The organism is Citrobacter braakii (assembly GCF_009648935.1).
Classification (GTDB): Bacteria; Pseudomonadota; Gammaproteobacteria; order Enterobacterales; family Enterobacteriaceae; genus Citrobacter; species Citrobacter braakii.
On the sequence record NZ_CP045771.1, the window covers coordinates 1,730,148 to 1,787,818 of the forward strand.

Here is a 57,671-nt window from a genome sequence, read left to right on the forward strand (position 1 = left end):
TCGGCTTTATTCCGCTTTCTTATTATAAGAATCGTGATTACGCCTGCTTCTTTTCTGCTAACTCGGCTCAAAAACCTGCGCTGTTTGATACAGCGGAAGCGACGGCTAACAGCCGGATTAACTCACGTCTACCGTATATCTTCCTTCTTTCTCGTATCGCTCACTACCTGAAAATCCTGCAGCGAGAAAATATAGGTACGACCAAAGATCGCCGTCTGCTTGAACTTGAACTGAACAACTGGCTGCGCAGTCTGGTAACCGAAATGACCGATCCTGGCGATGACTTGCAGGCTTCACACCCGCTTCGTGACGGGCGTGTTGTGGTGGAGGATATTGAGGATAACCCAGGCTTCTTCCGCGTGCGCCTGTATGCCATTCCGCATTTTCAGGTTGAAGGTATGGACGTCAGTTTGTCGTTAGTTTCACAAATGCCTAAGTCGAAATCTTAACGACACAATGCACAGGAGGTGCGATGAAGATCTATCGCCCGTTATGGAGCGAGGGGGCCTTTCTGGCTCCCCAGCAGTTTCAGCAACAGACACGTTGGGATGCCTATGTAGCCAACGTTGTGGCTCATATGTCACTTTCATCACCGTGGGGCGTCATCAGCGCGGAGTTTGATGAAAGTGCGCTAACGGTTTCCCGTTTGAATCCCGTTAATCTGGTTGTGCGTTTTCCTGACGGTACGTTAGTGGATACAGGTATTTCAGATAACCTGCCTCCGGCGTGTGATTTATCGCATCTTACTGGTTACAGCAGCGTTGATATCGTCCTGGCGTTGCCGCTGCTTTCGGCTAATGGCGGCAATCTTTCGTCAGGCAACGGCGTTAGCCGTCCGTGTCGCTGGCAGCAGGAATGGCTGCCAGTGCAGGATCTCTCTGGTCAGGAACGGACTGATATGGCAGTGCTGCGGCATGCTATCACCCTCCGGTATGCCCACGATGATAACAGCGCTTATCTGACCTGTCCGGTAGCTTGCTTGACTCGTAATGCTCAGGGGCAATGGGAGCTGGGACGCGATTTTTTACCGCCATCGCTTTCACTCTCAGCCAGCCCCTTATTAATCAATTCTCTCAGTGATTTGGTGCATCGCATCCAGGCCCGTTGTCGCCGTCTGATGGCCTTGCGTCGTGAAAGTAACGAACGAATGGCGGATTTTGCGGTAGCAGATGTTTCGTTGTTTTGGCTGCTGAATGCGCTTAATAGCTCGGAACCTGTACTGAGAGAAATGCTGCAAAACCCAGGCCGTCACCCCGAACTTTTGTGGCGTGAACTGGCGCGGTTAGCGGGCAGCCTGCTGACCTTTTCATTAGAAAATGATGTCAGCGTTGTGCCCCCATACCAGCACGCAAATCCGCAGCAAGTATTCCCTCCATTGTTTGCATTGCTGGTGGAACTGCTGGAAGCCAGCCTGCCATCTCGTGTTGTCGCTATTGAGCTGACGCAGGAGAGACAGTTCTGGAATGGCGCACTGTCGGATGCTCGACTGCGTGAAGGCGCTGATTTTTACCTGTCCGTTCGTTCAGATCTCCCTGCGCATGTCCTACTGACGCAATTTCCACAGCTCTGTAAAGCGGGGAGCCGGGCAGACGTGTCTGATGTAGTCAATGTAGCACTTAGCGGAATTCCGTTAAAACCGCTGACGCATGTCCCCGCAGCCATCCCGTTACGACTGGAAAATCAATACTTTGCTCTTGAGATTAATCATCCAGCAGCTCAGGCCATGCTGGACGCTGGTAATTGCGCCTTCTATGTGCCGGGAACGCTGGGAGAGATTCAACTCGAGTTATTCGCCGTATTAAGGGATTGAAATAAATGAATAAGGATATTGATCAGGTGTTCTGGCCAACCTGGCTTGCTGTAAGCCAACTACGTGGCGGGTTGGAAGTCGACGATGGGGCTGCTTTTTATCGCCGGGCCTGCCAATGGGTGGATTCTGCGCGTAATGTATTGCGTGACCTGGGGTACAGCGAGCACAGCGTTGAACATATGCTCTACACCCAATGTGCGTTACTGGATGAAAGCGTGTTGAACCGTAACCGGCAGGATAGCGGTTATATCACTTGGCTTGCGACACCCTTACAGGCCCACTATTTCAATACCACCAATGCCGGGGAAGAGCTCTGGGAGCGCATCCGTACCGTACTGCGCGAGCCCGTTCCTGATACCGCCGTATTAACCTGCTTTTATCGCGCAATCACGCTTGGTTTTGTGGGTCGCTATCGTGAGCAGGGTGATGAACGTCGTGAAGATGTTCTTGAAGCGCTGTCAACTCAGGCGATGCCTTTTTAAGTTAAAACACGATTCACCAGTAATCATGCGGGCGTCCGGCTTCTCTGGCGGTAAGCGCCGCTGGTGGCTGGCATGGATTGTTGGCGCGCTGGCGTTGGGGGCTTTGTGGCTAACATTTTCTCATGTCTTACAAGGGCAGATTGCTCAGCTGATTGGGCAGGGTTAAGACATGGCCCAGTTGCGAGGGATCGTTAACTATGTGCTGGCGGCCGTACTGGCTTTGCTGTTGGTCTGGGGATTCAGCCCAGTAAGTGCGGGTATCCGGGGCGGCCTTACCGTCATTGTTTTATTGCTTTCCATTCCAGGGATCGTTTATGGCTGGCGTCAGTATGGTCGGTTGAAGCCTGAGCATTCTGCTCGTGAAGTTGCGCTCCCTCCGGAGAGTTTCAGTGGGCCTGTCGTGCTGGTGTGTGGCGACAATGAGCCATTGTTTGCCGGACGTAGCGATTCTTGCGAGAGTTCGCAGGGCTGGTATTTATCTGTCCAGTCCCCGGAACATTTTATTGCTCTGGTTCGTCAGATAGCTGTGCAGCGCCCGGGGCTTCTAATGCGCGTGTCCGTGATGCTGGCATTGACCCCAGAACGGCATAAAGATGAAGATGCGCTTAAGCATATGCTACTCAGTTGGCGGCGTGTGGTAACCCAGAGTCGGCGTTGGTTATCAGGTATACCGCCGTTTTGGTTGTGCTGTTGGCTGAATTCTCCTCAATGTAATGAGACTGTACGTTGGTTTATTCGAACCCCTCAGGATGCAGAGGTGCAGTCAGCTACGGGATTAGACGACTTTGCACCTTTCTCTTCGGAAGAGCGCCCGGCTCGCCACTCTCATCTAACACATGCAGTGTGGTTAGATAATTTACTGGGCTGGCTGAAGAAGGTGCAAGGCGATACCGAACGCAATGCTCCGCCTCTTTTCTCTGCTTTACGGGTTGTGTGTTTCACCTCATTAGCGGTTTACGAAAATAATCTGTGGCAACGGCATATCGCTGCTCAAACAACGCTTTCTCCTGCGGCATCAGCAGCGCCCGTACTGCTGCCTTTTCCTGATTTAGCATTGCCTTTTTTATCCCGCCGCCGGGCACTGACAGCATTTCAACGAACGCTGGGCGTAAGCGGTCTGCTATGCGGCATTTTTGTCGGGCTGGCGATGACGTGCAGCTTTATCAATAACCAACATCTCATCAGGATCACAAACGATCATCTGATGTTATACCGCCATCTTACTGGCAATCCTGCCGAGCCAAAGATTCAGGCCCAGGAACAGCTTCGTCGTGATGCACAGCGGCTTGATCGCTGGTATCAGCGTGGTGAGCCCCTTTCTCTTTCAATGGGATTGTATCAGGGGATGAGATTGATCCCGCCTTTGCAGGCCGCCATCAGCGACTGGCTGCCAACTGAAAAACCGAAAGTGGCCTCCCCGCATACCGTTCGACTGGACAGTATGTCGCTGTTTGATACGGGCGAATGGGCGTTAAAAGCGGGTTCAACAAAAGTACTCATTCGAGCTTTAGTCAATATCAAAGCCAAGCCCGGTTGGCTGATAGTCATCGCCGGGCATACCGATGATGTGGGTGACGATAAATCTAATCAGCAGCTCTCTCTCAAACGCGCGGAATCTGTTCGCGACTGGATGCGTGATACCGGTGACGTCGCGGAGAGCTGTTTTGCTGTTCAGGGTTACGGCGAATTACGTCCCTACAAAACCAACGATACGCCGGAGGGGAGGGCTGCCAACCGCCGTGTAGAGATCAGTCTGGTACCGCAGGCTGATGCCTGTCGGGTGTCGGGCATGAAGGAACCGTCACCGCAAGGCGGTGACGCATTAACGAAGTAAAAATGGAGAAAGAGTTATGGCAATTCCAGTCTACCTTTGGCTGAAAGACGACGGCGGTGCGGATATTAAGGGCTCTGTTGATGTGAAAGACCGTGTGGGCAGTATCGAAGTAGTGGCTCAGGAACATAACCTGTACATCCCTACCGATAACAACACCGGTAAGTTGACCGGGACGCGCATCCATACCCCGTTTCTTTTCACTAAGGAAATCGATGCTTCCAGCCCGTATCTGTACAAGGCTGTAACCACTGGTCAGACCCTGCGTCAGGCAGAGTTCAAATGGTATCGCATCAATGATGCTGGTCAGGAAGTGGAATACTTCAACACCACTCTGCATAACGTGAAAGTGGTGAAAGTAAATCCTGTGATGTACGACATCAAAGATCCGGCTAAAGAGAAGCATAACCACCTGGAACAGATTGAACTGCGCTACGAGAAGATCGTCTGGACATATAAGGATGGCAACATTATCCATTCTGACGCCTGGAACGAGCGTACCACCGCGTAACGCACTAACGGATGAGTATTTCCTCATCCGTTTTTTTATGCCCTCTGCTGAGTATCCGGCGCGGGGATTTAGCAGAGAGTATCAACGTCACTATTACCTTATGGGCATTGGGTTACGGCCACGGGCGGTAGCGTGCCTGAATACAGGGAGTCAGGAAGCAAATGGAACACCAGTCAGCAGTGTTATTACGACGTCTCAACCCCTATTGTGCTCAGGCGCTTGAAGCGGCGGCATCGTTATGTCAAACGCGTGCGCATGCAGAAATCACTCCTGAACACTGGTTACTGAAGCTATTGGAACAGGGAGAGGGCGATATTACTGTCATTGCACGTCGTTATGAATGGGATATCGACAATCTCTGGCAGTCGCTGCTGGCGCATCTGGATGTTCAGCCTCGTTCCGTAAAAAGCCGCCCGCAGTTGTCTGATGTTCTCCTCTCTTTAATGCAACAAGCGTGGCTGTGTGCAGCAACGGATGAAAATTCGCAGATACGTGGTGTGCATCTGCTGATGGCGCTGGTGGGAAAGCCTTCGCTACTGAAGTGTGACGGCCTGTGGCCTCTTCTGAGCGCAGGACATACTCAACTGGAACGGCTCCTGCCGCTATTAAATGTCCAGTCAGATGAACGTCCTGAAAGGCAGCAAGAGGCTGCTCTGGCGCAGTTTACCTCTGATGATGAACCGGGTCGAAATCTGGCCCAGTCGACTTTGTCGCCCGCATTACAAGGTGTGCTCGATAAATTTACATTAGACGTGACCGCGAAAGCGTGTGCCGGTGATATCGATCCGGTATTTGGTCGTGATAATGAAATTCGGCAAATGGTGGATGTGCTATCTCGTCGTCGAAAAAACAATCCAATTCTGGTTGGGGAACCCGGCGTCGGCAAGACCGCTTTGGTGGAGGGGCTGGCGCTGCGTATTGCTGAAGGTAACGTGCCGGATAGCCTGAAATCAGTAACCTTACGTACGCTGGATCTTGGGCTGTTGCAGGCAGGTGCTGGAGTGAAAGGTGAGTTTGAGCAGCGATTAAAAAATATCATTGATGCCGTTCAGCAATCGCCAACTCCTGTTCTGCTCTTTATCGATGAAGCACACACCATCATTGGGGCCGGTAATCAGGCGGGGGGAGCTGATGCAGCCAACCTGCTAAAACCCGCTCTGGCCAGAGGTGAATTGCGAACCATCGCAGCGACCACATGGAGCGAATATAAACAGTATTTTGAGCGTGATGCTGCGCTGGAGCGGCGTTTTCAGATGGTTAAAGTGGATGAACCGGATGATGACACTGCCTGTTTAATGCTGCGTGGTCTGAAATCACGCTATGCAGAACACCATGGCGTTCATATCACCGACGAAGCGGTTAAAGCCGCTGTTATGCTCTCTCGCCGCTATCTTACCGGGAGGCAATTACCCGACAAAGCCGTCGACCTGCTGGATACCGCAGGTGCAAGAGTACGGATGTGCCTTGATACCGTTCCTGAACCCCTTACGCGCTTGAAGTCGGAGATCACCGCGCTTGAAATTGAAAAACAGGCGTTGCTTGCAGACCTCGCAGTAGGAAATGGTCAGTATGATGAAAGGCTGGCCAGCATTGAACAGCATGAAAATCGCCTGCTTGTCGAGCTTGATGAACTGGAAACCCAGTATGGCCAGGAAATAGCGCTCACTGAGCAACTGCTGACCAGCCGCCGTGATATTTCTCGTCAGGCGGAAACGATTGAATTGCAGCAACAGCTTAGTGTGCTTCAGCAGGGCCATCCTTTACTGTTTCCGGATGTAGACGCGCGCACAGTAGCTACGGTGATCGCCGACTGGACCGGTGTACCGTTGTCTTCACTAATGAAGGACTCCCAGACAGACTTGCTGACGCTTGAAACCCAGATGGGAAACCGCGTTGTCGGGCAGGATTACGCGCTAAATACTATCGCACAGCGGTTGCGGGCATCAAAAACAGGACTTACGCCGGAAAACGGCCCACAGGGTGTTTTTCTGCTAACTGGACCAAGCGGAACCGGGAAAACGGAGACGGCGCTGGCCCTGGCTGACATTCACTTTGGCGGTGAAAAATCGCTGATCACGATTAATCTGTCTGAGTATCAGGAGTCGCACACCGTGAGCCAACTCAAGGGCTCACCTCCGGGGTATGTGGGTTATGGTCAGGGAGGGATCCTGACTGAAGCAGTGCGAAAACGCCCTTATAGCGTGGTATTGCTGGATGAAGTAGAAAAAGCGCATCGCGACGTCATAAACCTGTTTTACCAGGTATTTGACCGCGGTTTCATGCGAGATGGTGAAGGCCGAGAAATTGATTTTCGCAACACCGTTATTTTGATGACTTCCAATCTTGGCGGCGACGCTGTGATGCAGATGCTGGAAGAACAGCCGGAAACCACGGAGTCCGATCTGCACGAGCTGCTGCGCCCCCTCTTGCGTGATCATTTCCAGCCGGCGCTACTGGCTCGCTTCCAGACTATTATCTACCATCCGCTCAGTGAACCTGCGTTACGTACGATTGTACAAATGAAACTGGATCAAGTTAGACAGCGATTACTGCGTCACTACGGCATCACTACGACGATATCTGAGAACCTTTTTGATGCCCTGACAGCCGCTTGCCTGCTACCGGATACGGGGGCGAGGAATATTGATAGCCTGCTGAATCAACAAATCTTGCCAGTGCTCAGCCAGCAGTTGTTAACGTATCTTTCCCGGCAGCAAAAACCTCAGCAGCTCACTTTGAGTTGGAGTGATGAAGAGGGAATTGAATTGATAATTGATAATTGATAACGAGTGAAAAATAAAACCCAGAGATAAGACTAATGATGGGTTTTATATTGTACTGGGATATGCGTTGCGCAACAGGACTAAATATGGATGGTGCTAAAGAGCTTGCCAAAGATATGCTCGAAGCTATTAACATTGATGATTCTGGATTTATAGCTGCTTTGACAAAAGGGCTTATATCATTTCCGGTGAGTATGGGATATCTGGCCTATGATTTTATGGATACAGAACATCACAGAGCGAATGCTGATGACAAATACAGGTTTGCCAGACTTATTAATAAAGTGGGGTTTAATAAGGAGTTGATAGGTCAGGTTGTTGGGGTTTTTATTAATGATTTTTCTTCTCGACTGGATTTTTCTTTAATGGTGGAAAAAATAGTTGGGGATAGTGCCGGAAGGATGATTTTTTCAGAGCTAACTGGCGTTAAAATTGGGTATGTTATTTCTAATCGGTTGGTCACGGCATTTTTTTCAGGTGCTTGTATAGGCTCGCTTCTTACGTTGGGAGCGGAGGTATCCAGGGCAATCTATACATCTCGCTATCTTGCTGCAAGGAGTCCTGGCCATTACCAAAAATTGAAAGATATGGGAGACCTGGATCTGCTTTATTTTCTGATAGAAGATCTTGTTTCACCTTTTGAAAAAGCAATTGAGCTTCACAATACAAATGAGGTTTTTTTTAATGAGGTTTGCCAATGTTTTCTGGAAGGTCTGGGAAGTTTAGAGAAATAGTAATATATTTAATGTATTATTTTTCATATCTGATGGGTAATCTATTATGCATGTTTGGCATTGCCTTTTCTATTTGGTTTTTTTTTGTTTCTAACGATGCGTTTCGATATTTATGGGGCGCGGGAAATATTTTATTGATTGTTTTAGGGTATTTTATGATGAGATTTGGCTGGCCTCATGTGCGTAGTAATTGGGATGATTATCTGTGATTTTTTAGTTAATGGGAAATTGTGTTTGTCAGTATTATTATGGTTTTATAAGTGCGTAAATATATTTAATTAAATGGAGTTAACTCTATGAATATGGAACTAACAACATCAGAGCCCACACTTAAGAGCTCCATCTTAACTTATTCCTTCATTCCCGTATGCACTGGATGTAGTGCGTTTTGAGAGGCTGGAGCAGTTAAGCGTTCTTGACCATTATTCTGTCCGATCTACTTGTAGTATTGAGTTTGAGTTAAGAGCTAATAATGAGTAAACGTAACGATATTATTGAACCTTCTGAGTGGACATCGACTCGTAAAACAGGGCTTGTTTATAGCGAAATATTGGGATGGATAGATATAGCCATGCACAGGGAAGTGATATCAAAAACCTGATGATAGATATAAAACGAGGTGAATCAGGCTGTGATGGTTATTATGAAGTCACTTATAGCCAAAAAATGTTTGTATACCATCGCCAGTTTGGTACAGGAAAGTTTGTTAAGTGGCGTATCAAACAAGGTTTATCTGCATGTGAGAAAAACAGCGTTGCGTTGGCCATGATGATGACGACGGCGCGCGTGTTTGAAAGTTTGCAAGCTAATTGGTGTTTTAGTTGGTATACCGACAGTGGTTTTAGCGGAGAGGATCTTACCTCTGATCTTTTAGGCTTCTACAGGGCAATTCTTCCCTCAGACTACCAGTCAAGACTAAGGTTAGTCAGTAAAGAGCGAGCACTGAATCGATGGGATTTTTATGGGCCGATAGGCAATTATAAGAATAAAGGATTTTTACCATTACTGTTTCCAGACCCGTCGGATAATTGTGCTGTTCATAAACCCTATAAAGGGAGTTTGCTTTCGTTTATGACATGGGTGCAGCCGTGGAGTGATTTCACTTCTGGTCGGGTACAAGTGATCAGCGGGGATGGCGGTTATTATTCATTTTTGTCGAGGTGAATGGTAATGAGCTACTATAAAATATTACTGGTGACTATTGCTTTGATTTCCTTGTCACCTCTTTTAATACCCTGGCCAGATAAATTAGAATATCGGGAAAGTGATTTTTTTGATTACTATTTCTACACAGATGTTGATATCAAGCAGGCCCCAAGGATCTCAAATAATTATTATTTCGAATATATTTCTCCTGAGGGAAGCACTCGGGAAACAAATCTTATTATTTTTCACGGTGGTGATGCAGAAGTTATTCGTAATTATCTAACAGGTCTTGGTTTTCATCTTTATGATTATAGTGATAATGGTAGGGAAGAGCTTTGGATATCTAGCGATAATCTTCGATTTACTTTTTCCATTGTCACAAATAAGAAAGCGGATATAGTTGTTTTAATAAAGACAATGCGTTGAGAGTAACTTTTACTTTCTGAAAATAGCTCTTTATAAAATTACAAGGGTTAAATATATGGGAATGTCCGAATCACTGGGTGGTGGGATGTCATTTATATCTGAAAATACGTTAAACCGTTATCAATTGTATATCCCTTCATGCAAGTCTGTACTGGATGTTATTAATTTTAGTGGTACGGAGGAAATGAGTTCGCTGTATCGATATGTAGTTCATTTTTCCAGCAATGATAAAGACATTGCAGCAGAGTCGATACTTAGAAAATCGACTACATTGACCATGGGAATAGGGAGGTTAAGTGAGTTAACTGCCCGAAAAGTGGTACATGGCATTGTGACATCTTCCATCGTATAAGTGGTTCAAAAGACCAGACAACCTATCAGTTAATCATTGAACATTTTGTCGCGTTTTTGAAAAATCAATTTCTTATGTACCGTTTTTTTATAAATATGTCAGTTCCGGAAGTTGTTAGTAAAATTTTACAAGAACATGGTTTAAAAGATTGGGAATATAATTTTGATTTGGCGATGGAATATCAAAAACGAGAGCAAATTAATCAGTATCAGTAAAGTGATCTGGTTTTTATTGAACGTTTGCTCTCTGAAGCTGGAATATTCTTCTTCCGGCTTCCGGCTTCCGGCTTCCGGCTTCCGGCTTCCGGCTTCCGGCTTCAGCCTGATCTTGGCACTGAGGTGATCTATTTTTCTGAAAAACAAAGCGCATGGGAGTTTGGCAAAACATTAGCGCTGAATAGTCCCTCCGGAATGAATGACAATGGCATCGCCTGAGACAGGGAATTTTTGGGCTCGTCTCTAATATGAGTGTTATCTCTCCTTACATCAACCGATGTAAGCCTCAGCTCGGCTCAGGTCCTGAATATTACGGAATCCATGGCGATCGTGTACAGTGAAACGCGCTGTTGGAGACCTCCACTAAAATCGCGGCCAGTAGGTAAAAGCGTCAGGCTGGCATTTGATTACCTTCCAGTGAATCAAGGCGGTGGTCATCAAAGAATCAGCAGCGATGGTGTGATTTAAAAAGTTTATTTTTCATATTTAATTAATGATTTAATTGGTGGTTATGAAAAAATATCTGGATATATGATGGTGAAATGTACGAGCGGTATTCTGCGTTAAATATAAATTTGGTTACATTTAATCCTCTGCTGTATTCGAATAAATTAGTCTGGAGTATAGTCCTGAAAAAGAATGAAAAAGAATGAAAAAGAATGAAAAAGAATGAAAAAGAATGAAAAAGAATGAAAAAGAATGAAAAAGAATGAAAAAGAATGAAAAAGAATGAAAAAGAATGAAAAAGAATGAAAAAGAATGAAAAAGAATTTTATGGGGCGTTGATTTATCCAGATGGTATGACCATTCCACAAATTGAAAGCTTTATCGATATAAAAGTACGAGAGGTTTCTGAATTAAATAAGGCTGGTTTAAAAAAAGCAGTTAATTATATTTTTTAATTAACCACAGAATTAATCAATTCATATGTGTTAATTAAACATAGTAAAGGGAATCCTATTTTTTAAAGGAATTATCATATGAGTCTATCTGTAATAACCATGCCCACGCTTAACCGTTACAGCTTAACGATTCCTTCATGCCCGCATGCTCTGGATGTGGTGCGTTTTGAGGGACTGGAGCAGTTAAGCGTTCTCTACCATTATTCTGTCCGTTTTACCTGTAGTGCCTCGGAGTTGACCGCCAATATGATCCTGAACCAGCCGGCATTGCTGATCATGAAAGGCGGGGCATTATTGAATGCCATCCCCGTGAAGTTCGTCTACGGCGTGGTTACCCATTTCCGGCGTCTGACAGGGTCCCACGACCAGGTCAGCCACGAAATTATCATTGAGCCTTATCTTTCCCTGCTTGATAAACAGTTCCGCACACACCGCTTTTTTATCAATAAATCAGTTCCGGAAGTGGTGAGTGAAATCCTGCAGGAGCACGCCCTGCACGGCTGGGAGTATGAATTCACGCTGACGCAGAGTTATCCGAAACGTGAGCAGATAAATCAGTATCAGGAGAGTGACCTGGCGTTTATTGAGCGTCTGCTGGCGGAAGTTGGCATATTTTACTTCTTCACGCTGCAGCCGGACACCCGGACGGAAGTGGTGCATTTTGCAGACCAGCAGAGCGCGTATGAATTTGATAAACGGCTGGCGCTGAACAGCCCGTCAGGAATGAGCGACAGCGGGGCGGACTCCGTCTGGGGACTGAAAATCCTGCAGCAAGTGGCACCGGCGGGAGTGACCACAAAAGACTATAACCATCGCGAAGCGCAGAAGGTGCTGCAGTCGGCGAGGGCGGATATCACCGGTGGCGAAGGCGAGGAAATGCGTTATGGCGAGGTGTATCACTACAAACCACGCCATCTTGAGACGGGTGACGCATCCGGCTCGGCACCGGAAACCGGGAACTTCTGGGCACGACTGGACCACGAGCGTTTTCTGGCGGAGCAGACGCTGATAACGGGTGCCAGCACGGATGCAGGGTTACGTCCGGGACAGGTGCTGACGATAACGGACAGCAGCGTGCCATCGACGTTGCCGGGCGTGCTGCAGCAGCCGGTGGTGGTCATCCGGACCGGGTTCAGCGGCAGCAGGAAGGATGCGCTGAAGGTGACGCTGGCGGCGGTACCGTACAGTGAGACGCAGTGCTGGCGTCCGGCGCTGAAGGCAAGACCAAAGGTCAGCGGTACGCTGACGGCGCGGGTCAGCAGCCCGAAGAGCGGAGATATCTACGCGCATCAGACGGCGGAGGGATTGTATCGTGTGAAATTTGATGCCGACCAGGACAGCAAACAGCAGGGTTACGAGAGCATGCTGCTGCGCCTTGCCAAACCCTATGGCGGCGACACCTACGGTATTCACTTCCCGCTGATACAGGGCACAGAAGTGGCGGTGGCGTTCCATGAAGGGGATCCGGACCGGCCTTATATCGCCCATGCGCTGCATGACTCCCGACATCCTGACCACGTGACGGAGGCAAACCACACCCGCAACGTCATCCGCACGCCCGCCAATAACAAACTGCGCATGGAGGACAAACGGGGCGAGGAGCACATCAAGCTCAGCACTGAGTACGGCGGGAAGACGCAGCTGAACCTGGGGCATAACGTGGATGCGCAGCGCGCGATGCGGGGAGAGGGCTTTGAACTACGTACAGACCAGTGGGGAGCTATTCGGGCAGGGAAGGGGATTTTTATCAGCGCCGATCGTCAGGAATTAGCTGGAGGTTTGCAGTTAGATATGCATGAAGCAGTAGCGAACTTACAAGCTGCGCTTCAGGATGCGAAAGGTATTCGTTCTGCGGCAGAAAAAGCGAAAGCAGAACTGGCTGATATCGAGAGGCAAAAAGCATTGTTGATGGAGTCTATGACAGACCTCAAGAAACAGGCTTTACTTTTTTCTGCTCCTGCCGGTATCGCTCAGGTGACTCCCGCCAGTATCCAACTCTCATCAGGTGAGAATATCATTGTAACCTCTGGAGCGGACGCGGATGTCAGTGTCGCTAAAAAATTCCGCCTTGGTGTGAAAGAAACAATAAGTCTTTTCGCTCAGTGGATGGGGATTAAAATTTTTGCCAGCAAAGGAAAAGTGGAGATTCAGGCTCAGGGAGATGCAATGGATCTCATGGCAAAGAAAACGTTGAGTATAGCCAGCAAAGATGAGCAGGTGATTATTACCGCAGCGACAGAGTTAGTACTCAGTTGTGGCGGTGCATATATCAGGCTTAAAGATGGTGAAATAGAAGTAGGGGCGCCAGGCAATGTTCGCGTAAAGAGTATTGGAATTCAGAAAATGGCTCCTGCAACATTGAATGCTAGCATAGAGTTACCGGATCCTTGCGCCACCGCCATTGATGCTGCTGGTGGTACGCAAAGCCCTACCGTGACGCTGGGTTAATGGAGGGCAAATGAAGGAATCTTTAATAACTTATGATTACTCCTTACCGGCAATGCAAAAACGAGGGGATGACATTGGTGAACAAATATTTAATCATTTTATAACGTTAAATAGAAATTGCATATTAATGATTGATACTGCAATTATAAGACTGAGGAATAAAGATTCGTCATTCTATGATAAAATAAAAAGTAGGGATGTTGTAAGGGTACCTGTTGCTACTCGTTATCTATCAGCTGAATTTGAACCCTGTTTGGTTTCACTGGATTTATCTTTACCTGCTGATTGTAATATACTACATGAAAGTATTATGCAGGCCCTGAAAGAGATAGAACCTAATGAGATACTGCTGGGTAAGGGCAGGATGATTTGTGGTTGGCTTACGTGTGCAGATAATATTATAAATCTCGCTGATTACCTGGGAAAAGTCGCTATCCAACAGCGTGATGGCAAAGATGTATTGCTTCGGTATTATGACCCCGCAATTATAATCTCTCTTTTCTCCATCCTGGATGATTGGCAACAACGACGTTTGTTAGGACCAGTTGAAGTGTGGAGTTTTATTGATGGCGATGGACAGTTTATCAATAAAATAAATAAATCTAATAATCAAGTTCGACTTTCATATACTTTATCGCTGAGTGCTGACAATTGGCGTGATATAAATTTTGCAGGGATAAAAAATAAGATTATTTGTAATTATCGCTTAGCGCATTTGAGTAGTGAACGATTTTCGGAAGTAGAGGTGTTTAAGATATTAAGAGATTCACTTAAAAAAGCCGAGTTGTGTGCTTTCTTTGATAAAGAAGATCTTATTAAATGGGGTGAGTGTTCAATTAATGTAGCTCCGGAATTTTATAACCATAGCGTTATTAAAAAACTGCTTGAAATAAATAGACGAAGTGAAAGGGCGAATTTTATTCAAATCACATCCCATGTCACAGAAAAGCAATGGAATGAAATTCGTGAAGAGCATTAATTAAGAAGTTTAAAGCTAGAATATGCAGGAGAACAGGGATGAAAAATCATAAATGTGACTGTATGTCACAGGGACCGGCATTACTACCCGTACGCTATGCGGTGATTCCTGAATATATTAAAGAACCGTTACCGGAGTGGGCAACATCAGGAGTATCGGCTTACCCGGTGGAAAACGAAAATTACCACTATGCGCTGCGCGCAATGCGCAGAGGATATATCTATATCTACTATCCGTATCTGACGGACTGGGAGGCGTGGTCGGTATGTGATGACGGCAGTTTGTGGAAACAGCTTTCGGCGAAAAATGTCCTGGAGAAAGCAGAGCCTGACTGTCGGCAGGGAACCTACAGTAATGGCGGAAAGGATTTTCTGACGCTGCCCTATGAAGTTCTGGAGAATGACATCTGGATAGCATTCACGCAGTGTCCGTGGACGGAAAATACGCTGGAGCGTTACGCGAGCGATGGCGTGCAACGGCAGAGCAGAATGCAGTGCGTGAGTTCATCGAACTGGAGGGCGCCACAGGCTTCACAGCAAATAACGGAGGCAACCACAGCGAATCTTGCCAGTGTTCTGGATTACATTCCGGCGCAGGGCAGCATGCTGAGCCCGGGAATGCGGTTACCTTATGGCACCCATAATAAAATACGCGTCAGCCAGTGCGTGAATGAACGCTATGCAATAGTCAAAGAGCCGGGGCCGCAGGAGACATTGTACCCGTGGAAGAGTGGAGTAGTCGGAAACACAATCCGGCAGATGAAGGAACGGGGTGTGAAGCCAGACGGTTCCCCGGTCACACCGTTGCTGATGGCGCTGCATGATGCAACAGGGATAACGCATGAGCTGACGGGATGGACAAACGATGTCCTGGCGATGGCGAAGATATTCGGTGATGAACGCGCTCTGGAGTTCTGTACCCAGAATCTGATAAATGGTGTTAAGGAGATTATAAAAAAGAGTGCTGAGCAGAATGTGGAAGAGCAGCTCGCGGCATTGGGTGGTTCACTTTCAACATCTCGCGATATTGATTACGCATATGGAATGTATGTCTGGAACGAGGGACGGAAAGGCAATACGGATGTTTTAAGCCGGGAAGAATTTGAGCGTCAGGCGAAGAAAAGACAGGAGCAGAATCTGAAAAGGTCGCGGGTGGCAAATAACCTGCGCAGATATAAAAGAAAGATAAAGCAAGAGAGCCTGGATTCGTTTATTAATTGTAGTGAGGTCCTGACACAAAAAATCGATAAACAACTCGAAGTGATAATTGCTTTCCGCTGTCAATGGCTTAAATCTCCATGTTTTATTCGTACACTGCAGGACTTTTATTCTGATCTTTCACAGGATAATTTGCACTTTCGTGAAATTGCGGCTTTTGCGATGTCTGGGTTAGGTGCGGCGAAATCTGGTGTGAGTTTACTCGATGACTGGATAAAAGATTACTCAACTGCTGATGAAAATAACCTTGTCTGGCGTACACATTTTTATAATGCACCTGAGTTAATGACTGTTGCCGAATCCTTGCTTGCCAGAGTACGCAAAGGAGTGAGTCAGCAGGTCACAGAACAAAGTTTATTAGCATTTTTTGAGTCAAAATCCGGCGACCTGGTTAAATTATTCGAAGGATTTAGTAAAGCAACAGCTGCGCTGGATGAGCCACTTGGAAATGATCCAGTCTGGTCAAAGCGAGTGTTGTATCAAGTTGACCAACATATGGCAACGCTGGGTTCACGATTATTCTCGGTTTCGGGTGTGGGACCAAAATTGGACACCATAAACGATCTTGTCGTTAAAACGCTCTGTTCTCTTTCAGCAGGTAAAACAATAGCTGAAATAAAATCTTTCTCTAGTAAATATTTTGGCTGGGCGACTGAGCGTAGTTACTATGTAAACGAAATTCTCTTTGTTAATCCTCAGAAAAACAGAGTGTCAGGGCGCTTAAAAGTCGCTCAGGTGCGGTTCTCCGATCTGGAAAAGGCGACTGCGGAATTCAGTATCAAGGGAGCGAAAAAAAATGCTTATCGTGCGACAAGTATCAATTTCCTGGTGCTCTTTTTTAATATGGCGGAGCTATATAACCAGGCAGATCATTTTAAACGTGATGACTTTTCCAGTTATGCCAAACTGGTCGCTGCAGGATTCGCCACCACGGGAGGTGCGGTTGATATTGTCAGTAAGATGATGGATGTCATAAAAAAAGATGATAAATCGTTTCCGAAACTGAAATGGGTAGGGGCCAGTTGTGCAATGCTTAATGCCATTGCATCGTTGGGGGCTGATTTTTCAGATGCTTACCAGTTAAAAGATGAAAAATCAATAAGTAAACGATGGGCATACAGAGTGTTATATTTGGGAAAAATCCTTAATGACGTAACGACCATTATTGCACTCAGCGGCAAAGTTATGCCTGCTTTAATGTCAAAATTTGGCTGGAGTACGGCTGTCGGCAGTACGGATATGTGGCTGGGACGCGCAGTTGCACCTACGGTTTATGCGCTGGGTATTGAGTGGATTGGTGTCTTCTCGTCCTGGCAGTTCGCTTTGTTACTGGTGGTAGTGGATTATGCCCTGAAAGAGTATTTTTTTGAAGATGAAATTCAAGTCTGGCTGCAGAACACGCTGTTTGGCAAAAAATTTTCGAAAGATATTGATAGCTACTCTGAAGAAAAAAAAGCAGAACTTATAGTGAAATGTGGAAAATCGTTGATGGAATGCGTACGTAAAATAGAATCTACCAGTAAACAGAATTGAATTATATTTTCAAATAAATTCATTGAATAAATATCGGCATGGTCATATTACATATTGTAAGAATAAATTATGAAAAAAGAACTGAAATTCTCGGACGGGTTGCGAAGAGGTCTGGAAGGCAGCAATAAAAAATATCCGCTTCATAACTATCTGCAGCAAAAAAGTGAGCTGGCGCGAACGCAGGAAATTCTGCGCAATATCGAGGCCAAAAATGAAAAAGGAAAATGGCTGGCACATTTTCGCCTGAAAGAGAAAGAACTGCTGGAGGCGCTGAAAAACGCCCCGCCGGACCCGGTGCTGCCGCCTCCGGCACCGCTGATTAAAGTTCGGGGCGTCATAGAAAAACTGACGCAGCGGCGGGTGGTGCAGCATTTCGACGTTCTGTCCTATCCGGAAGGAAACGCCTACTACACCCGGTATAAAAAGAAGATGGCGGCGTCGGCGGTGGTCTGGGCGGCCAGCGGCTCGGGAGGGACAGCTTCGGCCCTGCTGCAGGACTATGACAGGCCGCTGTGCGGGGCCTGGTATCTGACCGGGCGTATTAACGGCAGACGTTTTTCGGGCTGGCTGGGATGTCACTGGTGCTATGAAGGGGAGGAGGTGGAACTGCTGGCGGCGCCGGTCGGCGAGGAGTATCTGGTGTATGCCATCCACAAGCCAGAGGAGCAGTCCCTGTGCATGACGCCGGGGTGTTACCGGGGAAAGAATCAGGCGCGCCGGGCGGCAGTGCGTATCCCGTTGCGGGTTTGCTATCTGTGCCTGGCCGTTGTCCTCATAACATTGCTGTGTAGCGATGGTATGGCATCATTTTACGATCCTATGTTCTATATATTTATAGCAGGCACAATAGTTTTTCTGCTGGTGATGTGCCTGCTTCCCGCGGCCTGGTCAATTTACAAACACAAGCCGTTACCGGAAGAAACGCTGTCAGAGGAGATATTCACCCTGCTGGGCTGGGAAAACGTGGCGGATATTAACCTGGAAACTCTACATAAACGGCGAAAAAAAGAGTGGAAGCGAACAGAGATCCCGCCAAACCCTCTGCGCAAAGGTACGCCCTTTGATCATTCAGGAATAAGAGCAGGCATTTTTTATTATTAATAAGGATGCTGAATGGTTCTTAACGGTCTGGATAAATTATGAAAAAAGAACTGAAATTCTCGGACGGGTTGCGAAGAAGTCTGGAAGGCAGCAATAAAAAATATCCGCTTCATAACTATCTGCAGCAAAAAAGTGAGCTGGCGCGAACGCAGGAAATTCTGCGCAATATCGAGGCCAAAAATGAAAAAGGAAAATGGCTGGCACATTTTCGCCTGAAAGAGAAAGAACTGCTGGAGGCGCTGAAAAACGCCCCGCCGGACCCGGTGCTGCCGCCTCCGGCACCGCTGATTAAAGTTCGGGGCGTCATAGAAAAACTGACGCAGCGGCGGGTGGTGCAGCATTTCGACGTTCTGTCCTATCCGGAAGGAAACGCCTACTACACCCGGTATAAAAAGAAGATGGCGGCGTCGGCGGTGGTCTGGGCGGCCAGCGGCTCGGGAGGGACAGCTTCGGCCCTGCTGCAGGACTATGACAGGCCGCTGTGCGGGGCCTGGTATCTGACCGGGCGCATTAACGGCAGACGTTTTTCGGGCTGGCTGGGGTATCACTGGTGCTATGAAGGCGAGGAGGTGGAACTGCTGGCAGCGCCGGTCGGTGAGGAGTATCTGGTGTATGCCATCCACAAGCCGGAGGAGCAGTCAGTGTGCATGACGCCGGGGTGTTACCGGGGAAAGAATCAGGCGCGCCGGGCGGCAGTGCGTATCCCGTTGCGGGTTTGCTATCTGAGCCTGGCAATAGTAACTCCTGCAGTTATACATATTCATAATGGATGGGAGGCATTTTCTGACCCGGAATTTTACATGATGTTGGCTGTGTTTTGTCTTATGTCATTGGGGTTGTGTCTGCTTCCCGCGGCCTGGTCAATTTACAAACACAAACCGTTACCGGAAGAAACGCTGTCAGAGGAGATATTCACCCTGCTGGGCTGGGAAAACGTGGCGGATATTAACCTGGAAACTCTGCATAAACGGCGAAAAAAAGAGTGGAGGCGAACAGAGATCCCGCCAAACCCTCTGCGCAAAGGTACGCCCTTTGATCATTCAGGAATAAGAGCAGGCATTTTTTATTATTAATAAGGATGTTGAATGGTTCTTAACGGTCTGGATAAATTATGAAAAAAGAACTGAAATTCTCGGACGGGTTGCGAAGAAGTCTGGAAGGCAGCAATAAAAAATATCCGCTTCATAACTATCTGCAGCAAAAAAGTGAGCTGGCGCGAACGCAGGAAATTCTGCGCAATATCGAGGCCAAAAATGAAAAAGGAAAATGGCTGGCACATTTTCGCCTGAAAGAGAAAGAACTGCTGGAGGCGCTGAAAAACGCCCCGCCGGACCCGGTGCTGCCGCCTCCGGCACCGCTGATTAAAGTTCGGGGCGTCATAGAAAAACTGACGCAGCGGCGGGTGGTGCAGCATTTCGACGTTCTGTCCTATCCGGAAGGAAACGCCTACTACACCCGGTATAAAAAGAAGATGGCGGCGTCGGCGGTGGTCTGGGCGGCCAGCGGCTCGGGAGGGACAGCTTCGGCCCTGCTGCAGGACTATGACAGGCCGCTGTGCGGGGCCTGGTATCTGACCGGGCGTATTAACGGCAGACGTTTTTCGGGCTGGCTGGGATGTCACTGGTGCTATGAAGGGGAGGAGGTGGAACTGCTGGCGGCGCCGGTCGGCGAGGAGTATCTGGTGTATGCCATCCACAAGCCAGAGGAGCAGTCCCTGTGCATGACGCCGGGGTGTTACCGGGGAAAGAATCAGGCGCGCCGGGCGGCAGTGCGTATCCCGTTGCGGGTTTGCTATCTCTGTCTGGCTCTTATTATCCCATTGTATATACATGTATATAATGGATGGGAGGCATTCTCAAATCCATATTTTTATTCACTTATGGCAGTAGCTTTTCTAGCCTTACTGGGGTTATGTCTGCTTCCCGCGGCCTGGTCAATTTACAAACACAAGCCGTTACCGGAAGAAACGCTGTCAGAGGAGATATTCACCCTGCTGGGCTGGGAAAACGTGGCGGATATTAACCTGGAAACTCTGCATAAACGGCGAAAAAAAGAGTGGAGGCGAACAGAGATCCCGCCAAACCCTCTGCGCAAAGGTACGCCCTTTGATCATTCAGGAGGGACATTTTGTTTTTTTTATTATTAATAAGGATGCTGAATGGTTTTTAACGGTCTGGATAAATTATGAAAAAAGACCTGAAATTCTCAGACGGGTTGCGAAGAAGTCTGGAAGGCAGCAATAAAAAATATCCGCTTCATAACTATCTGCAGCAAAAAAAATGAACTGTCGCGAACGCAGGAAATTCTGCGCAATATATCGGGCTGGCTGAGATGAAAAATCATAAATGTGACTGTATGTCACAGGGACCGGCATTACTACCCGTACGCTATGCGGTGATTCCTGAATATATTAAAGAACCGTTACCGGAGTGGGCAACATCAGGAGTATCGGCTTACCCGGTGGAAAACGAAAATTACCACTATGCGCTGCGCGCAATGCGCAGAGGATATATCTATATCTACTATCCGTATCTGACGGACTGGGAGGCGTGGTCGGTATGTGATGACGGCAGTTTGTGGAAACAGCTTTCGGCGAAAAATGTCCTGGAGAAAGCAGAGCCTGACTGTCGGCAGGGAACCTACAGTAATGGCGGAAAGGATTTTCTGACGCTGCCCTATGAAGTTCTGGAGAATGACATCTGGATAGCATTCACGCAGTGTCCGTGGACGGAAAATACGCTGGAGCGTTACGCGAGCGATGGCGTGCAACGGCAGAGCAGAATGCAGTGCGTGAGTTCATCGAACTGGAGGGCGCCACAGGCTTCACAGCAAATAACGGAGGCAACCACAGCGAATCTTGCCAGTGTTCTGGATTACATTCCGGCGCAGGGCAGCATGCTGAGCCCGGGAATGCGGTTACCTTATGGCACCCATAATAAAATACGCGTCAGCCAGTGTGTGAATGAACGCTATGCAATAGTCAAAGAGCCGGGGCCGCAGGAGACATTGTACCCGTGGAAGAGTGGAGTGGTCGGAAACACAATCCGGCAGATGAAGGAACGGGGTGTGAAGCCAGGCGGTTCCCCGGTCACACCGTTGCTGATGGCGCTGCATGATGCAACAGGGATAACGCATGAGCTGACGGGATGGACAAACGATGTCCTGGCGATGGCGAAGATATTCGGTGATGAACGCGCCCTGGAGTTCTGTACCCAGAATCTGATAAACGGTGTTAAGGAGATTGTTAACAAAAGCTCGGAACAGAATGTTGAAGCCCAGCTTTCTGTATTACCCTAGGAAACATTTATCTCTCCTCCTGCAATGGATTATTCTTATTACATGTATGTCCAGAATGAGAAATCTAAAGGAACAGATCCGAAGGATATACTAACTCGCGAAGAGTTCGAAAAACAGATAAAGGGAAAACAAAACGAAGTTTATAAAAAACACCAGGTCGCTAATGATTGGTCTAAATATGCTCGAATGATCAATCAGAGCAAATGGGATTCTTTTAATAAATGTTGTGCTGATCTTACACAAAAAATTGATGAGCAACTCGCTAAACTGATTATCTATCGTTGTGAATGGTTACAGACTTCTTTATTTATAACAATGTTACAGGATTTTTTCTCTAATGACCCTGTTGATAATGCAAACTATCGTGAAATTGCTGCATTCGCGATGGCTGGGCTTAATGAGTCGCCATCAGGTGTAAAATTGCTGGATGACTGGATCGACGCATATACCACGACAAGTAAAACTAATCTCGTCTGGAGAACACATTTTTATAATAATCCAGAAATAATGGCAGATGCAGAGCCATTATTGGCTAGCTTGCAACAGTGTAGCATATCTCCGGTTTCTGAAAATGATGTGCTCTACTTTTTTGAGAAGAATGGCGCTAAACTTAATAAAATATTTAAAGGTTTTGAAAAAGCAACGAGTGAAATTTCAAAACCTCTGGATAGCAATGCCGTATTCTCGAAAAGAGTGCTGTATAAAATAGATCAGCACATGGTTACCGTGGGGACCAGGTTTTTTTCCGTATCACGGATTGGACCTGTGCTCAATACCATGAATGACCTTATAGTTCGAACTCTTTTTTCGCTATCTTCTGGAAAGTCAGAGTCAGAAACAAAAATGTTGTTCAGTAAATATTTTGGCTGGGCAACGGAGCGTAGGGCTTACATTACTGGCACTGTTTTTTACAGCACGCAAAGAGCCATTCGGGCTGATCGTCTCCGGGTGGCGAGTAATAAATATGCCGCACTTGAAAAAGCGTATGCAGATTATCTTCGCCAGCCTGCAGGATCTTCTGGTTATGCGGTGACCAGTATTAGAATTTTTGTTTTATTTTTCAATGTGGTCGAACTGTATAACCAACTCGATAACTTTAACAATAAACCCTCTGACTATGCCAAGGTAGTCAGCGCAATATCGGCAACGGCAAGCGGGATTATTGATATTGCAACACCTGCAATGGAGGTCATTCTTAAAGAGAAAAATAGTCTCCACTACATGAAAATGTCTGGCGCAGGATGCTCGCTGATAAGTGCTGGCCTTTCGCTGGGATTAGATTTTTCCACATTGTTGAATAAAGTTAGCTTACCGAATTCCAGTAAAAAATGGGCATTTACCGGCTTATATTTAGTTAAGACTCTTAGTGATGTTGCCATTATTGCCAAAGCGGAAGGGAAATTGATGTCGGTGTTGATTGAACGCTTTGGTTGGGATACCGCTAGAGGGGGATTGGCCGTATGGCTGGGAAAAGCCGCAGCACCACAATTAACAAAATTAGGTGTCGAATGGGTAGGGTTGTTGGCTTCGTGGGAGGTTGCCCTGTTATTGATGGTGGCTGAATATATTTTGACTGAATATTATTCACGTGATGCGTTACAGTCTTGGATTGAGAATAGTTTATTTGGTGATGATAATTCGATTGATATCGATAGTTATGCGCCGGAAAAAATAAATATGTTTATTGATGAGGCCCGAAATTCACTGCAAGAAAGCACACGTCAATTATCTTCAGGTAAAAAACAACAACGTGGAAAACCAATAATTTACTGGCCATTTATTATCTATGATGAGCCGGAAGTCCCTGCTGTGGTTTAATTTTGGAGCAACGAAATATTATGACAGAAGATGATGAACTGTTCGCCGATATGCCCCGGGCCTATATCCGGGGGCTGGAGAAGGGTAAAGGGTATGTGAAAGAAAACTATCTCCGGGAGCGCAGGGAATGGATAAAATTAAGACAAACCATTGCGTACTATGAATCGGAAGGCAAGAAGAAGCATAAAAAACGGCTGGCGGAACTGTATCGTGAAGAAAAGCAGCTGGCAAAAGCGCTGGCTGATATGCCACCGGACCCGATACTGCCCCCGCCAGCCCCGCTGATAAAGGTCAGGGGAGTGGTGAAAAACTATCACCAGCGCTGCCTGACGCACTATTTTGACACCAAAGCCTATCCGCAGACGTGGGAGTATTTCAGCAGGCAGGATGAGAACATGGCGTCTGCCGCGATGGTGCTGGCCTCGATGGGCTCAGCGGCAACGGCGCAGGGCATGGTGGCGAGCAATGAAGACAGGGTTCCAGCTGCTGCGTGGTACGTTACTGGCGAAATCAACGGTCGGCAGTTTTCGGGGTGGCTGGGAGCGCCCTATTGTCGGGAAGGTGAGGAAGTGGAACTGATTGCCGCGCCGGTGGGAGAGGAGTACCTGGTCTATGCCCTTGTCCGGCCGCATGCGCGCTCGCTGACTATGCCACCGTGGTGTTACCAGGGAGTACGACGGGCACGAATTGACGGGATGAAAGTCCCCATTTCGGTCGTTATTTTATTAATTATTATTATGTTGATAGTGTTTATTTATCAGGATGGCTGGATTGTTAGTGAAAAAATGGTGAGTGGGGTAACGATGTTCCTGACCATGGGAACCTTTCTGTATATCCTTCCTGCAATATGGGCAATCTGGCGACGCCACCCCTTTCCGAAAGAACAGTTGACGGAGGAGATATTGACTGTTGCTGGCTGGGATAATGTGACGAATATTGATCTTCGGAAACTCGACAAGAAAAATATAAAAGAATTTAAGAAGCAAGGGCGGTCTGTTCGATTACTTAAATCAGGATGGTGGTTTTTTTACTATTAGTTGACAATTATTTAAGTTTTGAATTTTAAAGCTAATATTTTTGACGGGAAAGATATTAATATTATCTGATCTTTATCTAATTGTATAAATGTGTAGGAAGGTGTGTTTTTATCTTTTTCGAAAGTTTATATGTCGCTAGTTATATTTTTTATAGTGAGGGTTTATGTTTCAAGGTTTGGTCAGGCTCAATGATCCATTAAGTAGTGGTGGTAAAGTGATTTCTGTTTCGTCAACGATAATTATCGATGGTTTAGGTGTTGCACTGCTTGGTGATACTGTTATATGCCCAATTCCATTTCATGGCGTAAATAAGATAATCCAGGGTTCTTCAGAGTGGATCTCAGATGGAAAACCAGTAGCCGTGCATAAATGTATCTGCCAATGTGGTTGTTATGTTATTTCAACACTTCCCTGTACGGGGGTCTGGTAAGTTAAAATGAGTTGGAATATTCCAGATAAAAAGATAATACAACCTGTACCTTCTATTAGGTGGGGCCGCGATAGTGGTATTTTTTTCTCATTGTTAATAACTGTTGTTCTGCTATTCAGTTTATTATATTACATTACTCATAATAATGATTCTTTTTATTATGCTTTTGTAATATCTTTAATTATTTTTTTAGCATTCATTATATACTTAGGTCTTCGATTATTTCAGCGAGGATTGTCTCTTGAAAAAAATGAAATGATATTAACGGAAGCTTCTAATATTGATTGTAAGTGGTCTGAATGGGCTTCTGATTATTTAAGTGTTGTAGATTATAGTTATCTCTTTCCCGAAGATTCTCAGATGCTAAATTTACTTGAAGAAAATGAGTTCAATGCAATTGGGGCCAGGGCATTAAATTTCCCAGAATCGATTGGCTATACTGCTTTATTTCATGAGTTATTAGCTCCCATAAGAGCTAGATTAATGGATGTTACTTCTGAAAATGGTTTGATTATTAATTTTATTGTTGGTCAGGTATCGGGGGTTTCAACATGGCAGTCTTTTTTATTGGCCTGGAAACAACTTGGCCTCTCTGATGCTATAATTAATAGCAGTGAATTTATCTTTCACGACTATGTATTAAATATTGAGGAATGGCTAAGTGTTACGGAGGATAAATTTAGATTAATTATTGTAGGGGAAAAGTCAACGGATATTAATAATAAACATCCTGGTACGGGGGATGGTATGTGTGCTTTTCTTTTTGCTCCAGCGATTTTAATTAAACAGAATAATATTGCCGAGAAGGCAAGACTATATAGATCTATTTCTACAAATGAAGATAATCTGATCAAAGATCTTAACAATTTGATTTTTTATCAGGCCAGTGTCGGGATGGTTGATAATTTTTTGATAGGAAAAAATAGCAATAAAAAAGATGTAGCTAAGGCAGCTGTTGTTCTTAACGAACATAATAAAAATCTTGAGCAGTATTATGCTGAATTATATGTTGGTATTCATGGAGAATTTGATATCTGGGTGATGTTAATGTTTTCTTTATTAAATATAAAAGATATAGATGCTGTTGATCTGATATTCTCAGAGTCGGATGGAAATATTATATTGTCGAGGGTTAAAAAAATTAGAAGTCGGGAATAGATATATGCAAAAGTCTAGCTTGTTGCGATTATGTGGTTTGTTATTTATTTTGGTTGTTGTTGGTTTGATATGCTATGTAGTACTTTATTACTACGGAGGGTATTTCGGGGTGACAACCCCAACAACCAGGGTCATAGTTATCACATCGATTTTATTAGCACTGTGTTATATTTTTAAAATATGGCAAGTGAATGCGTTGAAATCAGTGTTAGGAGCGTATGTACCATTATTAAAATATAAAGCCATTGCTTATTTTCTTTTGCCATGGAAGTCAGCTTATGAGTCAAATGTAGAAAATAATACTGCAGCTACATTGGACAGCAATATATTCATTAACTTCTACTCTACACTTAAAGATAACTACGGTCGCCGCTGGCGCGCCAAAACGCGTATCCTGCTGGTGATGGGGGATGCTCCTCAGGTTGATCAACTGGTACCTGAACTCACCTCCCAGCGCTGGGTTGAAGGGGATGGCGTGGTGTTAATCTGGGGAGGCAAGCTCACTGCAACGCCAGATGTCTCGCTGTTTGATACGATACGCAAACTGCATCGGCGCCCGCTGGATGGGGTTGTATGGGTAACCCATACTTTTCAGCAACATGATGCCTTGCTTCAATCAGCCCCTGTTGTGCCCTTAACTTCACAGCAAATGGATGAGGCCGCCCGCCATCTTCTGGCTGTTTTTACCACGCTTCGCTGGCGAGTGCCGTTATACCTCTGGTCGCTGCATGGCGCTCAATTTGTACCGGATAACGTAACCTTACACTCTGCGACGTGTATGTTCCCTTCAAAATGCACCACGGCTTTATGTCGTTCGCAGTTGACCTCGTTGGCAATGCAGATGGCGGAGCAGGGCACGCAGCAGGTTACGCGAAATATCCGCGATAACTTTTTACTGAAAATGGCTAATTTGCTGATGCCTAATGCAGAAGCCATCAGCGACTCGTTGACCACTTTTTTCAGCCCGCATCGGCCCCTGCCGCTGGCGGCGGTAATCTTGAGCCAGTATGCGGAAAGTACCCCATCGCGCGTTGCGCATGCCTGGACGCGTGATGAGCGTTGGCGCGCGTTGCTTGATTCACTCCCTGCGTTACCTGCGGAGCTAAAGGCACAACGCACAGGCCGTTCAGGGATTCGAGTGCTGGCAGTCGGTACAGCCGGTTTGATGCTGCTATGGGGCGCGGGAATGGCGGTTTCTTTCCTGGCTAATCGCAATATGATCACCGAAAGCCTGGACCAGGCGAGACTGGCCGGCGGTCCGGATAAACCGCTCGCCGAGCGTCTTACGGCGTTATCCGCTCTTCAGCAAACGCCGGGCATGCTTCGCTGGCGTCAGCAGAATGGCGTGCCGTGGTATTACCGCTTTGGCTTGAGCCAAAATGATGCTCTGCTGGATGCCCTATGGCCGCGTTATACGCGTATTGCTATTCCACTACTGCGTGATGAAGCCGCACAACATCTCACTCAGGAATTGACGGCGTTAACGAGACTGGCACCGGATAGCCCGCAGTTTGCAGCTCGGGCAAAGATCGCCTACAACCAGTTGAAAATGTATCTGATGCTCTCCCGGCCCGAACAGATGGAGGCGTCATTTTTTAGTCAGGCGCTGATGCAAGACTGGCCAGAGCGCGCGGGTATTTCGCGCGCATCATGGCAAGGCGTTGGGCCGGGGCTCTGGCAATTCTGGGGAGAAAACCTTCTGGCGCATCCTGAATGGAAAATAGCGGCCGATAAAAATCTTATTAGCCAGGTGCGAACACTGTTAATTCGTCAGATGGGGATCCGCAATGGCGAAGCCGCCCTGTATCAGAAAATCATTGAACAGGTGACTCCGCATTACACCGATCTTCGTCTGGAGGACATGACCGGCGATACTCGGGCAGACCTGGTATTTTATACCCGGAGTTCGGTTGCTGGCGTGTATACCCGCCAAGCCTGGGAAGAGGAGGTTTTGCCCGCCATAGAAAAAATCGTAAGCAACCGCCGTGAAGAGATGGATCAGGTGCTGGGGGATGAAACGCACTCTGCAAGCGACCCTCTCTCTCCACAGGCGTTAAAGGCGCGTCTTAGCGAGCGTTACTTTATGGATTTTGCCGACAACTGGCTGGATTTTCTCAACAGTATTCGCTGGAAGCGCACCCAAACGCTGAGTGATGCCATCGATCAACTCACATTGATTGCAGATATCCGTCAGTCTCCTCTGGTTGCGTTAATGAATACGCTCGCCGTTCAGGGACGTACAGGGTTAACCGGGGAAGCGTTGTCGGACTCACTAGTGAAGTCGGCAAAGGATCTGTTTAACACCAAAGAGAAACAGACCATTGACCAGCATGCACGGGAAGAAGGTCCTATGGCGAGTACCTTCTCGCCAATCCTGGCATTGATGGATGAACAATCGGCTGGGCAGGATATCAGCCATCTGAGTCTGCAAACCTACCTGACCCGGGTAACGCAGGTCAGGCTGAAACTCCAGCAGATTACTAACGCTGCCGATCCGCAGGGAATGAGTCAGGCCCTGGCGCAGACGGTATTTCAGGGCAAAACCGTTGATCTCACTACCACGCGTGACTATGGAAATCTGGTGGCTGCCAGTCTGGGGCAAGCATGGAGTGGATTTGGTCAAACAATGTTTGTTCAGCCGCTGGAGCAGTCATGGCAGCAGGTGTTGCAGCCAACCGCGGCGGGTCTGAATGCGCAATGGAAGGCGCTGATTGTGAATGACTGGAACAGCGCATTCGGTGGACGTTATCCGTTCCGTGATGTCGGCAGCGAGGCTTCCCTGCCGCTGCTGGCGCAATATCTGCGAAGCGATAATGGCCGAATTCAGCATTTTCTCGAAAGTCATTTAAGCGGTGTGCTGCATAAACAGGGAAGTCACTGGGTTGCCGACACGGTGAATGCTCAGGGACTGGTATTTAATCCTGTGTTCCTCGAGGCGATGGACCAGCTCAGTCAAATTGCGGATGTCGCTTTTATTCGTGGAGAAGCCGGGATTCGTTTTGAACTGCGTCCTGGAACGGCACGGGATGTGATGCAGACAGACCTCGTGCTGGATGGCCAGAAACTCACCTACGTTAATCAGATGCCTACGTGGAAAAACGTTGTCTGGCCTGCCGATACGCAAGCGTCAGGAGCAACCCTAAGCTGGGTGAGCACGAATACGGGAACCCGAATCTACTCAGATAACCCCGGTACCTGGGGCTGGATAAGACTGCTTGAGAAAGCGGAGATAACTGATAATGCTGGCGTGAGCAGCGGTTTTAACCTGCGCTGGACTGCGCAAGATGGATTGCCGCTGAACTATACCTTGCGCACGGAAGCGGGTGAAGGTCCCCTTGCATTACTCAAACTCCGCGATTTTGAACTACCCGAAGCAATTTTTATTGTTAGCAGCAAGCTTTCCTCAGAGGAAGAAGAATGAGCGCTCTGAATCGTCTACTGGCCGCCAGTGCGGATTCGACAGATGAACAACAGCAACTGATGGAACAGGCACAAACGCAGACTGCGCTATGGCAAAACTGGTTATTGCCAATTTCAGCAGCCAACCCGGGTGGTGACGATCCTGGCTATGACGATGATTTTCAGCGCATGCGGGAAGAGGTGAATAAACTTTCTGGCGCACAAACGGATCTCATCATTGAGCTTGCGGAAAAACTCCTGATCAACACTTGTAAGGATGTCCGTGTTGTCACTTATTACACATGGGCGCGTTTGCACCAGGATGGTGAGTCCGGCCTGGCGGATGGTCTGATTTTGCTGGCTGGCCTGATGCAGCAATATGGCGATACTCTCCATCCCTTAAAAGCGAATAGTCATAAAGCCGCCCTCGAATGGTTAGCAGGCGGGCGGATGCTGGATAGTCTGGCGCGATTCCCGGAAGTTTCACGACCTGACGCGCAACGGATCGCCGGTGCGCTGATGTTGCTGGACCAGCAATTTAATCAGCGAGAGGAGAGCATTCGCCCTGGGCTTGGAGCGCTGTATAGCGCGCTGGAGAACCGTCTGGCCCAATCAGGTGGTGCTCAGGCATTGGTACCACAAAATATCAGCACCCAAACCGCTCGGTACAGCGCAGATACTCCCGTCCTCAAAAGTATTGCCTCGGGCCGGGAGTTGCTGGAGCAGGCACGGGTGTTGGCCAAATACCTGGCCGATCAGCCAGATGGCTGGCTGGCGGCGCATCATTTGATGAAAAGCGTGCGGCTCGATACGGTCAGCCAGCTTCCTCCGCCAGATGGCGCCGGACGTACACGTCTGGAACCGCCCAAGAGTGATTACCGTGCGCAGCTTAAACGTCTTTATTTGCAGCAAAGCTGGACTGAATTGATTGAGTTAACTGACAGCTTATTTGTTGAGGGAGTGAATCATTTTTGGCTTGATGTGCAGTGGTACCTTCATCAGGCATTAATGAGGGCTGGATCGCCATGGGATAAAAATGCCGGGATTATCATCAGCGATCTGAAAATGTTGCTGCATCGGATGCCGGGTCTGGAAACGCTGGCATTTAACGACGGAATGCCCTTTGCCGATGACGTCACGCGTGAGTGGATCGCCCGTGAGGTGCTGCAGGAAAGTGACTGGCAAACGGAAAAAGTCACTGCGGCTACCGCAGGGGCGGACGACGATATCCTGCTACTTGAAAGCGAGGCCTTGACGCTGGCGGATAGCGAAGGCGTTGAAGCCGCGCTCGCCTGGCTTCAGGCTCGCCCTGGCGTGATTTCACGTCGACAACGCTGGTTACGCCAACTGTTGATGGCTCGCCTGACGGAACAATGTGGGCGCAACGATCTCGCGCTGCATTTGCTTGGCGAGTTGAATGCGACAGCACACTCTCTCACCCTCAAACAATGGGAGCCTGAACTGCTGTTTGAAGTAAAAGCGCGACGGCTGAAACTTCTGCGTTTAAAAGCCAATCGCAGTGAAAGTGACAAAGCGCGTCTGATGCCGGAGATGGACTTACTGTTGTCCGGACTGGTAGCCATTGATCCTGCCAGAGCTGCCGTCTTGTGTGGCTAAAACAAAATAAGTGAACTGTAAAATGGAAGACTTAACTCTGCGTTATTATGACGCGGAAATGCGTTATTTAAGGGAAGCGGCAAAAGAGTTTGCGCAGGCGCATCCGGATCGTGCAGCCATGCTGGATCTGGATAAAGCTGGTATTCCCGATCCCTATGTGGAGCGATTATTTGAAGGTTTTGCATTCTCGATGGGGCGATTGCGGGCCAAAATTGACGATCATCTTCCTGAATTTACCGAAGGTTTGATGAGTCTGCTGTGGCCTCATTATTTACGTACCATTCCTTCCTTAAGTATTGTCGAGCTTTTGCCTGATATTGATGTGCTGAAAATGAGCGAGAGGATTAACGCGCGGTTTGGCGTATTGTCACAGCCCGTCGGTCCTAAAAAAACGGTATGTCAGTATCGTACTACACAGCCCGTCACGCTCAATCCGCTGTCTGTCACGGCGGTGAATATCGATGCGGAACCTGACGGACGCTCGGTCATCCGTATGCGAATAAAGTGCAATCCACAGATGGACTGGTCGCAAACTGATCTGACGCGCCTCAGTTTTTACCTGAGCGGTGATGCGCCGGTGACCCATGCGCTGCACCTTGCTTTGACAAAGCGTCTGGCCTCTCTTTATCTGAGGCTCCCCAAAAGCGTAGAGCGTATTCGACTGGATGGTTACTTTTCACCTGGCGGATTTGCCAGTGAAGACAGTTTATGGCCAAAAGGCGATACGGCGTTTGGCGGCTGGCAATTATTGCTTGAGTATTTTACGTTCCGCGAAAAATTTATGTTTGTCCATCTTAACGGTCTGGAAAAGATAATGTTTCCTGCTGGTATAGATTGCTTTGAAATAGAGGTGGTACTGACTCAACAGTGGAATTCTGAGCTTCCTCTGGGGAGTGAAAATATTCGTCTTCATTGCGTTCCGGTGATTAATCTCTTCACTATGGAGGCCGATCCACTGGTGGTTAATGGACTAGAAAGCGAATATTTGCTGCGTCCGCGCAGGTTGCAGGATGGGCATACGGAAATTTATGCAGTCGATGCGGTTTCAGGTTCACAGCGAACGCATAACGCCGTCTATGCTCCTTTCACCAGTTTTCGCCATAAGGGAGGCATGATGCGCCGTAACGCGCCAGAGCGTTATTACCATACTCGCGTCAGACGCGGCGTATCCGGATTATATGATACATGGTTGATCCTTGGAGGAGATGCCTGGGAGCGGGATCGTCTTGCTGAGCAGGAAACCTTGTCATTAAAAGTGACCGGAACAAACGGTCAACTACCCAGGCGAGCTTTGCAGAGTTCATTGCTCAATCGCTGCGAGCAGATCCTCCAGACGCCGATTGCCGTGCGCAATCTGTGTAAGCCGACACTACCTGCTTATCCTCCCGCAGAGGATCGTTTTCACTGGCGAGTGTTGAGCCACCTGGGATCCAGCTTTCTGAATATGATGGCCAGCGCAGAAGTGCTCAAAGGAACGTTGTCTCTCTATAACTGGCAGGACGATGAGCTTAATTATCGTCGTCTGGATGCGATCATGGATGTTCAGCAACATGAAATACAGCGCTTTGAAAAAGGATTTTTACTCCGTGGTGTGGATATCGAAATAACGCTTGATGAGAACGGATTTACCGGTGAGGGCGATATTCATCTGTTTGGTGAAATGCTTAACCGCTTTTTTGTGTTGTATGCGGATATTCACTTATTTAATCAGCTTACTTTAATCATACAGCCGGCAGGGAAAAGCTTGCGATGGAAAGAGAATCACAATCAGCGACTACCCGGCTGCTAAATAGCCTTGGTGAAAACCTATCCCGTACTAATTTTTATCGTTTCTGCCAGTTGTTGGAACAGTGGAATCCACAAACGCCAAGTCCTGGAAGCCAACAAAGTCCGCGCTTCGATACCATTCGTTTTCGTCCTCATCCCGGGATGGGGTTCCCGGCGGGGGAGCTAAAAAATGCAGAATATGATCCGCTACAACCCATACTTCCACCAACGGTTCGTGTCACTTTTATGGGATTGTATGGCGTGGAATCGCCGCTGCCGACAACCTATCAGGATGATATTGCCCAGCGTCAGGATGGTTCGGACGTTGCTGCTGAGTTTCTGGATATTTTTAACCATCGCTTAATTACGCAGTTTTATCGAATCTGGCGTAAATACAGCTATCCGGCGACCTTCCGCCCAGGCGCTACAGATGAAACATCACAATATTTACTGGGGTTGACCGGGTTGGGCATTCGGGGATGCGCCACGCAAACCGAGGCGCCGTTATCGCGTTTTTTGGCGCTGTTGGGAATCATGAGAATGCCAACGCGTACGGCGGAAGGTATATCCGCGCTGGTATCTTTATTATCACCAACAACAAATATCACCGTGACTCCTCATGATAAGCGCTTAATCCTGCAGGATAAGCCGTTAAAAATGAGTACGCGGCAACCCGTTAGCCTCCATTCTCGCCCGGTGATGGGACATAGCGCTGTAGATATTAACAGCCAGGTGCTTATTACTCTTACAACGGATGTTCCCGATGAGGTTCGCGACTGGTTACCGGGCGGCCAGCTTTATCATGATTTTCTCGCGCTGATGCACGTGTATTTAGGCGCCAGAGTCAATGCAAGGCTGCAATTACGCATTCCTCGCTCGGCACTTCCGGATGCTCAACTTACCAGTAACAAATGTGAACGGGCAGTACAGCTTGGCCGCACGGCCGTTTTGCGTCTGGATAACCCGGAAGCTAAGAATCAATTTATAACAATTAAACTTGGGCTTTGGCAGAGCCTTAGTCAACATGATCAGCGGAGGGAAGCCGATGAGACTGGCGATTATCGCTATTAATTTTGCCGTAATAACCGGAATGACCAGTGTGGTCACTGGATGTGGTCTGACACAAAAAGTATCTGAAGGCACGGTGTCATTAACGAAGTCTATTTTTTATAAGGAAGTTAAAACGCTGCATTTGGATCTTTCCGCCAGAGAAGGCGCTAATAAAAATGCGCAGGGCATAGCGCTTTCTACGGTTGTGCGTATTTACCAACTCAAAGATCGTAAAGCGTTTGACTCGGCTAATTATCAGTCTTTATTTGTGCAAGATAGCACGGTGGTGAAAACAGATTTACTGGCCCAGAAAGATGTTTTGATACGTCCTGGTGAAAGCGTAACTGTCGATATTCCACTCGAAAAGGAAGCGCAATATGTTGCCGTAGCGGGGATGTTTATTTCTCCCGAACAGTCTGAAGATTCATGGCGCGTGGTATTACGCCGTGAAGATCTCGATCCTGATAAGGCGCGTGTGCTTGAATTAAATACCCGGACTCTGGCACTCCTGGCGCAGGAGGATGAGTAATGGTCAAGCAGCCGTCTCTTTATGACATCTTACTGGGTAATTTTTCCGGTGGTTTCCCTTTGCACTCGGTCAGTGAAAACACGCAGGTCATCTTATCCGTCCTGGATAATATGCAGCGCATTTTGAATACTCGTGCCGGTAGCCTCAAACATTTACCCGATTACGGTCTGCCGGATATGACCAAAATCCTCCAGGGAATGCCAGGTACGGCACATCAGCTTATCAGCACGCTTTCTCAGGTTTTGTTGAAGTATGAACCGCGGCTAAAAGGTATTCAGGTAACGATGCAGGAGCAGGAAACGCCGGGGCATTTGCGTTATTCCATTGATGCTGAACTGCAAGACCTTGGCATTGTTCGCTATGGTACTGATTTTACCCCTGAGGGGCGGGTTCTTATCCGTCACCTTAAGAGGCAGGGTTGGCTTGAGACTGGAGTGTACTGACATGGATAAGTATCGCATCAGCACCGGTGGTGACCCGCGTGCTTTCACGGAGTTCGGGTTGTTACGCGATGAAATCAGCAAGCTGACTCACCCCGCGCGCCCGGACGTTGACTGGCAAAAAGTTGAACAGTTAAGCCTGGCATTGTTTCGTCATAACGGCGTCGAACTGCAAACACTGTCCTGGTACACCGTCGCCAGAATACGTAATGCGGGACTGGTGGGACTTGCCGAATGCGCGGAACTCCTGGAGGCCTTACTGACGCACCACTGGAATGCAATATGGCCACAGCAAACTCATGCCCGCGTTGAGATGTTGGCATGGCTCTCAGCCCGTTTACAGCAAGAATTGCGTACGCTAACGCTGTCATATACTGATTTATCCATGGTGTATCGGGTTGAACAGAGTTTAAAACATGCCTGCGAAGTGCTGCAACGGCTTGAGTTGAAAGCGCTTAGTAAACTGGAGGCTGTCGTGACCTGGATGCACAATGCAGCTTTGCGTCTGGAGAAATCCGAACCCGATTCGGGATCGGCCATTGTGATGATACCGGCTTCAGATGCAACAAATAACGTTGTGACGTCTTTGCCACAACTGGTCTTTGTGGTTAATGAGCCAGCGTCGTCCGGGCAATCGAGCGCAGCGGTTTTAGCGACCAAAATCAATCATGGAACCCGAAGGATATGGCTGGGGTTTGCTATCGGTGTCATGGTTACAGCAGTGGTGAGTACAGGCGCTTTTCTTGGTATCAACCCTATGCGAGCCGACGGATATGAACTGGTTAAGCCATTGCCACAGGTGCCGACGCCTGAACAATTGTCCACATTGAAGCAGTCCTCAGATTTGCAGGGGAAGAAGCAAGATATAATTGCTGCAACGCAAGGGCAATTGGACGTTTTACATCGCTTGTCACCTTTGTGGTCGCGGGAATACGCTGCATCATTAGCGCAGCAGTTAGTCACTCTGTGGCCGGAAGAATCGCAGACGACAGTAATCGCGAGCAGATTACAGAAACAGTTAACTACGGAAGCGTTGCCGGAAAGTGCTCTGCAAAACTGGCATCATGCCCAGCAGGGGCTGGAAGCGTTAACCGCCCAGCTAAATGCGCTTGATGAACGCAAAGGTAAATATCTGACAGGGTCGGAGCTGAAATCAGCCATTTTCACTATCCGCCGCCAGCTTGACCAAACGCCGCCGACAGAAGAATTGTTGCGTCAAATCGATGAGGAATTAAAAAAACAGGGGAGTGTATCACCCGCTTTGTATCAGCAGCTCGATATACGACTTAACCAGCTTCTTAATCGTTATACGCTGCTGAAACAAAATGCCATTCGAGGGCGGTAGCACAGGAAATAAGCCAGCCAAAGATCATCAACTGATTCAGTTGGTTATATAAAATTTGTTGATGATCTTCGCTATAAAATCATGAAAAATTAATAATAATATTCATCAGGGATTATCACTGAGTGCCCTAAAAGGTTAACGCCAGGATCTTTATTGGGACCCCTATAGTGCACACTGCCCATCACTGCACCCTGATGCCATAGACGCGTCCTCGGAAACAGACAACGACTCATTCAATAACGCCCCGATTTCTGCTCCCAGCGCGAGGTCGTCTACCTGACCAAAATATTGCTGGCGTAGGTATCCTTGCTGATCAATTAACGTCAACGTAGGTGTACCGCGCATAGCGTAGGACAGCATGGTCTGGGGGACATCATTGTCAGGAGACGGCATATCCACCCCGACGGGGAAAGGGATGCGGTATTCTGATAGAAAGGTTTCCAGTGCCTGTGCGGTCATTACCTCATGATGTTCAAAAACCGTATGTAGGCCAATAACCGCCACCTTATCCTGTGGAAAAGTGGCATTCTGCGGCAGTCCATGGGAAACACAGCCAGGACACAGCATCTGAAATGATTCCATTACCACGACCTTGCCGCGTAATGATTCCAGGGTTATCGGCTGTGACGTATTAAACCAGCGTTCAATTGTCAATGCTGGTGCTCGCGGATGACGAATGATATTCATGTTAACTCCAGAACCCGCACTGTGGTGCGGGTTAATTTCCGTTACTGGTTTACTTTCCCCGGCAGCGTCAGCTTGCCAGAGGCCACTTTAAATACATCCTCGACGCAAAGTAGCGGCGCATGAACGGACGCATTAACTCGTAGCCCGGCAGTTACGCCATCAAACTGGCTGGCAGTGACCACCCCAATATTATCGAACGGAACTTTCACTTCTACAGTTTCGCCTGTCAGCGTAGGATTCCAGCCCGGACTGTCCAACAGTACCGGCAAGCCAGGCCAGGTTTTTGGCAGCCTAGGTTTTTGTCCCTCAGGAATATCAACTACGGCCAGTGCGCCAGGCCCGCAGACCTCGTTAGGCTTCAGCACCACCCAGTGGGTATGCCACAGATCGCCATCATTGTTGCGGTTACCATCGCCATTTTCATCATACAGCGGCGTATCATCCAGATCAGGATGGGATGTTACCGCCAGTGCCAGGATACCGGCCTTATGTTCAAATCCCACTTCATACGGATCGATCGTTGTCGGCCAGACATAAGAGAAAATTTCCGTTCCCGCCAGCTTACCTGTCACTGCAGGCTTACTTTTACCTGCCTTGCCGGAAACTGCCATATGGAAGGTGGCAACATTCCCTTCGGTAGTGACTTTAGTGTGCACAATATCAAACTCAGCCAATACAGCCTTGTCGGCGCTGGTTTTAATACCGCCCTGATGAGGCTCATTGCCATGTGCACCGGCAGAGGTGGCGACAGCCATTGCTAATACAATCGCAATACGTTTCATTTTTATCCTTAAAGCAGATCTTTAATAAACGCACCAAAGTTGATGTGAAGCGGGATACCGCCATCCAGTACCAGGGCCGGAACAGATTGCACACCAGCTTCGATGGCCTCATTCAGTCGGGTTTTATCATTTCCGAGATGAACGATTTCTACCGTGTATTGAGCGGGATCGAGTGCCAGTGCGATTTGGTGTTCTGCATCTACGCATACCGGGCAACCTGCATGAAAGAAAACGGCTGTTTTACTCATGATGACTTTCCTTGTGTAATATCAAATGGTATCGAATCGATACCATTTGATATTACACACACTGAAAATATTGTCAATATGGTTTTGAATCGATACTATTGATGACAGTAAATCCCTATCGTTAGAAAGTCTGGACGTTTGTTTATCCAGCACGTATCCCGGCAAGCAGAGGCAGGTTACTGTGACACTCTTTGATATTCTTGAACGCCTGGTGAGCCTGCAAATGGGCAGCTTTTATCGCCATCCGCAACTGAAAGGACTCCCCACAACATGGGTTCAGATTCTTTTCTATTTAACGCGATGCAATGGTTATTCCAATACGCCCGCTGCAACCACGGAATACCTCGGGCTGACTAAAGGCACGGTATCGCAGTCCCTGAATAAACTAGAGCGTGAAGGTTGGATTAGAAGAGAAAATGACGGCAAGGATAAACGGGTTGTCCATCTGGTTCTGACATCCAAAGCGAGTGAAGTGATGCATAGCATCATGCAGGAGACACTGCAGGAGCCGTGGGATTCATTAGCTTTTTCTGAGGAACAACTGAAAACAGTTTTTCTGGCCCATCTGCGGAGTATGCAGAAAAATCAGGGGGCCAGAATGTTTGGTGAGTGCCGTTTTTGCCGGTTTCATCAGTCGATAAATGGGCATCCCTGGTGTGGTCTAACAGAAGAGCCGATTCCCATGGAAAGTATCACATTAATTTGTCGTGAATTTGAGGAGCCGGAAAATAGTTGCAGCGTTAGCGCTCAGAATGAGAGAAAGGGCTAGATACTGGCTTTTGAACGGGTAAAGTGCGGACATAAAAAAATCCAGAAAATGGTATGCGCATTCTCTGGATTTAAGTCCCGTTTTCAACTGATGTGGTAACACGAGTACCATAATCATGCCGTATGGGGACTGCTGTCTTACCCGTTAAGGATTTTATCTCTTAACGAACAAGCACTGAATAAGTGGTGCCCTGACTCGGGATCGAACCAAGGACATGGGATTTTCAATCCCTTTAAAACTGCTTATGAACTGCCTTTGAGAAGCGCGGTTTGACTGGATAGCCTTACAAAAAACTTTCATATCGAGCATTACATCGGAATACATCACAAAATGATCAAATAAAACCTACCAGAATTCTACCTTGTTATTAAGAAAATAGGGATGCCCTTTTCGAGGATTACCACTACGGTTGTCTTGTGTTGATGCTAATCAGGACTGTTCTCGATTTCCCTTGATTTCACCGAGCGCGACATTAAGGTACAGAACACCATTTTGTAACGAGTAAGACAATGAATGAGATACAGCTGCAGAATGCAGCGACGCTTCTGGAAAGTGTTGTACGATGGAATGAAGTGACGGCTCTGGCTAAATTACGCTATCAGGCCGAGCTGGCACCTGATTTCAGCCTTATGGACTGGCTGAAGAATGATGAACTGGCTCTTTCACGCTATCTACGATTTTTGCTTTCTCCTGATGGAACTCATGGGCAGTCAGCACTGTTTCTAAAGGGATTTCTTTCCCTCATCGAAAAGAGTGGACACGATAGCCCTGTAGCTACCGGAGATAAAGTCAGGGTTGATTATGAAGTCACTATCGAAAATGGAAGAAAGATAGACCTGTTACTGACCTCTTCAGAAGGTGTTATTGCTATCGAAAATAAACCATGGGCAGCAGATCAGGAAAACCAGTTACGGGATTATGCGCTATGGCTGAACAAACGTGAAAGGCCCTGGAAGTTAATTTATTTATGCAACCACGAGCCGAGTGAATGGTCTCTTCCCGACACTACTCAGGAAACAATAAGGCAACATATCCTTACAATATCATGGTATGACGTCGTCGAATGGCTAAATACGTGTTTATTACATGTTCGGGCTGGTGCAGTCAGAATATTTGTTGAATCATTGATTAAATATATCAACCAGTCGATTAATGGTGAGTTTATAATGGATAATAGTCGTGAGTTGTCAGAAATCATCCGCAAGGATGGTCATTCTATTGAATCGGCATTTATGATTTTTAACCAGATGAATAAAGTTCGCAGCGATTTACTCAAAGAGTTTGTCTATGATTTAAATGCAAGTTTCATCGATTATCGTTCTATTGAAGTCCTATCGGAAAATAGTACGGATTTTTATAGTCCATTAAGTGCAGATGGTAATTACTCTTTATGCTGGAAGTTTGAATATTCAAATTATAACGGTTTATTCTTTGGCATATCAGAGATTATTCATATAGAAGAGAGGGCTGCTAAAATAGTAGCTGCAATTACAGAGAATTTCCCTCAGTTGCGCATTAGGGGACCCTACACAACCTGGTCATGGTGGAGCAGGGATTTCGATCTTCAAGGGAAAAACCGTATTCCTCGTGATTGGGGAAATGACGGAAGTGTATGGGCAAAACTCCCTGAGCGTGGTGAAGACAGTATTTTTGCTGCTGTACGAGAGATGATCCTTGCCATTCACGAAAAGATCGATATGAGTCTGTTGCGCTAAATCCCTACGCAGAGGAGAAGTAATAATGCTTCCCTTCGTCTGACTGGGCAAAGACCAGATACAGCTTACCTTGATGAATTCACCAGAAATGTATACATGCTGGGAATAATGATCATTGAAAGTTTGGGGGCTAACAGATGAGGAGTCAGTAACCGGAGGGGCAGGGATCTACTAACGGGAATGTTCAGACGGGATACGAAACGCAGGATGGTAATGTCTGAGCTGAGAGCAACCAAAAATCCCCGGCCCCAGAAAGCAAAAAACCAGCCCTAAGGCTGGTTTTTCTAAATAGTGGTGCCCGGACTCGGAATCGAACCAAGGACACGGGGATTTTCAATCCCCTGCTCTACCGACTGAGCTATCCGGGCAACGAGGCGCATTAAACCCGATTCGCTTCGCTTCGTCAACGAAATTTCTTCAAATCAATGCAGACTGCACAATCTATCACCACATTGCTGCTAATGCACGCATTCTCAGGCAAAAAATGCCGTCCAGGCGGCGGAAAGCGGCATTGCCAGCAGCAGGGCAGGAAGCATATTCACAACCGCAAACATTTTGATGCCGCAAATACGCAAACCGGTTGCCAGCAGCAATAGACCGCCTACGGCGCTGAAATCGGCCATCATAGCTGGCGTCGTCAGGGGTAAAATCAGTGCTGCACAGGTGGCAAGCGTTAACTGGATTGCCAGCATCGGCATGCAAATGGCGGATACCGCGATTCCCAGCGAACAGGCAAAAATGATGGCCGTGAAGAAATCCAAAAATGACTTGGCGATTAAAATATTCGGGTCGCCGGTCATCCCTTCATGTATCGCACCGAAGATCCCGGTACCGCTGGCGCAAAACAGCACAATGATAGCCACATAGCTTTGAATAAAGGATTCGTGCGTTACGTTGGCGTCCGAGCGGGTGAAAAGCTGCTGCGCTTTGGCTACCGCAGCATTGATCCCTTTTTCCAGATGACAAAACTCGCCAATTAACGCGCCGACGAGCGTTGCCAGAACCATCACCGGTAGATTGGCGCATTTGATAACCAGCAAGATACCAATCCCTAACGAGGCCAGCCCGAAAATAGAGGTCATGGAGACCCGAATGCGTTCTGGTATATGCTGGCTGAGCAGCGCGCCGAGAATGCCACCAAATAAAATGGCGCTGGCATTAATAAAGGGTCCGATTACCACATTTGCTCCTGCATACCCATCATCGTCTTGATACTAAAGGCAATTAGCTGGGTGAAATTATGTTTCAGATTGCATTATTATGCCGCAACTTTCAGACGAAATGCTTGCTTATCTGTAAGGTTTTCGCACAGGATTTTATCTTGCGCCTGTAAGTGAAAGGTGCCATGATTGCGCGAAATTTCTCCTGTCTGAATGGGGCTGCCTGGGATGATATTACTCCCCCTACATCGCCTTCAACATCGCCTTTTTGCGCGACGTTTGCCCCTTCCCGCGACTTATCTTTACGCTCCCACCATGCGGTGAGGGCAGCGCACGCTCACTGCAGGATAACAGTAAAATCAGAGGCTATCTGCTTTTACTGATGTCTGGCGGGCGGGGCTGGTAACCAGTTTGACCTGTCATTTCGTGGGCAAAGCCATGCGGCGTTGTCCGGGACTTTTGATTTTCCCGAAACGGGTTATTGCGCTTATGAAATCAATGAAAATTGCCGCCAGTAGTGAACTGGTTTCTCGTCTGTCCAGCCATCGTCAGGTGGTGTCGCTGGACAGTACCGATTTTACTGACGTTGCGGCAGTCGTCATTACCGTTGCGGACAGCCGCAGTGGGATCCTGGCTTTGCTGAAACGCACCGGTTTTCATCTACCTGTGTTTCTGTTCGCAGAGTCTGATGTTGATGTGCCTGCGGGCGTTAATGCGGTAATTCGCGGTCAGGCCCAGGACTGGCTGGAGCTGGAATCTGCTGCCTGTCAGTATGAGGAAGAGCTGCTGCCGCCGTTCTATGACACGCTTACCCAGTATGTCGAAATGGGGAACAGCACGTTTGCCTGCCCGGGACACCAACACGGTGAGTTTTTTAAGAAGCATCCTGCGGGCCGACATTTCTATGAGTTCTTTGGTGAGAATCTGTTTCGCGCGGATATGTGCAACGCTGACGTTAAGCTTGGCGATCTGTTGATTCATGAAGGATCAGCGAAACATGCGCAGAAATTTGCTGCGAAAGTTTTCCACGCGGATAAAACCTACTTTGTGCTGAATGGGACCTCTGCGGCCAATAAAGTGGTCACCAATGCGCTGCTGACGCGTGGCGATCTGGTGCTGTTTGACCGCAACAATCATAAATCGAACCACCACGGGGCGCTGATCCAGGCGGGTGCTACGCCGGTTTACCTGGAAGCGGCGCGTAATCCGTTTGGCTTTATTGGCGGCATTGATGAGCACTGCTTTGATGAGGGGTATCTGCGCCAGCAACTTCGAGAAGTTGCGCCGCAAAAGGCTGATCAACCGCGCCCGTTCCGTCTGGCGATCATTCAGTTGGGTACCTATGACGGTACGATCTACAACGCCCGACAGGTGATCGACAAGATCGGTCACCTGTGCGATTACATTCTGTTTGATTCCGCATGGGTCGGTTACGAGCAATTTATCCCGATGATGGCCGATGGGTCGCCGCTGCTGCTGGAGCTCAATGCTAACGATCCGGGGATTTTTGTCACTCAGTCGGTACACAAACAGCAGGCCGGATTCTCGCAAACCTCGCAGATCCATAAAAAGGATAACCATATTCGCGGCCAGGCGCGCTTCTGCCCGCATAAGCGTCTGAACAATGCGTTTATGCTGCATGCTTCCACCAGCCCGTTTTACCCGTTGTTTGCGGCGCTGGACGTTAACGCCAAAATCCATGAAGGCGAGAGCGGCCGTCGGCTATGGGCGGAATGTGTGACGCTGGGGATCGAGGCCCGCAAAGCGATTATTACCCGCTGTAAGCTGCTTCAACCGTTTATTCCTCCGATAGTGGATGGCAAACCGTGGGAAAGCTATCCGACACAGGTGATTGCCAGCGAGCGTCGCTTCTTTAGCTTTGAACCTGGTGCTAAATGGCATGGTTTTTCTGGATATGCACGCGACCAGTATTTTGTCGATCCCTGCAAACTGCTGTTAACCACTCCGGGCATTGATGCGCAAACCGGGCAATATACTGAGTTTGGTATTCCGGCGACGATTTTGGCGCATTATCTGCGTGAAAACGGTATCGTGCCGGAGAAATGCGACCTTAACTCGATTCTGTTCCTGCTGACCCCGGCAGAAAGCGCTGAGAAACTGGCGCAACTGGTCGCGATGCTGGCGCAGTTTGAACAGCATATTGAGGACGATACGCCGCTGGCAAACGTGCTGCCCACCGTCTTCAACAAGTATCCGGTACGTTACCGGGATTACACGCTGCGTGAACTGTGTCAGGAGATGCACTCACTGTACGTCAGCTTTGATGTGAAAGATCTGCAAAAAGCGATGTTCCGTCAGGAGAGTTTGCCTGCCGTGGCGATGAACCCACAGGATGCTAACAGCGCCTTTATCCGCGGTGATGTTGAACTGGTGCGTATTTGTGATGCCGCAGGTCGCATTGCGGCAGAAGGCGCGCTGCCTTATCCTCCGGGCGTACTGTGCGTGGTACCGGGCGAAGTATGGGGCGGGGCGGTGCAACGTTACTTCCTGGCATTGGAAGAGGGCATAAACCTGCTGCCGGGCTTCTCGCCGGAGCTGCAAGGGGTTTACAGTGAAACGGATGCAGACGGTATTAAACGTCTGTATGGATATGTTCTGAAGTAAGCGTCATCTGACCAAATAGGGCCACCATCAGGTGACCCTATTTAATCAATAAAGATTAGTGCGCGATAGTCTGGGCGCCTGCCGGAACGCGTACGTGTTTGTATTTAAACAGCGCAACGAAGGCAAAAGCCAGAACCAGCGAGTAACCTGCGAAGATCAGCCACACGGTCTGCCAATCGGTAATACCGTTCAGCGTATAGTGTTCAACTACTTTACCGCTCACCAGACCGCCCAGAATACAACCGAAGCCGTTGGTCATCATCAGGAACATGCCTTGTGCGCTGGCGCGGATTTCAGGGCGAACTTCTTTCTCTACAAACACGGAGCCAGAGATGTTGAAGAAGTCGAAGGCGCAGCCGTAAACAATCATCGACAGAACCAGCAGCACGGTACCAAACGGTGTTGGATCGCCGTAGGCAAACAGGCCGAAGCGCAGCATCCACGCCACGATACTGATAAGCATCACGTTCTTAATACCGTAACGGCTTAAGAAGAACGGGATGGTCAGGATAAACAGCGTCTCGGAGATCTGCGAAATCGACATCATCACCGACGCGTGTTCAACGATGAAGCTGCCGGAGAACAGCGGATTGTTATCGAAGCTGTGCAGGAAGGTATTACCGAACATATTGGTAATTTGCAGCTCTGCGCCCAGCATCATAGAGAAGATGAAGAAAATCGCCATCCGCTTGTTTTTAAACAACGCGAAGGCATCCAGGCCCAACATGGAAGACCAGCTCTGGTTTTTCTGCTGATTGGCGACCGGGATATGCGGCAGCGTCAGGGTGAACAGCGCCAATACGACGGACAGCGTCGCGCCGATATACAGCTGCATATGGCTCAGTTCAAAGCCGGAGAAGCTTACCGCCCACATCGCCAGAATAAAGCCGATGGTGCCCCAGATACGGATTGGCGGGAAGTCTGTAACAATATCCATCCCGGCTGATTGCAGGCGATAGTAAGAGATCGTGTTGATTAACCCCAACGTTGGCATATAGGCCAGGGAGTTAAGCAAGATCACAAAGAACATGGCGCCTGGCGTGGTAACTTCGGCTGCGGCGAACAGCGTTGCTGCGCCGACCAGGTGACAAATGGTGTACACCCATTTCGCACTGATCCATTTGTCAGCCACGATCCCTAACAGCGTAGGCATAAACACGGCGGCGATCCCCAGCGAGCTGTACACCGCGCCAATGGATGCACCATCAAATTTAAGGGTGACAAACATATAGGAGCCGAGGGTAGTGAGCCAACTACCCCATAAGCAGAACTGCAGAAACGAGAGAACTTTCAGCTGCAGCTTAAGATTCATGTTAATTTCCTCACACCGTAATGCGGATGAATGTTTTAAAAGGCACATTTGCCGTGGCTATATGATGTGATTCTATCAACGAGAGGCACTCTTTTTTTGTTACCTGTGACAAATATTTGCAAACAATTTCGGATTGCAAAGCAAAAGAGTGATGGAGTTAACGTTTTTCCCCCTTCAGGCCCCCGTTTTAGGGGGCAAGAGAGGGATACATTAGCGGCGACGATATGATTTTTGTGCGGAATTGACCTTGTAAAGATATCGGCGTGATTCAGCAGATGGGTGTCGGGTGGTCAGCGTTTGATAAACGTCCCCAGGGGACATACTGTTAATGATGTTTGCGGCCTGAATTTTATCGTTCGAGAACACGCGCAGCACGCTGCCCGCGCCGCCGTTATACGCGGTGATCACCGCATAGCGACGCGAGGTCGGATTATCAATGCCGCCCAAATAGACATTATTCAGCATTGCCAGATAGGCAGTACCGGTATCAATGTTGCTGGCCGGGTCAAACAAGAAGCTACGGCTTGGCGTGCCTGAGCGCCCCTGCGAACGGAACACATCTTTTCCGGCGCTGTGTTGTACCACCTGCATGAGTCCCAGCGCATCGGCATGGCTGACCGCATACGGGTTAAACGAGGATTCGGTTTGCATGATGGCCAGAATCAGCGACTCTTCGACGCCATACTTACGTGAAGCCTGACGTACCATGCCGACGTATTTATGCGCGCGCTTATCAAGGTGATTTGGGACCAGATTGATCGTCACGCTATAGATGATACGCAAGCCATTGCTGCGCTTTTTCAGTCGCGTTTGTAGCAGGTAGTTGGCAAAGTTGGTTGCACGTCCCTCCCAACGAATAGGCTGGCCGGTATTATCGACTACCTGCCCGTACAGGAACGGCTCTTTGGAAATCTTAATGTCGTCGACATCGGAATAGAGGTCGATAGAACCCGGATCATCGCCCATCAGCAACGTCTTGATAATCGCTAGACGCAGATGTCCGGCGGGATCTGTCCCGGCAATGGTCTCGACGGTTATCGTACCGTCATCAAAATTGATATGGCTGCGGGTTTGATACTGATCGGTATACTTTACGTAGTCCTTCGGACCCGCAATCAGCACTTCCTTAAATCCCCACAGATTCTCAATGTTATGGGCAAATTGCCCCATCAGAATATCAAAACCGTTGGTATCCTTGACCCAGGCTTCGTTATAGGAATCGCCTTTTTTGGTCGAACTGGAACAGGAGATGAGCAACGGCGCGATAACGGCAAGCGCGAGAAATTTTTTCATCATTCCGGGAGTGCGTGTTGTGTTTGTTGTTGTATCGTTTTGCCGGATGGCAGTGCAAGCACCCTATCCGGCCTACGAGATTGCCAGCAAGCGATGCTTATTTTTTTTCTTCAGGCGTATAGCCTTCAATATGCACATCCTTACCTTCAAACAGGAAGTTAATCATCTCCTGTTCCAGTAACTTACGGTGTTCAACGTTCATCATATTGAGTTTCTTCTCGTTAATCAGCATGGTTTGTTTATGCTGCCATTGCGCCCATGCTTCTTTAGAAATCTCGTTATAGATGCGTTTTCCCAGATCTCCCGGGTACAGCTGAAAATCCTGTCCTTCTGCTTCGCGTTGCAGGAAAGTGCAAAAAATCGTTCTGCTCATAAAAAATCCTCTTTATCGACCGGTACGTTAAACCTGTGTGCCGGCACGTAATTGCTGTAACAAACGCTCCACGGGGGCCGCCAGTCCGACCGACGGCGGTTGCGCTAAGTTATACCAGAGCGCGTTGCCTTCATCCATGCATGAGGTGAATGAGGACACGGGAAGCCACATAGGCACAATATCTAAGTGGAAATGGCTAAAGGTATGGCGAAACGCATTAAGTTGGGTCAGATTATCTGCGTTAATTTGCCGTTGCGCCAGCCAGTCGCGTAGCCCATCCTCATCATCAAACTGCGGAAAACAGTATAAGCCACCCCATAAGCCGCTGGGTGGTCGCTGCGCGAGCAACACCTCGTTTTCATGCTGCATCAGTAAAAAATAGCCCGTCCGTTCTGGTAATGTCTGTTTGGGCTTTTTACCCGGATACAGCGCCCAGCTTGCATCGGCGCTCGCCACACAGCCATTTTCCAACGGACACAGGGAACATTTGGGTTTTGAGCGCGTACAGACCATGGCGCCTAAATCCATCATCGCCTGATTAAACCGCTCCACCCCATGGGCTGGCGTAACCTGCTCGCTCAATTCCCACAGTTTCTTTTCGACCTCTTTTTTACCCGGCCAGCCGCTTACAGCATAACAGCGAGCCAGCACTCGTTTGACGTTACCGTCAAGAATCGGAAAATGCTGACCCAGGGAGAGAGAAAGGATCGCGCCTGCAGTTGAACGTCCGACGCCTGGCAGGGCGGCCACTTCATCAAAGGTTTGCGGGAATGAGCCGCCGTGCAGCGTCACAACCTGTTGCGCGGCTTTATGCAGATTACGCGCTCGGGCGTAATAGCCCAGCCCGGTCCATAAATGCAGGACTTCATCCAGCGGCGCATGGGCTAAATCCGTTACCGTTGGGAAGCGCGCCATAAAGCGCTCAAAGTAGGGGATAACGGTCGCAACCTGAGTTTGTTGCAGCATCACCTCAGAGAGCCATACTTTGTAAGGCGTCTTATCAATTTGCCAGGGCAGCGTTTTCCGCCCGTATTTGTCGTACCAGCTCAAAACCTGAGCCGAGAATTGAGACGCTTGCATGATTACCGTTTCATTATTGCCGGGGGCAAGATTGCAGCACAGCGGCAACGGGGTGTAAACCGGAACTTTCCGCTGCTCACTTTCTTCCTTTACTTGCATCCGGCAACTAACTTTGGATAATGCCCGTTTTCAGAACTCAAACACAGCAGACTAAACTTTTATGAAGAACGACGTCATTTCACCGGAATTTGATGAAAACGGCCGCCCGTTGCGCCGGATTCGTAGTTTTGTTCGTCGCCAGGGGCGACTGACGAAAGGGCAGGAACACGCGCTGGAAAACTACTGGCCGGTGATGGGCGTTGAGTTCAGCGAAGAACCTGTGGATTTCGCTGCGCTGTTTGGTCGCGATGCGCCAGTCACGCTTGAAATTGGCTTTGGTATGGGGGCTTCGCTGGTGGCGATGGCGAAAGCGCGTCCGGAGCAAAATTTCCTCGGCATTGAGGTTCACTCACCGGGCGTTGGCGCGTGTCTGGCTTCAGCCCATGAAGAGGGCGTCGAGAACCTGCGTGTCATGTGCCATGATGCCGTCGAAGTCCTGCATAAAATGATTCCTGACAATTCTTTATCTATGGTTCAGCTGTTTTTCCCTGACCCGTGGCATAAAGCACGTCATAATAAACGCCGTATCGTTCAGGTACCGTTTGCTGAGCATATCTTAAGCAAGCTGAAGCTGGGCGGCGTGTTCCACATGGCAACCGACTGGGAAGCCTATGCGGAGCACATGCTTGAAGTGATGTCCTCGATTGACGGGTATAAAAACCAGTCAGAGAGTAACGATTACGTACCGCGCCCGGAATCGCGCCCGGTAACCAAATTTGAACAACGTGGTCATCGTCTTGGCCACGGTGTATGGGACTTAATGTTCGAGAGGGTGAAATAATGGCAAAGAACCGTAGCCGTCGTCTGCGTAAAAAAATGCACATCGACGAATTCCAGGAAGTAGGATTTTCGGTTGCATGGCGTTTCCCGGAAGGTACATCTGGAGAGCAGGTCGATCAAATCGTTGATGATTTTATCAATGAAGTTATCGAACCGAACAAGCTGGCCTTTGACGGCAGCGGCTATCTGGCCTGGGAAGGTCTGATCTGTCTGCAGGAAATCGGCAAATGCACCGAAGAACATCAGGCTATCGTGCGTAAGTGGCTGGAAGAGCGCAAACTCGAAGAAGTGCGCACCAGCGAACTTTTCGATATTTGGTGGGACTAAGTAGCAAAGGGTCGGCAAATGCCGGCCCAATTTGTATTGAGGGAAAGATATGATGCGCAAAACGCTGCTGGCGGCAGTCCTAACGTTCACGGCGATGGCCGCACATGCTGATTATCAGTGCAGCGTCACCCCGCGTGACGATGTGATTTTGAGTCCACAAACGGTACAGGTGAAGGGTGAGAACGGCAACCTGGTCATTACCCAGGCCGGTGATGTCACCTTTAACGGTAAACAGTACAACCTGAACGCCGCGCAGCGTGAGCAGGCTAAAGATTATCAGGCGGCGTTGCGTAGCAGCCTGCCGTGGATTGACGAAGGTGCCAGAGCGCGCGTGGAGAAAGGTCGCGTGGCGCTGGATAAAATCATCGCCAAAGAGGTCGGCGAAAGCAGCAACATGCGTGGCCGCTTAACTAAGCTGGATGCGCAATTGAAAGAGCAGATGAACCGCATTATTGAGCATCGCACTGACGGCCTGACCTTCCATTATAAGGCGATTGATCAGGTTCGCGCGGATGGACAACAGCTGGTCAATCAGGCGATGGGCGGTATTTTGCAGGACAGCATCAACGAGATGGGGGCGAAAGCCGTGCTCAAGGGCGGTGGTAATCCGCTGCAGGGCGTGCTCGGAAGCCTCGGAGGTTTGCAAACCTCAATTCAGAACGAATGGAAGAATCAGGAACAAGACTTCCAGCAGTTTGGCAAAGATGTCTGCGCCCGCGTCGTGACGCTGGAAAATGATCGTAAGACGCTGGTTAGCAATCTGAAATAATCTTCACCTCTTTTTAACGGCACAGAAACATTCTGTGCCGTTTTATTTTGTATTTTTCTGTTTTTTTGATATCCATCTCTAAGAATAACAATTTGATGGAGATATAAATCTGGTTAATTGGATGGCGTCACATTATTCATCTGTAAGATAGACATAATGCTGCAAATTCAAGTAACTGGAGAAATAACATGGAGTTTTTCAAGAGAACGGCACTTGCCGCACTGGTTATGGGTTTCAGCGGCGCGGCGCTTGCACTGCCAAACATCACTATTTTAGCTACCGGCGGGACGATTGCCGGCGGTGGTGACTCCGCAACAAAATCTAACTACACGGCAGGCAAAGTCGGCGTTGAAAATTTGGTTGATGCCGTACCTCAGTTGAAAGATATCGCCGTTGTGAAAGGCGAGCAGGTGGTAAACATCGGCTCCCAGGATATGAATGACGAAGTCTGGCTAACGCTGGCGAAAAAGATTAATACCGAGTGTGATAAAACTGACGGCTTCGTGGTAACACATGGTACGGATACCATGGAAGAAACCGCCTATTTCCTCGATCTCACCGTCAAGTGCAACAAGCCGGTGGTGCTGGTCGGCGCAATGCGTCCGTCTACAGGTATGAGCGCTGATGGCCCGTTCAACCTGTATAACGCCGTGGTAACCGCCGCAGACAAAGCCTCTGCCAACCGTGGTGTGCTGGTGGTGATGAACGACACCGTTATGGATGGTCGCGACGTGACCAAAACTAACACAACGGATGTCGCTACTTTCAAATCCGTTAACTATGGTCCGCTGGGTTATATCCATAACGGTAAAATCGACTACCAGCGTACGCCTGCGCGAAAACACACCACATCCACGCCGTTCGATGTATCTAAGCTGACCGAGCTGCCGAAAGTTGGGATTGTTTACAACTACGCTAACGCCTCCGATCTGCCAGCCAAAGCATTGGTAGACGCGGGTTACGCCGGGATCGTCAGTGCGGGTGTAGGTAACGGTAACCTGTATAAAACCATTTTCGATACGCTGGCAACTGCCGCGCATAAAGGTACCGTTGTGGTGCGTTCATCCCGTGTACCAACGGGCGCCACCACCCAGGATGCTGAAGTTGATGATGCGAAATACGGATTTGTGGCGTCAGGCTCTCTGAACCCGCAAAAAGCGCGTGTTCTGCTGCAACTGGCTCTGACCCAAACCAAGGATCCTAAGCAGATCCAGGAAATGTTTAATCAGTATTAATGGCATAAAAAATGCCCCTACCGTAGCGTTGGGGCATTCTCCAGAAGCAGTTACTCTTCGTATTTACATCAACCCCAGCATCTGTGGAATAAACAGAGAGATCTGTGGAATGTATACGATCATCATCAGTGCAACCAGCAATGCGGCGTAAAACGGCAGCAGGGGTTTGATCAATTGCTGGATCTTCACGCCAGAAATCGAACAGCCTACAAACAATGCACTTCCTACCGGCGGTGTCAGCAGACCAATGCACAGGTTGGAGACCATCATGATGCCGAAATGTACCGGATCCATACCTAACTCTTGAGCGATTGGCAAGAAAATGGGGGTAAAGATCAGGACTGCCGGTGTCATATCCATAAAGATCCCAACAACCAGTAGTACAATATTGATTAACAGTAGGATGATCAGTGGATTATCGGAAATACCCATTAATGTGTCACTGATCATGTAGGGAATATCGGCATTGGTCATCGCCCAGGACATGCCGACAGAGAAGCCGATCAGTAACAGTACGATAGAGGTCATCACGACTGATTCCAGGATCAGCTTTGGTAAATCGCGCCATTTTACTTCCCGGTAAATCAGCACCGAGAGAATGAAGGTGTAGACGACCGCAATCGCTGAGGCTTCTGTTGCGGTAAAGATCCCACCTAAAATACCCCCCATCACAATGATGACCAGTAACAGACTCGGTAGCGCATCCAGAAGTGCTTTTACTGCCTGTGCGCAGGTTGGTCTTTCCGACAGGGGATAACCACGGCGTTTGGCGATAATGGCGCATACCACCATGATCGAAAGCCCCATCAGGATCCCTGGTAAATAACCCGCCATAAACAACGAAGCAACTGAAACACCGCCAGCAGTAAGAGAAAATACAATTAACACATTTGATGGTGGAATTAACAGCCCGGTAATGCAGGAGGAAACGTTAACGGCTGTCGAGAAGGTTGGGTCGTATCCTTGCTTTGTCTGAATAGGATTAAGCGTACCGCCAACGGCTGCAGCAGCGGCAACGGCAGAGCCGGATATCGAACCAAACATCATGTTTGCCAGCACGTTGACATGACCAAGTGAGCCGGGAACTCGCCCAACCATCACTTGCGCCAGGTTAATTAGCCGGATGGCGATCCCACCGCTGTTCATCAGCGTACCTGCGAAAATGAAAAACGGGATCGCCAATAGGGCAAAATTATCTAATCCGTTTGCCAGACGTTGAGAGACAGTGATAACGGCAACATCCCAAGGAAACATCAGCAGCATTGAGGCTACAGTGGCGATACCGATAGAGAACGAAATAGGTACGCCAATGAACACCAGGACAAAGAAGCAGCCAAACAGGGTTAGTGCGATATAGCCTTCCATCAAATTACTCCCTGCGAAGATTGTTTCAGTTGCTGAATATTTTTGTGAATAAACCACAGGGCATAGAACATCATGACTGCGCCGCTTAGCGGCAGGATGATATACACGTAACCCATTGGAATTTGCATGGCCGCAGAAACTTGCACCGTTGCCAGCGTTTTATTAATCAGCTTGATACCGCCGGTAACGATGACTGAACCTGCAAAGCCAAAAATCAGCAGATTAATGAATAAGCTCAATAACGCCTGTTTACGTTTATTAATCGACATGAACAGTAGATCGATAGACAGGTGGCGCTGGGCGCCTACGGTATAGGCTGCACCTAATAATCCGACCCAGATCATTAAGAAGCGTGCCAGTTCGTCAGTTAAGGTGCTGGGCTGATTGAGCACGTAGCGGCTAAAAACTTGCCAGACTACGCACACTACCAGCGCAATCATTACGATGACCGAAAATGCGGCAATGACGCGGTCTACCGCAAGCTTAAGGCGGTTAAATATCATGGTGAGTTTCCTGGTGAAACAGGGCCAATCAATGGCCCAAAGGGTTATTGTACTGCGTCTTCAAACTTCGCCAGCAGGGCTGCATGTTTTGGGTCTTTTTTGAAGTCATCAAACAGCGGTTGAACAGCGGCGCGGAAAGGGGCTTTATCAACTTTGATAATCTCGCCACCCATAGCTTTTGCTTGAGCGCGGGTATCAGCATCGATTTTATCCCACAACTTTTGTTGATAAGCCTCGGAATTTTTAGCCGCTTGACGAAGGATCAGTTGTTGCTCCGGGGTCAGCTTATTCCATGTTTTGGTTGAGATAACGAGAAAATCTGGAATAGAGGCGTGCTCATCTTCGGAGAAGACTTTAGCTATTTCGATATGACGTGTTTGCACCCACGATGGAACGTTATTCTCTGCGCCATCCACTACACCTTGTTGCATAGCGGTATAAACCTCACCGAAGGAAATAGGGGTCGGCGATCCGCCCATCAGTTCAACCATTTTAATGGTTGTGGGGCTGGGTTGAACGCGGACTTTCAGACCTTTCAGATCCTCTGGTTTGGTAATAGGTTTTTTGGCATAAAAACTACGCGTGCCGGCAACGTAAGCAGATAACGCAAAGAATCCCTTTTCTTTTGTGGATTCCATAATGTCTTTACCTACCTCACCAAATACAACGTTATTGAAATGGTTTTGATCTTTAAATAAGAAAGGTAAATTATAAATGGCATAAATATTATCAAATGACTCTAAATCACTGGCAGAACCTTTTGTCATATCCAACGCGCCATTTTGTAACAACTCCATCGTTTCTCGGGCATTACCCATTTGGCTACTGGGATATATACGTACAATCATTTTACCGTCGGAGAGTTGTTTTACCTCTTTGGCCATTTCTTCGAAAGCTTGGTGAACCACATGGCTACGTTCAAGGTTGTGTGCCAGTTTGAGAGTCACTTTTTCAGCAGCATATGCGCCAGTGCTAAGTAGCGCCAACAAGGACGCACAGACTAGCGAGCGGGAAAAGGTTTTGATTTTCATAAGTAAGCTCCGTGCTTTAAGGTACAGTAATTGGTTGACATCTGATGATGTTTCACCTTTTTCTGTATGATAAATTAATATAGTTGTCAGACATCTATCCACTATATAGATCACATACCTTTTGCATGGCAGCAGTTTGATCTTATTTTGTGCGCTGTGTTCAATATATTTATGTTGGTGAAGAGGCTATTTAAAATGAATAAAATAATTAATATGGTTATTGTCAATAAATGACGTGTATTGTACTCGGTTTTTCCGAGTACAATATTTAGAGGAATTTGTAGAAGAAAATGCGCCGACAGGCGCACAGAGATTACTCCGCCAGAAACAGCTCCAGCAGAGAATTCAAAAATAGCTTACCGTGTTGGGTAATCTGCCAGTATTCATCGCATTCACTCAGATAGCCCTGGGCAATGGCCTCATCGATCTGTCGACGAATAACGTCTTCGGTAAGCCCGGTATATTGCGTGAACTCCGCGCGAGGCGCGGCTTCCAGCAGCCGGAAACGGTTCATAAAGAACTCAAACGGCTTATCGGCCTCGGCGACATCTCGCTGGCTTTCCAGATAACGTCCTTGCATGTATCCGCGCGGATGTCGCGTTTTGGTCGTGCGCAGGATGCGACCGTCTGGGAAAGTGACTTTGCCGTGCGCGCCGCAACCAATGCCTAAGTAGTCGCCAAAACGCCAGTAATTTAGGTTGTGCTGACACTGATAACCCGGTCTGGCGTAGGCTGAGGTTTCGTACTGCTGATACCCCGCGGCGGTCAGCAACTGGTGGCCTTGCTCAAAAATATCCCACAGCGCGTCGTCGTCCGGTAATACCGGTGGTCGGGACCCGAACAGCGTATTCGGCTCGATGGTCAACTGATACCAGGAAAGATGCGGCGGGTTGAGCGCGATGGCCTGCTGTAAATCGCTCAGCGCCTCTTCCAGCGTCTGATCCGGTAAACCGTGCATCAGGTCGAGGTTAAAGCTGCGTAGTCCCAGACCGCTCGCCAGGTGCGCTGCACGTTTGGCTTCTTCCGGCCCGTGAATACGTCCCAGACGTTCGAGTTTGGCGGAGCTAAAGCTCTGTACACCAATGGAGATACGGTTTACGCCAGCACGTTGATAATCCACAAAGCGATCGGCTTCCACCGTACCGGGATTCGCCTCCATCGTGATTTCTGCATCTGCGGCGAGATTCAGCCGTGCGCGCACGCCGTCGAGCAGCGTTTGCATTGCCGGGCCAGAAAGCAGGCTCGGCGTACCACCACCGATAAAAATCGTCTTTACCTCGCGGCCCTGGGCGTGGACCACCTCAGAATCCAGATCGCTCAGCAGATGCTGCACATAGTCGTCATGAGGGACTTCTCCTTTAAGCGCATGCGAGTTGAAGTCGCAGTATGGGCATTTCTGCACGCACCACGGGATGTGAATGTAAAGACTTAACGGCGGAAGCTTAACCATTACGCAGGGCATCCAGCAGCAGCTTCAGCGCTTGTCCGCGGTGAGAAATCGCGCTCTTTTCTTCGCGGGTCAGTTCGGCGGCGGTTTTCCCTTCAGACGGCACAAAGAAGATTGGGTCGTAGCCAAAACCACCGTTTCCGGCAGGTTCACGGGCAATAACGCCCGGCCAGCGTCCGTGGCAAACCACAGGTGTTGGATCGTCTGCATGGCGCATATACACCAGCACGCAGTGGAATTGTGCCTGGCGCTTGTCATCAGGAACATCCTGCAGGGTGTGGAGCAGTTTTTCCAGGTTCTGCTGATCGGTTGCATCTTCGCCGGAATAGCGGGCTGAATAGATGCCCGGCGCGCCGCCAAGGGCATTTACCGCCAGACCGGAGTCATCAGCAATGGCGGGTAAACCGGTAATTTGCGCGGCATGACGTGCCTTCAGAATGGCGTTCTCAATAAACGTCAGCCCGGTTTCTTCTGCAGAATCAACACCCAGATCCGTTTGGGCAACAACATCAAGACCGAAATCACTCAGAAGAGAGGCGAGTTCACGCACTTTACCGGCGTTGCCGGTCGCGAGGACAACTTTTTGCATGGGATACCTAATCAGTTAGCGCCGCAATTTCGGGCGGGATCTGTTGCGGATGAATGATTTTAACCTGTTTGTGACGACCAAGCTCGCCCTTCTCAATGACGACCTGGCTTTTTGCCACACGGAACTGTTTGCCGAGAAACTTCACCAGATGGCTATTGGCTTGCCCATCAACCGGTGGGGCGGTAATGGCGACTTTTAGCTCGTCGCCATGTAAACCTACAATACTGTCACGGCTGGCTTTAGGCTGAATGTAGAGCCGTAAAACCAGACCGTCATCGCAGGGGGTAACGGCACTCATAGCGCCATCCACAGCCCCGGCAGCAGCATGTTACCTGTCGCCTGTAACACTTCTGCGATGCCCATGTTAATGACATACAGCAGCAGAACCAGGATCATTGGCGAGAAATCGATCCCGCCCATGCCTGGAAGTAAGCGACGAATAGGACGCAACAGCGGATCCGCCAGTTGAATCAGCACGTACTCCACAGGGCTGCGGCCCTGGCTGACCCAGCTCATAATCGCCATCACCAGCAAAACCCAGAAAATCAGCAGTCCGATGGTCTTCAGGACAATCAGCACGGCGGCGATCCAGATGATCGGCTGGAACGTAACCACCTTAAACAGCACGATGGCCTTGATAAAGCTCAGAACGAGCGCAACTAATGCCGATGCGCTGTCAATTGGCCCCATCGGGGGAATGATACGGCGTAACGGCCCAATAATGGGCTGAGTGATTTTCACAATAAACTGCGAGAACGGGTTGTAGAAATCGCAGCGAGACCATTGCATCCACACGCGCAGCAGCAGCGCCATGGTATACAGCTCAATTACCGTTGAGAGCAGGAAGGTCAACGTATTCATGGTGTTCCTTAGTTTTCCTTATTTTTTAGTGTAATCACGAGCACCAAAAATGGCAGTGCCGATGCGCACCATCGTGCTACCCGCCGCAATGGCGGCATCCATATCATCAGACATCCCCAGTGAGAGCGTGTCGATACTTGGGTAACGTGTTTTCAACCCGGCAAATGCTACCGCCATTTGCTGTGCAACTTCAAACTGCCTTACATAATCTGACTCTGGCGCCGGAATCGCCATCAGACCACGCAGGGTAATGCGTGGCAGCGC

At 48.4% G+C, this 57,671-nt stretch carries 49 protein-coding genes, 1 tRNA gene and 3 pseudogenes (2 of these 53 cut by a window edge); 36 read left to right on the plus strand and 17 right to left on the minus strand.

The window, feature by feature from the left end; all coding sequences use genetic code 11:
• The 29 genes and pseudogenes from tssC to GFC06_RS08255 form a co-directional block, all read left to right on the plus strand.
• A protein-coding gene (tssC, locus tag GFC06_RS08120; protein WP_016157464.1) for a type VI secretion system contractile sheath large subunit crosses the window boundary here: on the plus strand, positions 1-449 show its 3' end. The gene continues 1,081 nt to the left of window position 1, outside the view; 449 of the gene's 1,530 nt are visible here — the last part of the coding sequence; its start codon lies off the left edge, out of view; the stop codon is at positions 447-449.
• 23 nt (positions 450-472) lie between these two features.
• A complete protein-coding gene (gene tssK, locus GFC06_RS08125) occupies positions 473-1,810 on the plus strand; it encodes a type VI secretion system baseplate subunit TssK (RefSeq protein WP_153690008.1) in 1,338 nt (445 codons plus the stop codon).
• A gap of 5 nt (positions 1,811-1,815) precedes the next feature.
• Positions 1,816-2,458, plus strand: a pseudogene (gene tssL / locus GFC06_RS08130) (type VI secretion system protein TssL, short form).
• Between the two features lie 3 nt (positions 2,459-2,461).
• The gene (locus GFC06_RS08135) at positions 2,462-4,126 is read left to right on the plus strand and encodes an OmpA family protein (RefSeq protein ID WP_153690009.1); all 1,665 of its coding nucleotides are present in this window, start codon (positions 2,462-2,464) and stop codon (positions 4,124-4,126) included.
• Positions 4,127-4,142: 16 nt separating this feature from the next.
• Complete coding sequence (gene tssD, locus GFC06_RS08140; protein ID WP_003024437.1) at positions 4,143-4,634, plus strand: type VI secretion system tube protein TssD; 492 nt, start codon at positions 4,143-4,145, stop codon at positions 4,632-4,634.
• Positions 4,635-4,795: 161 nt separating this feature from the next.
• The gene (tssH, locus tag GFC06_RS08145; RefSeq protein ID WP_153690010.1) at positions 4,796-7,417 is read left to right on the plus strand and encodes a type VI secretion system ATPase TssH; all 2,622 of its coding nucleotides are present in this window, start codon (positions 4,796-4,798) and stop codon (positions 7,415-7,417) included.
• An 86-nt stretch (positions 7,418-7,503) separates the two neighbouring features.
• On the plus strand, positions 7,504-8,151 hold the full coding sequence (locus GFC06_RS08150; protein ID WP_153690011.1) for a hypothetical protein: 648 nt from the start codon (positions 7,504-7,506) through the stop codon (positions 8,149-8,151).
• 472 nt (positions 8,152-8,623) lie between these two features.
• Positions 8,624-9,315: pseudogene (locus GFC06_RS08155) on the plus strand (hypothetical protein).
• Positions 9,316-9,321: 6 nt separating this feature from the next.
• Positions 9,322-9,723 (plus strand): hypothetical protein, encoded by a 402-nt coding sequence (locus GFC06_RS08160; RefSeq protein WP_016157455.1) that lies wholly within the window; start codon positions 9,322-9,324, stop codon positions 9,721-9,723.
• A 55-nt stretch (positions 9,724-9,778) separates the two neighbouring features.
• Positions 9,779-10,075: a hypothetical protein gene (locus GFC06_RS23350; protein ID WP_228522543.1), complete on the plus strand. Its 297-nt coding sequence runs from the start codon at positions 9,779-9,781 to the stop codon at positions 10,073-10,075.
• Positions 10,076-10,110: 35 nt separating this feature from the next.
• Positions 10,111-10,290, plus strand: coding sequence for a contractile injection system protein, VgrG/Pvc8 family (locus GFC06_RS23355; RefSeq protein WP_267237670.1), 180 nt, complete (start codon positions 10,111-10,113; stop codon positions 10,288-10,290).
• Between the two features lie 749 nt (positions 10,291-11,039).
• Positions 11,040-11,192, plus strand: a complete 153-nt coding sequence (locus GFC06_RS08170; RefSeq protein WP_153690012.1) for a hypothetical protein — start codon at positions 11,040-11,042, stop codon at positions 11,190-11,192.
• 78 nt (positions 11,193-11,270) lie between these two features.
• On the plus strand, positions 11,271-13,640 hold the full coding sequence (locus GFC06_RS08175; RefSeq protein WP_153690013.1) for a type VI secretion system Vgr family protein: 2,370 nt from the start codon (positions 11,271-11,273) through the stop codon (positions 13,638-13,640).
• Between the two features lie 10 nt (positions 13,641-13,650).
• The gene (locus tag GFC06_RS08180; RefSeq protein WP_047499244.1) at positions 13,651-14,619 is read left to right on the plus strand and encodes a DUF4123 domain-containing protein; all 969 of its coding nucleotides are present in this window, start codon (positions 13,651-13,653) and stop codon (positions 14,617-14,619) included.
• 38 nt (positions 14,620-14,657) lie between these two features.
• Positions 14,658-17,369 carry a T6SS effector BTH_I2691 family protein gene (locus GFC06_RS08185; RefSeq protein ID WP_153690014.1) on the plus strand — a complete coding sequence of 904 codons (2,712 nt, stop codon included), beginning with the start codon at positions 14,658-14,660 and terminating at the stop codon, positions 17,367-17,369.
• A gap of 69 nt (positions 17,370-17,438) precedes the next feature.
• Positions 17,439-18,470: a putative type VI secretion system effector gene (locus GFC06_RS08190; protein WP_153690015.1), complete on the plus strand. Its 1,032-nt coding sequence runs from the start codon at positions 17,439-17,441 to the stop codon at positions 18,468-18,470.
• A 38-nt stretch (positions 18,471-18,508) separates the two neighbouring features.
• On the plus strand, positions 18,509-19,543 hold the full coding sequence (locus tag GFC06_RS08195; RefSeq protein ID WP_153690016.1) for a putative type VI secretion system effector: 1,035 nt from the start codon (positions 18,509-18,511) through the stop codon (positions 19,541-19,543).
• Positions 19,544-19,581: 38 nt separating this feature from the next.
• The gene (locus tag GFC06_RS08200; RefSeq protein WP_153690017.1) at positions 19,582-20,616 is read left to right on the plus strand and encodes a putative type VI secretion system effector; all 1,035 of its coding nucleotides are present in this window, start codon (positions 19,582-19,584) and stop codon (positions 20,614-20,616) included.
• Between the two features lie 209 nt (positions 20,617-20,825).
• A pseudogene (locus tag GFC06_RS23480) lies at positions 20,826-23,585 on the plus strand (T6SS effector BTH_I2691 family protein).
• Positions 23,586-23,605: 20 nt separating this feature from the next.
• Positions 23,606-24,622, plus strand: a complete 1,017-nt coding sequence (locus GFC06_RS08210; RefSeq protein WP_047499245.1) for a putative type VI secretion system effector — start codon at positions 23,606-23,608, stop codon at positions 24,620-24,622.
• A gap of 163 nt (positions 24,623-24,785) precedes the next feature.
• Positions 24,786-25,052, plus strand: a complete 267-nt coding sequence (locus tag GFC06_RS08215; RefSeq protein ID WP_153690018.1) for a PAAR domain-containing protein — start codon at positions 24,786-24,788, stop codon at positions 25,050-25,052.
• A 6-nt stretch (positions 25,053-25,058) separates the two neighbouring features.
• Positions 25,059-26,210 carry a hypothetical protein gene (locus GFC06_RS08220; protein WP_153690019.1) on the plus strand — a complete coding sequence of 384 codons (1,152 nt, stop codon included), beginning with the start codon at positions 25,059-25,061 and terminating at the stop codon, positions 26,208-26,210.
• A gap of 4 nt (positions 26,211-26,214) precedes the next feature.
• Entirely contained in the window at positions 26,215-29,631 is a 3,417-nt protein-coding gene (locus GFC06_RS08225) for an ImcF-related family protein (RefSeq protein ID WP_153690020.1), read from the plus strand.
• Positions 29,628-31,226 carry a type VI secretion system protein TssA gene (gene tssA, locus GFC06_RS08230; RefSeq protein WP_153690021.1) on the plus strand — a complete coding sequence of 533 codons (1,599 nt, stop codon included), beginning with the start codon at positions 29,628-29,630 and terminating at the stop codon, positions 31,224-31,226. The genes GFC06_RS08225 and tssA overlap by 4 nt, the downstream gene beginning before the upstream one ends.
• A 22-nt stretch (positions 31,227-31,248) precedes the next feature.
• Positions 31,249-33,015, plus strand: coding sequence for a type VI secretion system baseplate subunit TssF (gene tssF / locus GFC06_RS08235; protein ID WP_153690022.1), 1,767 nt, complete (start codon positions 31,249-31,251; stop codon positions 33,013-33,015).
• Positions 32,976-34,064 carry a type VI secretion system baseplate subunit TssG gene (gene tssG / locus GFC06_RS08240; RefSeq protein ID WP_153690023.1) on the plus strand — a complete coding sequence of 363 codons (1,089 nt, stop codon included), beginning with the start codon at positions 32,976-32,978 and terminating at the stop codon, positions 34,062-34,064. Before tssF ends, tssG begins: the two co-directional genes overlap by 40 nt.
• Positions 34,039-34,572, plus strand: coding sequence for a type VI secretion system lipoprotein TssJ (gene tssJ, locus GFC06_RS08245; RefSeq protein WP_153690024.1), 534 nt, complete (start codon positions 34,039-34,041; stop codon positions 34,570-34,572). Before tssG ends, tssJ begins: the two co-directional genes overlap by 26 nt.
• Entirely contained in the window at positions 34,572-35,015 is a 444-nt protein-coding gene (tssE, locus tag GFC06_RS08250) for a type VI secretion system baseplate subunit TssE (protein WP_047414982.1), read from the plus strand. The genes tssJ and tssE overlap by 1 nt, the downstream gene beginning before the upstream one ends.
• 1 nt (position 35,016) lies before the next feature.
• On the plus strand, positions 35,017-36,357 hold the full coding sequence (locus GFC06_RS08255) for a VasL domain-containing protein (RefSeq protein WP_153690025.1): 1,341 nt from the start codon (positions 35,017-35,019) through the stop codon (positions 36,355-36,357).
• A 162-nt stretch (positions 36,358-36,519) separates the two neighbouring features.
• Here GFC06_RS08255 and GFC06_RS08260 read toward each other — a convergent pair whose 3' ends face one another.
• The 3 genes from GFC06_RS08260 to GFC06_RS08270 are packed head-to-tail and all read right to left on the minus strand — an operon-like array spanning position 36,520 to position 38,074.
• On the minus strand, positions 36,520-37,044 hold the full coding sequence (locus tag GFC06_RS08260; RefSeq protein ID WP_153690026.1) for a thioredoxin domain-containing protein: 525 nt from the start codon (positions 37,042-37,044) through the stop codon (positions 36,520-36,522).
• 41 nt (positions 37,045-37,085) lie between these two features.
• Complete coding sequence (locus GFC06_RS08265; protein WP_049268884.1) at positions 37,086-37,826, minus strand: hypothetical protein; 741 nt, start codon at positions 37,824-37,826, stop codon at positions 37,086-37,088.
• 8 nt (positions 37,827-37,834) lie between these two features.
• Positions 37,835-38,074 carry a thioredoxin domain-containing protein gene (locus tag GFC06_RS08270; protein WP_016154483.1) on the minus strand — a complete coding sequence of 80 codons (240 nt, stop codon included), beginning with the start codon at positions 38,072-38,074 and terminating at the stop codon, positions 37,835-37,837.
• A gap of 181 nt (positions 38,075-38,255) precedes the next feature.
• Between GFC06_RS08270 and GFC06_RS08275 the strand changes: the two genes are divergently transcribed.
• Both GFC06_RS08275 and GFC06_RS08280 read left to right on the plus strand, forming a co-directional pair.
• On the plus strand, positions 38,256-38,843 hold the full coding sequence (locus GFC06_RS08275; RefSeq protein ID WP_141875638.1) for a MarR family winged helix-turn-helix transcriptional regulator: 588 nt from the start codon (positions 38,256-38,258) through the stop codon (positions 38,841-38,843).
• Positions 38,844-39,352: 509 nt separating this feature from the next.
• Positions 39,353-40,558: a PDDEXK-like family protein gene (locus GFC06_RS08280; RefSeq protein WP_153690027.1), complete on the plus strand. Its 1,206-nt coding sequence runs from the start codon at positions 39,353-39,355 to the stop codon at positions 40,556-40,558.
• 292 nt (positions 40,559-40,850) lie between these two features.
• On the opposite strand, the gene GFC06_RS08285 is transcribed toward GFC06_RS08280, so the two are convergent.
• Positions 40,851-40,926: transfer RNA gene (locus tag GFC06_RS08285), tRNA-Phe, on the minus strand.
• 105 nt (positions 40,927-41,031) lie between these two features.
• Positions 41,032-41,739: a DUF554 domain-containing protein gene (locus GFC06_RS08290; protein WP_047357842.1), complete on the minus strand. Its 708-nt coding sequence runs from the start codon at positions 41,737-41,739 to the stop codon at positions 41,032-41,034.
• Between the two features lie 468 nt (positions 41,740-42,207).
• Between GFC06_RS08290 and GFC06_RS08295 the strand changes: the two genes are divergently transcribed.
• On the plus strand, positions 42,208-44,343 hold the full coding sequence (locus GFC06_RS08295) for an ornithine decarboxylase (protein ID WP_153690028.1): 2,136 nt from the start codon (positions 42,208-42,210) through the stop codon (positions 44,341-44,343).
• A 55-nt stretch (positions 44,344-44,398) separates the two neighbouring features.
• On the opposite strand, the gene GFC06_RS08300 is transcribed toward GFC06_RS08295, so the two are convergent.
• From GFC06_RS08300 to mutY, 4 genes are all read right to left on the minus strand, one after another.
• Positions 44,399-45,655: a nucleoside permease gene (locus GFC06_RS08300; protein WP_016157449.1), complete on the minus strand. Its 1,257-nt coding sequence runs from the start codon at positions 45,653-45,655 to the stop codon at positions 44,399-44,401.
• 210 nt (positions 45,656-45,865) lie between these two features.
• A complete protein-coding gene (mltC, locus tag GFC06_RS08305; RefSeq protein WP_049040265.1) occupies positions 45,866-46,951 on the minus strand; it encodes a membrane-bound lytic murein transglycosylase MltC in 1,086 nt (361 codons plus the stop codon).
• Positions 46,952-47,045: 94 nt separating this feature from the next.
• On the minus strand, positions 47,046-47,321 hold the full coding sequence (locus GFC06_RS08310; RefSeq protein ID WP_016154409.1) for an oxidative damage protection protein: 276 nt from the start codon (positions 47,319-47,321) through the stop codon (positions 47,046-47,048).
• A 27-nt stretch (positions 47,322-47,348) separates the two neighbouring features.
• Positions 47,349-48,401: an A/G-specific adenine glycosylase gene (gene mutY / locus GFC06_RS08315; RefSeq protein WP_153690029.1), complete on the minus strand. Its 1,053-nt coding sequence runs from the start codon at positions 48,399-48,401 to the stop codon at positions 47,349-47,351.
• 160 nt (positions 48,402-48,561) lie between these two features.
• Here mutY and trmB point away from each other — a divergent pair, with 160 nt between their 5' ends.
• From trmB to ansB, 4 genes are all read left to right on the plus strand, one after another.
• Positions 48,562-49,281, plus strand: coding sequence for a tRNA (guanosine(46)-N7)-methyltransferase TrmB (trmB, locus tag GFC06_RS08320; RefSeq protein WP_016154407.1), 720 nt, complete (start codon positions 48,562-48,564; stop codon positions 49,279-49,281).
• Positions 49,281-49,607 (plus strand): YggL family protein, encoded by a 327-nt coding sequence (locus GFC06_RS08325; RefSeq protein ID WP_019077661.1) that lies wholly within the window; start codon positions 49,281-49,283, stop codon positions 49,605-49,607. The genes trmB and GFC06_RS08325 overlap by 1 nt, the downstream gene beginning before the upstream one ends.
• Positions 49,608-49,656: 49 nt before the next feature.
• The gene (locus GFC06_RS08330) at positions 49,657-50,376 is read left to right on the plus strand and encodes a YggN family protein (protein WP_016154405.1); all 720 of its coding nucleotides are present in this window, start codon (positions 49,657-49,659) and stop codon (positions 50,374-50,376) included.
• Positions 50,377-50,564: 188 nt separating this feature from the next.
• Positions 50,565-51,611, plus strand: coding sequence for an L-asparaginase 2 (ansB, locus tag GFC06_RS08335; RefSeq protein ID WP_016154404.1), 1,047 nt, complete (start codon positions 50,565-50,567; stop codon positions 51,609-51,611).
• 63 nt (positions 51,612-51,674) lie between these two features.
• On the opposite strand, the gene GFC06_RS08340 is transcribed toward ansB, so the two are convergent.
• From GFC06_RS08340 to GFC06_RS08375, 8 genes are all read right to left on the minus strand, one after another.
• The gene (locus tag GFC06_RS08340) at positions 51,675-52,976 is read right to left on the minus strand and encodes a TRAP transporter large permease (RefSeq protein WP_047499276.1); all 1,302 of its coding nucleotides are present in this window, start codon (positions 52,974-52,976) and stop codon (positions 51,675-51,677) included.
• Entirely contained in the window at positions 52,976-53,479 is a 504-nt protein-coding gene (locus GFC06_RS08345; RefSeq protein ID WP_047499278.1) for a TRAP transporter small permease, read from the minus strand. The genes GFC06_RS08340 and GFC06_RS08345 overlap by 1 nt, the downstream gene beginning before the upstream one ends.
• Before the next feature lie 44 nt (positions 53,480-53,523).
• Complete coding sequence (locus tag GFC06_RS08350) at positions 53,524-54,510, minus strand: TRAP transporter substrate-binding protein (protein ID WP_047499280.1); 987 nt, start codon at positions 54,508-54,510, stop codon at positions 53,524-53,526.
• Between the two features lie 313 nt (positions 54,511-54,823).
• Positions 54,824-55,960, minus strand: a complete 1,137-nt coding sequence (gene hemW / locus GFC06_RS08355) for a radical SAM family heme chaperone HemW (RefSeq protein ID WP_103766649.1) — start codon at positions 55,958-55,960, stop codon at positions 54,824-54,826.
• Positions 55,953-56,546: an XTP/dITP diphosphatase gene (locus GFC06_RS08360; protein WP_016154402.1), complete on the minus strand. Its 594-nt coding sequence runs from the start codon at positions 56,544-56,546 to the stop codon at positions 55,953-55,955. The genes hemW and GFC06_RS08360 overlap by 8 nt, the downstream gene beginning before the upstream one ends.
• A gap of 7 nt (positions 56,547-56,553) precedes the next feature.
• Entirely contained in the window at positions 56,554-56,844 is a 291-nt protein-coding gene (gene yggU, locus GFC06_RS08365; RefSeq protein ID WP_005123286.1) for a DUF167 family protein YggU, read from the minus strand.
• A complete protein-coding gene (locus GFC06_RS08370; protein WP_016154401.1) occupies positions 56,841-57,407 on the minus strand; it encodes a YggT family protein in 567 nt (188 codons plus the stop codon). Before GFC06_RS08370 ends, yggU begins: the two co-directional genes overlap by 4 nt.
• 18 nt (positions 57,408-57,425) lie before the next feature.
• Positions 57,426-57,671, minus strand: partial view of a YggS family pyridoxal phosphate-dependent enzyme gene (locus tag GFC06_RS08375; RefSeq protein WP_016154400.1) — the 3' portion only. 459 nt of this gene lie beyond the right edge of the window; 246 of the gene's 705 nt are visible here — the last part of the coding sequence; its start codon lies off the right edge, out of view; it ends in the stop codon at positions 57,426-57,428.

Coding starts and splice junctions, on each gene's coding strand:
- GFC06_RS08160 (WP_016157455.1), top strand. CDS start 9,322: ATGAGCTACTATAAAATATTACTGGTGACTATTGCTTTGATTTCCTTG.
- tssJ (WP_153690024.1), top strand. CDS start 34,039: ATGAGACTGGCGATTATCGCTATTAATTTTGCCGTAATAACCGGAATG.
- tssE (WP_047414982.1), top strand. CDS start 34,572: ATGGTCAAGCAGCCGTCTCTTTATGACATCTTACTGGGTAATTTTTCC.
- GFC06_RS08135 (WP_153690009.1), top strand. CDS start 2,462: ATGGCCCAGTTGCGAGGGATCGTTAACTATGTGCTGGCGGCCGTACTG.
- hemW (WP_103766649.1), bottom strand. CDS start 55,960: ATGGTTAAGCTTCCGCCGTTAAGTCTTTACATTCACATCCCGTGGTGC.
- GFC06_RS08300 (WP_016157449.1), bottom strand. CDS start 45,655: ATGAATCTTAAGCTGCAGCTGAAAGTTCTCTCGTTTCTGCAGTTCTGC.
- tssK (WP_153690008.1), top strand. CDS start 473: ATGAAGATCTATCGCCCGTTATGGAGCGAGGGGGCCTTTCTGGCTCCC.
- yggU (WP_005123286.1), bottom strand. CDS start 56,844: ATGAGTGCCGTTACCCCCTGCGATGACGGTCTGGTTTTACGGCTCTAC.
- GFC06_RS08215 (WP_153690018.1), top strand. CDS start 24,786: ATGTTTCAAGGTTTGGTCAGGCTCAATGATCCATTAAGTAGTGGTGGT.
- GFC06_RS08185 (WP_153690014.1), top strand. CDS start 14,658: ATGAAAAATCATAAATGTGACTGTATGTCACAGGGACCGGCATTACTA.
- GFC06_RS08200 (WP_153690017.1), top strand. CDS start 19,582: ATGAAAAAAGAACTGAAATTCTCGGACGGGTTGCGAAGAAGTCTGGAA.
- GFC06_RS08370 (WP_016154401.1), bottom strand. CDS start 57,407: ATGAATACGTTGACCTTCCTGCTCTCAACGGTAATTGAGCTGTATACC.
- tssA (WP_153690021.1), top strand. CDS start 29,628: ATGAGCGCTCTGAATCGTCTACTGGCCGCCAGTGCGGATTCGACAGAT.
- trmB (WP_016154407.1), top strand. CDS start 48,562: ATGAAGAACGACGTCATTTCACCGGAATTTGATGAAAACGGCCGCCCG.
- GFC06_RS08350 (WP_047499280.1), bottom strand. CDS start 54,510: ATGAAAATCAAAACCTTTTCCCGCTCGCTAGTCTGTGCGTCCTTGTTG.
- GFC06_RS08150 (WP_153690011.1), top strand. CDS start 7,504: ATGGATGGTGCTAAAGAGCTTGCCAAAGATATGCTCGAAGCTATTAAC.
- GFC06_RS08220 (WP_153690019.1), top strand. CDS start 25,059: ATGAGTTGGAATATTCCAGATAAAAAGATAATACAACCTGTACCTTCT.
- GFC06_RS08345 (WP_047499278.1), bottom strand. CDS start 53,479: ATGATATTTAACCGCCTTAAGCTTGCGGTAGACCGCGTCATTGCCGCA.
- GFC06_RS08195 (WP_153690016.1), top strand. CDS start 18,509: ATGAAAAAAGAACTGAAATTCTCGGACGGGTTGCGAAGAAGTCTGGAA.
- mltC (WP_049040265.1), bottom strand. CDS start 46,951: ATGATGAAAAAATTTCTCGCGCTTGCCGTTATCGCGCCGTTGCTCATC.
- GFC06_RS08225 (WP_153690020.1), top strand. CDS start 26,215: ATGCAAAAGTCTAGCTTGTTGCGATTATGTGGTTTGTTATTTATTTTG.
- tssD (WP_003024437.1), top strand. CDS start 4,143: ATGGCAATTCCAGTCTACCTTTGGCTGAAAGACGACGGCGGTGCGGAT.
- GFC06_RS08210 (WP_047499245.1), top strand. CDS start 23,606: ATGACAGAAGATGATGAACTGTTCGCCGATATGCCCCGGGCCTATATC.
- GFC06_RS08175 (WP_153690013.1), top strand. CDS start 11,271: ATGAGTCTATCTGTAATAACCATGCCCACGCTTAACCGTTACAGCTTA.
- GFC06_RS08260 (WP_153690026.1), bottom strand. CDS start 37,044: ATGAATATCATTCGTCATCCGCGAGCACCAGCATTGACAATTGAACGC.
- ansB (WP_016154404.1), top strand. CDS start 50,565: ATGGAGTTTTTCAAGAGAACGGCACTTGCCGCACTGGTTATGGGTTTC.
- GFC06_RS08190 (WP_153690015.1), top strand. CDS start 17,439: ATGAAAAAAGAACTGAAATTCTCGGACGGGTTGCGAAGAGGTCTGGAA.
- GFC06_RS08270 (WP_016154483.1), bottom strand. CDS start 38,074: ATGAGTAAAACAGCCGTTTTCTTTCATGCAGGTTGCCCGGTATGCGTA.
- GFC06_RS08280 (WP_153690027.1), top strand. CDS start 39,353: ATGAATGAGATACAGCTGCAGAATGCAGCGACGCTTCTGGAAAGTGTT.
- GFC06_RS08360 (WP_016154402.1), bottom strand. CDS start 56,546: ATGCAAAAAGTTGTCCTCGCGACCGGCAACGCCGGTAAAGTGCGTGAA.
- GFC06_RS08170 (WP_153690012.1), top strand. CDS start 11,040: ATGAAAAAGAATGAAAAAGAATTTTATGGGGCGTTGATTTATCCAGAT.
- GFC06_RS08330 (WP_016154405.1), top strand. CDS start 49,657: ATGATGCGCAAAACGCTGCTGGCGGCAGTCCTAACGTTCACGGCGATG.
- GFC06_RS08265 (WP_049268884.1), bottom strand. CDS start 37,826: ATGAAACGTATTGCGATTGTATTAGCAATGGCTGTCGCCACCTCTGCC.
- GFC06_RS08340 (WP_047499276.1), bottom strand. CDS start 52,976: ATGGAAGGCTATATCGCACTAACCCTGTTTGGCTGCTTCTTTGTCCTG.
- GFC06_RS08255 (WP_153690025.1), top strand. CDS start 35,017: ATGGATAAGTATCGCATCAGCACCGGTGGTGACCCGCGTGCTTTCACG.
- tssH (WP_153690010.1), top strand. CDS start 4,796: ATGGAACACCAGTCAGCAGTGTTATTACGACGTCTCAACCCCTATTGT.
- GFC06_RS08295 (WP_153690028.1), top strand. CDS start 42,208: ATGAAATCAATGAAAATTGCCGCCAGTAGTGAACTGGTTTCTCGTCTG.
- mutY (WP_153690029.1), bottom strand. CDS start 48,401: ATGCAAGCGTCTCAATTCTCGGCTCAGGTTTTGAGCTGGTACGACAAA.
- GFC06_RS23350 (WP_228522543.1), top strand. CDS start 9,779: ATGGGAATGTCCGAATCACTGGGTGGTGGGATGTCATTTATATCTGAA.
- tssG (WP_153690023.1), top strand. CDS start 32,976: ATGGAAAGAGAATCACAATCAGCGACTACCCGGCTGCTAAATAGCCTT.
- GFC06_RS08310 (WP_016154409.1), bottom strand. CDS start 47,321: ATGAGCAGAACGATTTTTTGCACTTTCCTGCAACGCGAAGCAGAAGGA.
- GFC06_RS08325 (WP_019077661.1), top strand. CDS start 49,281: ATGGCAAAGAACCGTAGCCGTCGTCTGCGTAAAAAAATGCACATCGAC.
- GFC06_RS08180 (WP_047499244.1), top strand. CDS start 13,651: ATGAAGGAATCTTTAATAACTTATGATTACTCCTTACCGGCAATGCAA.
- tssF (WP_153690022.1), top strand. CDS start 31,249: ATGGAAGACTTAACTCTGCGTTATTATGACGCGGAAATGCGTTATTTA.